At 72.7% G+C, this 56,152-nt stretch carries 53 protein-coding genes (1 of these 53 only partly in view); 27 read left to right on the top strand and 26 right to left on the bottom strand.

The genetic code is table 11. The annotated features are described in order from the left end of the window. Positions 1-7: 7 nt before the first annotated feature. The 5 genes from ACPA54_RS25410 to ACPA54_RS25390 all read right to left on the bottom strand — a co-directional run bounded on the left by ACPA54_RS25410 (position 8) and on the right by ACPA54_RS25390 (position 4,431). Positions 8-1,012 (bottom strand): trypsin-like serine peptidase, encoded by a 1,005-nt coding sequence (locus tag ACPA54_RS25410; RefSeq protein WP_423533422.1) that lies wholly within the window; start codon positions 1,010-1,012, stop codon positions 8-10. Between the two features lie 112 nt (positions 1,013-1,124). Then, positions 1,125-1,322, bottom strand: a complete 198-nt coding sequence (locus ACPA54_RS25405; protein WP_423533420.1) for a PspC domain-containing protein — start codon at positions 1,320-1,322, stop codon at positions 1,125-1,127. A gap of 120 nt (positions 1,323-1,442) precedes the next feature. After that, positions 1,443-2,102: a hypothetical protein gene (locus ACPA54_RS25400; RefSeq protein WP_423533418.1), complete on the bottom strand. Its 660-nt coding sequence runs from the start codon at positions 2,100-2,102 to the stop codon at positions 1,443-1,445. A 38-nt stretch (positions 2,103-2,140) separates the two neighbouring features. Then, the gene (locus ACPA54_RS25395) at positions 2,141-3,760 is read right to left on the bottom strand and encodes an ATP-binding protein (RefSeq protein ID WP_423533416.1); all 1,620 of its coding nucleotides are present in this window, start codon (positions 3,758-3,760) and stop codon (positions 2,141-2,143) included. Then, positions 3,757-4,431, bottom strand: a complete 675-nt coding sequence (locus ACPA54_RS25390; RefSeq protein ID WP_281475360.1) for a response regulator transcription factor — start codon at positions 4,429-4,431, stop codon at positions 3,757-3,759. The genes ACPA54_RS25395 and ACPA54_RS25390 overlap by 4 nt, the downstream gene beginning before the upstream one ends. A 178-nt stretch (positions 4,432-4,609) precedes the next feature. On the opposite strand from ACPA54_RS25390, the gene ACPA54_RS25385 reads away from it, so the two are divergent. Next, positions 4,610-5,236: a SigE family RNA polymerase sigma factor gene (locus tag ACPA54_RS25385; protein WP_345673773.1), complete on the top strand. Its 627-nt coding sequence runs from the start codon at positions 4,610-4,612 to the stop codon at positions 5,234-5,236. A 472-nt stretch (positions 5,237-5,708) separates the two neighbouring features. After that, on the top strand, positions 5,709-6,047 hold the full coding sequence (locus tag ACPA54_RS25380; protein ID WP_423533413.1) for a hypothetical protein: 339 nt from the start codon (positions 5,709-5,711) through the stop codon (positions 6,045-6,047). A 78-nt stretch (positions 6,048-6,125) separates the two neighbouring features. Here the strand turns inward: ACPA54_RS25380 and ACPA54_RS25375 are convergent, their stop codons facing one another. Genes ACPA54_RS25375 through deoC form a run of 3 tightly spaced genes read right to left on the bottom strand, consistent with a single transcriptional unit; the run spans position 6,126 to position 9,399 of the window. After that, entirely contained in the window at positions 6,126-7,007 is an 882-nt protein-coding gene (locus ACPA54_RS25375; protein ID WP_345673775.1) for an aldehyde dehydrogenase family protein, read from the bottom strand. After that, complete coding sequence (locus tag ACPA54_RS25370) at positions 7,000-8,445, bottom strand: aldehyde dehydrogenase family protein (protein WP_423533411.1); 1,446 nt, start codon at positions 8,443-8,445, stop codon at positions 7,000-7,002. Before ACPA54_RS25370 ends, ACPA54_RS25375 begins: the two co-directional genes overlap by 8 nt. A gap of 3 nt (positions 8,446-8,448) precedes the next feature. Continuing rightward, on the bottom strand, positions 8,449-9,399 hold the full coding sequence (gene deoC, locus ACPA54_RS25365; protein ID WP_423533478.1) for a deoxyribose-phosphate aldolase: 951 nt from the start codon (positions 9,397-9,399) through the stop codon (positions 8,449-8,451). A 206-nt stretch (positions 9,400-9,605) separates the two neighbouring features. Between deoC and ACPA54_RS25360 the strand changes: the two genes are divergently transcribed. Then, entirely contained in the window at positions 9,606-10,199 is a 594-nt protein-coding gene (locus ACPA54_RS25360) for a PH domain-containing protein (protein ID WP_423533409.1), read from the top strand. Between the two features lie 42 nt (positions 10,200-10,241). Here the strand turns inward: ACPA54_RS25360 and ACPA54_RS25355 are convergent, their stop codons facing one another. The 3 genes from ACPA54_RS25355 to ACPA54_RS25345 all read right to left on the bottom strand — a co-directional run bounded on the left by ACPA54_RS25355 (position 10,242) and on the right by ACPA54_RS25345 (position 13,420). Beyond that, entirely contained in the window at positions 10,242-11,888 is a 1,647-nt protein-coding gene (locus tag ACPA54_RS25355) for a phospho-sugar mutase (protein WP_423533407.1), read from the bottom strand. 94 nt (positions 11,889-11,982) lie between these two features. Then, the gene (locus ACPA54_RS25350; protein WP_423533405.1) at positions 11,983-12,801 is read right to left on the bottom strand and encodes a purine-nucleoside phosphorylase; all 819 of its coding nucleotides are present in this window, start codon (positions 12,799-12,801) and stop codon (positions 11,983-11,985) included. A gap of 166 nt (positions 12,802-12,967) precedes the next feature. Then, the gene (locus tag ACPA54_RS25345; protein ID WP_345673780.1) at positions 12,968-13,420 is read right to left on the bottom strand and encodes a gamma-glutamylcyclotransferase family protein; all 453 of its coding nucleotides are present in this window, start codon (positions 13,418-13,420) and stop codon (positions 12,968-12,970) included. Between the two features lie 56 nt (positions 13,421-13,476). Here ACPA54_RS25345 and ACPA54_RS25340 point away from each other — a divergent pair, with 56 nt between their 5' ends. Both ACPA54_RS25340 and ACPA54_RS25335 read left to right on the top strand, forming a co-directional pair. After that, the gene (locus tag ACPA54_RS25340) at positions 13,477-14,895 is read left to right on the top strand and encodes an NAD(P)H-quinone dehydrogenase (RefSeq protein ID WP_423533403.1); all 1,419 of its coding nucleotides are present in this window, start codon (positions 13,477-13,479) and stop codon (positions 14,893-14,895) included. A 472-nt stretch (positions 14,896-15,367) separates the two neighbouring features. Beyond that, positions 15,368-16,201 (top strand): DeoR/GlpR family DNA-binding transcription regulator, encoded by an 834-nt coding sequence (locus ACPA54_RS25335; protein ID WP_345673918.1) that lies wholly within the window; start codon positions 15,368-15,370, stop codon positions 16,199-16,201. A gap of 122 nt (positions 16,202-16,323) precedes the next feature. Here the strand turns inward: ACPA54_RS25335 and ACPA54_RS25330 are convergent, their stop codons facing one another. Then, entirely contained in the window at positions 16,324-17,034 is a 711-nt protein-coding gene (locus ACPA54_RS25330) for a hypothetical protein (protein ID WP_423533401.1), read from the bottom strand. 244 nt (positions 17,035-17,278) lie between these two features. Further along, a complete protein-coding gene (locus tag ACPA54_RS25325) occupies positions 17,279-19,048 on the bottom strand; it encodes an acetyl/propionyl/methylcrotonyl-CoA carboxylase subunit alpha (RefSeq protein WP_423533399.1) in 1,770 nt (589 codons plus the stop codon). Positions 19,049-19,510: 462 nt separating this feature from the next. Here ACPA54_RS25325 and ACPA54_RS25320 point away from each other — a divergent pair, with 462 nt between their 5' ends. Then, positions 19,511-19,753 (top strand): hypothetical protein, encoded by a 243-nt coding sequence (locus ACPA54_RS25320; protein WP_345673784.1) that lies wholly within the window; start codon positions 19,511-19,513, stop codon positions 19,751-19,753. A gap of 94 nt (positions 19,754-19,847) precedes the next feature. On the opposite strand, the gene ACPA54_RS25315 is transcribed toward ACPA54_RS25320, so the two are convergent. After that, positions 19,848-21,008: a YncE family protein gene (locus ACPA54_RS25315; protein WP_423533476.1), complete on the bottom strand. Its 1,161-nt coding sequence runs from the start codon at positions 21,006-21,008 to the stop codon at positions 19,848-19,850. A gap of 195 nt (positions 21,009-21,203) precedes the next feature. Here ACPA54_RS25315 and ACPA54_RS25310 point away from each other — a divergent pair, with 195 nt between their 5' ends. After that, the gene (locus ACPA54_RS25310; RefSeq protein ID WP_423533397.1) at positions 21,204-22,583 is read left to right on the top strand and encodes an FAD-binding oxidoreductase; all 1,380 of its coding nucleotides are present in this window, start codon (positions 21,204-21,206) and stop codon (positions 22,581-22,583) included. A gap of 62 nt (positions 22,584-22,645) precedes the next feature. On the opposite strand, the gene ACPA54_RS25305 is transcribed toward ACPA54_RS25310, so the two are convergent. The 4 genes from ACPA54_RS25305 to ACPA54_RS25290 form a co-directional block, all read right to left on the bottom strand. Further along, complete coding sequence (locus ACPA54_RS25305) at positions 22,646-23,269, bottom strand: Maf family protein (protein ID WP_423533395.1); 624 nt, start codon at positions 23,267-23,269, stop codon at positions 22,646-22,648. 85 nt (positions 23,270-23,354) lie between these two features. After that, positions 23,355-23,474 (bottom strand): morphogenic membrane protein MmpB, encoded by a 120-nt coding sequence (gene mmpB, locus ACPA54_RS25300; protein WP_423533393.1) that lies wholly within the window; start codon positions 23,472-23,474, stop codon positions 23,355-23,357. Positions 23,475-23,594: 120 nt separating this feature from the next. Then, a complete protein-coding gene (locus ACPA54_RS25295; RefSeq protein ID WP_423533391.1) occupies positions 23,595-23,792 on the bottom strand; it encodes an acyl-CoA carboxylase subunit epsilon in 198 nt (65 codons plus the stop codon). Positions 23,793-23,855: 63 nt separating this feature from the next. Beyond that, on the bottom strand, positions 23,856-25,442 hold the full coding sequence (locus ACPA54_RS25290; RefSeq protein ID WP_423533389.1) for an acyl-CoA carboxylase subunit beta: 1,587 nt from the start codon (positions 25,440-25,442) through the stop codon (positions 23,856-23,858). A gap of 223 nt (positions 25,443-25,665) precedes the next feature. On the opposite strand from ACPA54_RS25290, the gene ACPA54_RS25285 reads away from it, so the two are divergent. The 4 genes from ACPA54_RS25285 (at position 25,666) to ACPA54_RS25270 (ending at position 32,088) form a co-directional block, all read left to right on the top strand. Continuing rightward, the gene (locus ACPA54_RS25285; RefSeq protein WP_423533387.1) at positions 25,666-26,523 is read left to right on the top strand and encodes a biotin--[acetyl-CoA-carboxylase] ligase; all 858 of its coding nucleotides are present in this window, start codon (positions 25,666-25,668) and stop codon (positions 26,521-26,523) included. Between the two features lie 620 nt (positions 26,524-27,143). Then, complete coding sequence (locus tag ACPA54_RS25280) at positions 27,144-27,716, top strand: PH domain-containing protein (RefSeq protein ID WP_423533385.1); 573 nt, start codon at positions 27,144-27,146, stop codon at positions 27,714-27,716. 121 nt (positions 27,717-27,837) lie between these two features. After that, on the top strand, positions 27,838-28,971 hold the full coding sequence (locus ACPA54_RS25275) for an adenylate/guanylate cyclase domain-containing protein (RefSeq protein WP_423533383.1): 1,134 nt from the start codon (positions 27,838-27,840) through the stop codon (positions 28,969-28,971). Positions 28,972-30,288: 1,317 nt separating this feature from the next. Beyond that, positions 30,289-32,088, top strand: a complete 1,800-nt coding sequence (locus ACPA54_RS25270) for a sensor domain-containing diguanylate cyclase (RefSeq protein ID WP_423533381.1) — start codon at positions 30,289-30,291, stop codon at positions 32,086-32,088. Between the two features lie 117 nt (positions 32,089-32,205). On the opposite strand, the gene fdhD is transcribed toward ACPA54_RS25270, so the two are convergent. Continuing rightward, complete coding sequence (gene fdhD, locus ACPA54_RS25265; RefSeq protein WP_423533379.1) at positions 32,206-33,030, bottom strand: formate dehydrogenase accessory sulfurtransferase FdhD; 825 nt, start codon at positions 33,028-33,030, stop codon at positions 32,206-32,208. A 162-nt stretch (positions 33,031-33,192) separates the two neighbouring features. On the opposite strand from fdhD, the gene hutH reads away from it, so the two are divergent. Together hutH and ACPA54_RS25255 are read left to right on the top strand one after the other, a co-directional pair. Continuing rightward, positions 33,193-34,746: a histidine ammonia-lyase gene (gene hutH, locus ACPA54_RS25260; protein WP_423533474.1), complete on the top strand. Its 1,554-nt coding sequence runs from the start codon at positions 33,193-33,195 to the stop codon at positions 34,744-34,746. Positions 34,747-34,799: 53 nt separating this feature from the next. Continuing rightward, complete coding sequence (locus ACPA54_RS25255) at positions 34,800-35,693, top strand: MurR/RpiR family transcriptional regulator (RefSeq protein ID WP_423533472.1); 894 nt, start codon at positions 34,800-34,802, stop codon at positions 35,691-35,693. On the opposite strand, the gene ACPA54_RS25250 is transcribed toward ACPA54_RS25255, so the two are convergent. Beyond that, complete coding sequence (locus tag ACPA54_RS25250; RefSeq protein WP_345673795.1) at positions 35,660-35,977, bottom strand: hypothetical protein; 318 nt, start codon at positions 35,975-35,977, stop codon at positions 35,660-35,662. The two genes, ACPA54_RS25255 and ACPA54_RS25250, sit on opposite strands and share 34 nt — an antisense overlap. Positions 35,978-36,169: 192 nt before the next feature. Here ACPA54_RS25250 and hutU point away from each other — a divergent pair, with 192 nt between their 5' ends. The 7 genes from hutU (at position 36,170) to ACPA54_RS25215 (ending at position 44,711) form a co-directional block, all read left to right on the top strand. Next, positions 36,170-37,894 (top strand): urocanate hydratase, encoded by a 1,725-nt coding sequence (hutU, locus tag ACPA54_RS25245; protein ID WP_423533377.1) that lies wholly within the window; start codon positions 36,170-36,172, stop codon positions 37,892-37,894. Between the two features lie 11 nt (positions 37,895-37,905). Next, positions 37,906-39,174 (top strand): allantoate amidohydrolase, encoded by a 1,269-nt coding sequence (locus ACPA54_RS25240; protein ID WP_423533470.1) that lies wholly within the window; start codon positions 37,906-37,908, stop codon positions 39,172-39,174. A gap of 53 nt (positions 39,175-39,227) precedes the next feature. Next, positions 39,228-40,550 carry a formimidoylglutamate deiminase gene (locus ACPA54_RS25235; RefSeq protein WP_423533468.1) on the top strand — a complete coding sequence of 441 codons (1,323 nt, stop codon included), beginning with the start codon at positions 39,228-39,230 and terminating at the stop codon, positions 40,548-40,550. Further along, positions 40,547-41,743 carry an imidazolonepropionase gene (gene hutI, locus ACPA54_RS25230; protein ID WP_423533375.1) on the top strand — a complete coding sequence of 399 codons (1,197 nt, stop codon included), beginning with the start codon at positions 40,547-40,549 and terminating at the stop codon, positions 41,741-41,743. Before ACPA54_RS25235 ends, hutI begins: the two co-directional genes overlap by 4 nt. Before the next feature lie 156 nt (positions 41,744-41,899). Continuing rightward, on the top strand, positions 41,900-43,096 hold the full coding sequence (locus tag ACPA54_RS25225) for an acyl-CoA dehydrogenase family protein (protein ID WP_423533373.1): 1,197 nt from the start codon (positions 41,900-41,902) through the stop codon (positions 43,094-43,096). 93 nt (positions 43,097-43,189) lie between these two features. Next, entirely contained in the window at positions 43,190-44,080 is an 891-nt protein-coding gene (locus ACPA54_RS25220; protein ID WP_423533371.1) for an alpha/beta fold hydrolase, read from the top strand. Between the two features lie 139 nt (positions 44,081-44,219). Further along, the gene (locus tag ACPA54_RS25215; protein WP_423533369.1) at positions 44,220-44,711 is read left to right on the top strand and encodes a YflT domain-containing protein; all 492 of its coding nucleotides are present in this window, start codon (positions 44,220-44,222) and stop codon (positions 44,709-44,711) included. A 29-nt stretch (positions 44,712-44,740) separates the two neighbouring features. Here ACPA54_RS25215 and corA read toward each other — a convergent pair whose 3' ends face one another. Further along, entirely contained in the window at positions 44,741-45,832 is a 1,092-nt protein-coding gene (gene corA, locus ACPA54_RS25210) for a magnesium/cobalt transporter CorA (RefSeq protein WP_423533367.1), read from the bottom strand. 536 nt (positions 45,833-46,368) lie between these two features. Here corA and ACPA54_RS25205 point away from each other — a divergent pair. Then, positions 46,369-46,983, top strand: a complete 615-nt coding sequence (locus ACPA54_RS25205; protein ID WP_423533365.1) for a suppressor of fused domain protein — start codon at positions 46,369-46,371, stop codon at positions 46,981-46,983. Between the two features lie 114 nt (positions 46,984-47,097). Here ACPA54_RS25205 and ACPA54_RS25200 read toward each other — a convergent pair whose 3' ends face one another. Next, the gene (locus ACPA54_RS25200) at positions 47,098-47,526 is read right to left on the bottom strand and encodes a universal stress protein (protein ID WP_423533363.1); all 429 of its coding nucleotides are present in this window, start codon (positions 47,524-47,526) and stop codon (positions 47,098-47,100) included. 37 nt (positions 47,527-47,563) lie between these two features. Beyond that, complete coding sequence (locus ACPA54_RS25195; protein WP_423533361.1) at positions 47,564-48,796, bottom strand: MFS transporter; 1,233 nt, start codon at positions 48,794-48,796, stop codon at positions 47,564-47,566. A gap of 219 nt (positions 48,797-49,015) precedes the next feature. Here ACPA54_RS25195 and ACPA54_RS25190 point away from each other — a divergent pair, with 219 nt between their 5' ends. Beyond that, positions 49,016-49,522, top strand: a complete 507-nt coding sequence (locus ACPA54_RS25190) for a MaoC family dehydratase (RefSeq protein WP_345673805.1) — start codon at positions 49,016-49,018, stop codon at positions 49,520-49,522. A gap of 69 nt (positions 49,523-49,591) precedes the next feature. Here ACPA54_RS25190 and ACPA54_RS25185 read toward each other — a convergent pair whose 3' ends face one another. Together ACPA54_RS25185 and ACPA54_RS25180 are read right to left on the bottom strand one after the other, a co-directional pair. Then, complete coding sequence (locus ACPA54_RS25185) at positions 49,592-50,539, bottom strand: ribokinase (protein WP_423533359.1); 948 nt, start codon at positions 50,537-50,539, stop codon at positions 49,592-49,594. Positions 50,540-50,581: 42 nt separating this feature from the next. Beyond that, entirely contained in the window at positions 50,582-50,983 is a 402-nt protein-coding gene (locus tag ACPA54_RS25180) for an NUDIX hydrolase (RefSeq protein ID WP_423533357.1), read from the bottom strand. Positions 50,984-51,360: 377 nt separating this feature from the next. On the opposite strand from ACPA54_RS25180, the gene ACPA54_RS25175 reads away from it, so the two are divergent. From ACPA54_RS25175 to ACPA54_RS25160, 4 genes are all read left to right on the top strand, one after another. Further along, a complete protein-coding gene (locus tag ACPA54_RS25175) occupies positions 51,361-52,053 on the top strand; it encodes a DUF6758 family protein (protein WP_423533466.1) in 693 nt (230 codons plus the stop codon). Between the two features lie 114 nt (positions 52,054-52,167). Further along, on the top strand, positions 52,168-53,016 hold the full coding sequence (locus tag ACPA54_RS25170) for a PHP domain-containing protein (protein WP_423533355.1): 849 nt from the start codon (positions 52,168-52,170) through the stop codon (positions 53,014-53,016). Positions 53,017-53,201: 185 nt separating this feature from the next. Further along, positions 53,202-54,281 carry an S-(hydroxymethyl)mycothiol dehydrogenase gene (locus ACPA54_RS25165; RefSeq protein ID WP_423533353.1) on the top strand — a complete coding sequence of 360 codons (1,080 nt, stop codon included), beginning with the start codon at positions 53,202-53,204 and terminating at the stop codon, positions 54,279-54,281. Next, positions 54,278-54,901 (top strand): MBL fold metallo-hydrolase, encoded by a 624-nt coding sequence (locus tag ACPA54_RS25160; protein WP_423533351.1) that lies wholly within the window; start codon positions 54,278-54,280, stop codon positions 54,899-54,901. The genes ACPA54_RS25165 and ACPA54_RS25160 overlap by 4 nt, the downstream gene beginning before the upstream one ends. Before the next feature lie 85 nt (positions 54,902-54,986). On the opposite strand, the gene ACPA54_RS25155 is transcribed toward ACPA54_RS25160, so the two are convergent. Then, on the bottom strand, positions 54,987-55,166 hold the full coding sequence (locus ACPA54_RS25155) for a hypothetical protein (protein ID WP_345673811.1): 180 nt from the start codon (positions 55,164-55,166) through the stop codon (positions 54,987-54,989). A gap of 366 nt (positions 55,167-55,532) precedes the next feature. Here ACPA54_RS25155 and ACPA54_RS25150 point away from each other — a divergent pair, with 366 nt between their 5' ends. Next, positions 55,533-56,152, top strand: partial view of an NYN domain-containing protein gene (locus ACPA54_RS25150; RefSeq protein ID WP_423533349.1) — the 5' portion only. The gene runs 397 nt beyond the window's last position; the window shows 620 of its 1,017 coding nt (coding positions 1-620); the start codon lies at positions 55,533-55,535; its stop codon lies beyond the right edge, outside the window.

Genomic DNA, 56,152 nt, shown 5'->3' with positions numbered 1-56,152 from the left:
CGGGACGTCAGAATCTGCCGTACAGCTGCTGCGCGACGTTGCCCAGATAGGGGCCGGTCATGGTTTTCGCGGCGGTCAGCGTGATGCCCAGCGACACGTTGCTCACCAGGTAGCGTTTGCCGTTCACTTCGGCGAACCAGCCGCCGCCGCTGGAGCCGCCGGTCATCGTGCAGCCCATCCACAGCATGTCGGGACGCGGCCAGCCGGTGTTGCGGAAGTCCGTGGTCGGCGACGAGCAGCTGTACATCTCGCGGCCGTCGAACGGCGGTTCGCCCGGGTACCCGTAGGACTCGACGTCCAGTCCGCGCGGCGCGTTGAAGAGTATTTCCGCGCTGGTGCCGAGGGTGTCCTCCAGGGACTTCTTCCCGGACGGCGGCTGCACGAGGAACGCGCCGAAGTCGAACGGCGAGGCGATGCTGTCGCGTTCCGGGTCGGCGTCCTTCACCCACTGGTCGCTGACCTCGACCTGCCGGGCCGGCCAGCGGCCGTACGGCTCCCGCTCGGCGCGCGTCGCGCCCGCTCCGTTGTAGCCCGGTATGAACGTCACGCGCGTGTAGAAGTCGGCTCCCTTGCCGCCGTGCAGGCAGTGCGCCGCCGTCCACACCATGTTGCCGCTCGGGTGGTGCACCACGGTGCCGCTGCACTCGGCGACCCCGCCGGGCACCTCGAAGAAGATCTTGCCGCGTATCGCCTTGTCGGGATCCGAATACGGGCCGTCCACCAGTGCGGCCTGGACCGTCGACGGCGGCCGGTAGTTCTGCCCGGACGGCGCCTCCGCGCCGGGCGTGATCTGCGGCCCGACCGGCTTGGCGCTGCCCTGCTTGCCCTCGTCGTCCCAGAACCGGTTGTTGTCCTGGATCTCCTTCTCGGAGTACTCCTTCGACGACATCGCGGACGTCTTGCCGGCCTCGATCGCGAGCGACCCGCTGAGGAACAGCCCCAGCAGCGTCACGATCACGCCGCCGATCACGGACAGCGTGATGATCCGGTTCTTGTGGTGCGTCGGCCCCACCGGGCCTCCCCCCTCGCCTCCGCCGTCCGTCCGGGCCCTCCCCGGGCCGGGCACGGCCGCACGCGGCGGCCGGACCCCTCACGGATGATAGGCGCAGGCGAAGTCTGCGGGGTCACCCCTCCTGCGGGATGACCACCCACATCACCAGGTAGAGCAGGAACTGCGGGCCGGGCAGCAGGCAGGACAGCACGAATCCGATGCGCACCGCCTTCGGCGACCAGCCGAAGCGCTGCGCGAGTCCCGCGCACACTCCGGCGATCATGCGCCCGTTGCGCGGGCGGACCAGCTTGGCGGGCTGCGTGGCGTACATGGCGCTCGGCCTCCTCGGCGCGGCACGTCCGTCGTGCCGTCTCGCTTTCGAAGGTAGGCGACCAAAACGGACGTTTCGTCATCCTGCGGGTGTGCCGGACCCTGACCCGGAGGTAGGGGATTACCCCGTCCCCTTGGCTGTCGACGGCGCCGCGGCCGGCGCCTTCTGGTAGGCCGCGCACTGCTCGGCCCGCGCCGGTCCGGTCCGTCCGGCCAGCGGCAGACCCTCGGTCTTCGCGGCGCGCTGCAGCGTGCACACGATCTGTCCGAGGGCCAGCGGGTTGAGCGCCGCCACGTTGTCGACGTCCAGCCGCACCAGGTCCGCCGGGTCGCCGGGCTGCGGTTCGGCGAGGCCGACGCCGCCCGCGGGCACCGCGGTCGTCCAGCCCTGCGCGGCTTCCGCGGTACTCGGTCCCTTGGCCAGTTCGCGCAGCAGCCGGTCGATCAGGGACATCCTCAGGGGATCCCCGGGGGCCGTGATCCGGGTCGCCCCGGGGACCGGGACCTGGATGTCCACCGCGTCGCCGCGCGGCACCGGCTGCGGACGCCCTTCGCGGATCAGGTAGATCTGGTGCTGCGCGACCGGGGCGGTGGTCGCCGTGCCCGGCGCGGGGCGCTTGGCCGGCTCGCCGGCGTTGATCGGCCCGTCCGTGGACCGGATGCCGCAGCCCGCCAGCGCGGCGGCGAGCACGGCCGCCGCCAGCGCCGCGGGCACGCCGCCGGCCAGTCCGGCGCGCGGCCGGGAGCGGAGCGGCGTCCGGCGGCCGGAGGACCGCCGCACCGGGGCTCCGCGCGGGCGTCGCAGGGTTCCGCGTACCGTCACCGCCGTCCTCCCAACTGCGCTCCGTCGTCCAGGTCGTGCCCGGTGTCGTCGGCGAAGTCGCCGCCGTCGGGGCCGTAGTCCGCCGGATCGTCGTCCGGCGGCACCAGCGGCAGCCGCAGGCTGAACATCGCGCCGCCGCCCGGGACGTTCGACGCGGACGCCGTGCCGCCGTGGATCCGGGCGTTCTCCATCACGATCGACAGGCCCAGGCCGCTGCCCTCGGAACGCGCCCGCGAGCTGTCCGCCTTGTAGAACCGGTCGAACACGTGCGGCAGCACGTCCTCCGGAATGCCCGGCCCGGTGTCCGAGACGTCGATGACCAGGTCCTCGGCGCCCGGCTCGGCGAGCAGGCCCGGGTCGGCCGCCCGAGGTTCGCGGCGGATGACCACGGTCACCGGCGAACCGCCGTGCCGCAGCGCGTTGCCGACCAGGTTCGACACCATCACGTCCAACCGCCGGGCGTCCACTCGCGCCACGATGTCGCGCGGCGACCGCAGGTCGACCGCGTCCATCCAGGCCCGCGCGTCCAGGCAGGCGGTGACCAGGTCGGCGATGTTCACCTCGTCGAGGACCAGGGCGGCGGTGCCCGCGTCGAACCGTGACACCTCCATCAGGTCCTCGACCAGCGTCGCGAGCCGCTCGATCTCCGCGACCACCAGCCGCGCGGCCGGGGCGCCCTGCTCGCCGAGGCTGTCCGCCTCCTCTTCGAGCAGTTCGCTCACCGCGGTCATCGCGGCCAGCGGAGTGCGCAGCTCGTGCGACACGTCCGCGACGAACCGCCGGGACGACGACTCCAGTGCACGCAACTCCGTGACGCTGCGTTCGAGTTTCTCCGCGGCGTCGTTGAAGGTACGGGCGAGATCCGCGAGTTCGTCCGAGCCGCGGACGTCCAGCCGGGTGTCGAGCTGCCCCGCACCCAGCTGCCGCGCCGCGTTGCCGAGCCGCCGCACCGGACGCAGCACATGCCGCGCCCCCACGAGAGCCAGCACCGCAGCGGCGCCCAAGGCCAGCACCGCACCCGTGGTCAGGTAGCGGGCCAGCGACGTCAGATCGGTCTGCTCGGCGCGCAGGGACTGGAACATGTACCCGGTCGGCCCGTCGGGCGCGCCGGGCGTGTCCGTGACCACCTTGGTGCCGCCGACGAGATACGGCTGCCCCTTGATGCTGATCCGCTGGAAGTACATGTGGTAGTTGCCCTGCGCATCGCGGGTGTTGACCGCTTTCTGCAGGTCCGCGGGTACTTCCTTCAGCGTGAACTCGCCCGACGTCGCCGCCGTGTTCGTGCCGTCGCCGACCAGCACCACCGCGTAGCCGAAGCTGGTGTTGCGGAGCTGCTGCACGGCCGCGTCGAGTTCGGCGTCCGTCGGGTTGGCCGACAGGTTCGTCGACACCCGGCCGAGGCCGTCGCGGAACTCCTTGATGACCGAGTCCTGGGCACGCTGGAGCACGGCGTTGCGGGTGAGCCAGTAGGCGATCCCGGAGGCCAGGACCGCGGAGATCAGCGCGACGATCGCGAACGCCGCGAGGATCCGCACGCGCAGCGAGCTGAGCCGCATGGCATGCCCGATCCGCGCCAGCACCGGCCGCCGGTTGCGCGGCGTCTTGCGGCCCGTCACGGCGGGTCGAGGCGGTAACCGACGCCGCGGACCGTGCGGATCAACGTCGGCGCCGACGGCACCAACTCGACCTTGGCGCGCAGCCGCTGGACGCAGGCGTCCACCAGCCGCGAGTCGCCGAGGTAGTCGTGTTCCCACACCAGCCGCAGCAACTGCTGGCGCGACAGCGCCTGGCCGGGCCGGCGGCTCAGCTCGACGAGCAGCCGCAGTTCGGTCGGTGTGAGGGACAGCTCTTCGCCGCCCTTGGTCACGATCATCGCGTTGCGGTCGACCACCAGGTCGCCGAACACCGACGCATCGGACACTTCGCGTTCGCCGCGGCGCAGGACCGCCCGGATCCGGGCGTCCAGCACGCGAGGCTGCACGGGCTTGACGACATAGTCGTCCGCCCCCGACTCCAGGCCCACGACGACGTCGATGTCGTCGTTGCGCGCGGTCAGCAGGATGATCGGCAGCGAGTCGGTCCGGCGGATCCGCCGGCACACCTCGAATCCGTCGATCCCGGGCAGCATCACGTCCAGCACGATCAGGTCGGGGCGCTGTTCGCGCCACCGCTCCAAACCAAGCTCGCCGGTGGCCGCCGTCACCACCCGGTGACCCTGGCGGCCCAACGCGAGTTCGAGGCCGGTACGCACGGCCTCGTCATCCTCGATCAGCAACAGGTAGGGCACGCGAGCCATTGTGTCTGACGTCACGAGTGGGAAGAACACGGGTCCGCAATCCCCGGTTCTGCCCGCCCATCCCCTGTTGCATACCTGTGACACGAGGCAGACGGTCCGATGAAGCCCGACCAGCAGAGTTGTGGTCGTGAACGAACCTCGCGTCGGAGCAGGTTTTGGGGGAGGAACCATGCAGACTCAGATCGACCGCCACGACAACCGCCGTAACGTCGTCGCACTCGCCGCGGTCCCCAGCGCCGGGACGGCCGCCTCGCGTGCCGCGGTGCCGGACACCGGATGTGTGGACGACGACTTCACGGCGTACGTCCGCGAGCGCCGCTCGGCGCTGTTCGCCACCGCGTACCACCTCACGGGGGACCGCAACGAGGCCGAGGACCTGCTGCAGAGCGCCCTGATGAGCACCTACCAGGCGTGGGGCCGCATCCAGGACAAGGCGGCGCTCGGCGGCTACCTCCGCCGCACGATGACCAACCTGCACATATCGGCGTGGCGCCGCCGCCGGATCGGCGAGTACCCCACCGAGGAGATGCCCGAGCGCGCCGACTGCTCGGACTCGATGGGCGACACCGAACTGCGTGCCGTGCTGTGGCAGGCGCTCGCCAAGCTGCCCGAGCCGCAGCGCACGATGCTCGTGCTGCGCTACTACGAGGGCCGCACCGACCCCGAGGTCGCCGAGGTGCTCGGCGTCAGCGTCGGCACGGTCAAGAGCAGCATCTGGCGCGCCCTGCGCCGGCTCCGCGAGGACGAGGCGCTGAGCTTCGGCGCGGACGAGGCTTTCGCGGAGCTGGTCGCCTGACCCACGAGCCCGCGTCGGCGGGTTGTGTGCAATGCCGCGAGTGTTCACAGAGTCCGGGGGGGCTTGGTGGGGACTCAGAAGTCCCGGGAACGGTCCGCAAGGGCCGGCCCCGGGACTTCGTCGTTTCCGGGGCCGTGCGGCTGCTGGGGGAGGCAACGAGTGGGGGAGGCGAGGGGTGGTGCGGGGGAGGTCGTGGCGGCGCGCCCGGGGGTCGGAGTCCCCGGCGGCTGCGCGGTCGCGCTGCGGAGGGTTACGCGGGCAAAGACGGCCTTTCCCGCCGGTTGGTTCCGGCCTCGTCACAGAGTGGTGCCGGACACGTGCCGGGCCGCGTCGGCGGATCCGCCGACGCGCGGCGGACACACCGTCAATTGCTGCCGCGTTGCCCCGGGCGGACGGATTTCGCTACCTTCCGTGGTGATTCGGGCGCTCAGCGTGTCGATGCCGCGCTCGCAAGGAAACGGAAGGAAATCGCATGGCTTCGCCTCTGCGTACCGTGATGGCAGCGTCGCTCGGCGCCGCGGTCGCCCTCGGCGCGTCCGCCGCGAGCGCCGCCCCGCCGGTGCAGCCCGGCCAGACGCGCCTGGACCCGGCGCTCGACGCGGCGCTGCCCGCCGTCCTCAACCCGGCCCAGACCGCCGCGCTGAACCCGCTGGCCGGCACCGGCTTCAACCCGCTCGACAACGCGGTCGGCACCGAGGTCGGCGACCTCCCGGTGGGCACCGACATGGCCACCGGCAAGCTCGCGCACGGCACCAACCTGCAGAACCTGCTCGGCAGCGGCCCGCTGCAGGGCGTCGGCCCGCTGGTCTGACCCGGCGCGGGCACCCCGCACGGAAAAAGCCGGGCGGCCGCCCCGTGAGGCGGCCGCCCGGCCCGTTCCGTCCGCCGGTCAGCTCCCGGTCGGGTGCCAGACCGTGCGCGTCTCGGTGAACGCGAGCATCCGCGCCACGCCCGGGTCGGCCGTCCAGTCCGGCTCCTTGGCGTCCGGCCGCAGCACGCGCTTGAGGTTGTCCGCGGCGGCGACCTCCAGGTCGCGCACCGACGCCACCCCGGCGTTGTGCGACGCGCCCGCCAGGTCGATGGCGTTGACGTCCTGGTGCGCGGCCAGCCACGGCGCCACCTCGGCGAGCGGACCGCTGAGGATGTTCACCACACCGCCCGGCACGTCGGACACGCCCAGCACCTCGCCGAACGCCAGCGCGGGCAGCGGCGCCTGCTCGGACGCCAGCACCACCGCGGTGTTCCCGGTTGCGATCACCGGCGCCACCACGCTGGTCAGCCCGAGCAGCGACGACTTCCGCGGGGCGAGCACGGCGACCACGCCGGTCGGCTCCGGCGTCGACCAGTTCGCGTACGGCCCCGCCACCGGGTTCGCGCCGCCGGCGACCTGCGCGAGCTTGTCCGTCCAGCCCGCGTACCAGACCCAGCGGTCCACGGACGCGTCGACGAGCGCCAGCGCCTTGTTGCGGCCCACGCCCTCCGCGGCCGACACCTCGGACGCGTACTCCTCGCGGCGCGCCTCCAGCATCTCGGCGATCCGGTACAGCACCTGCCCGCGGTTGAACGCCGTCGCGCCCGACCAGCCCGGGTACGCCTTGCGCGCGGCGACCACCGCGTCGCGGGCGTCCTTGCGGGTGCCGCGCGGCGCGTTCGCCACCGGCCGGTCCTTCGTGTCGGTCACGGCGTACACCCGTCCGCTCTCGGAGCGGGGGAACTTGCCCCCGATGTACAGCTTGTAGGTCTTGTTGACCGCCAGACGAGACTCAGACATCGAGGTAGGCCTCCAGCCCGTGGCGGCCACCCTCACGGCCGAATCCGGATTCCTTGAAGCCGCCGAACGGCGACGCCGGGTCGAAGCGGTTGAAGGTGTTCGTCCACACGACGCCCGCGCGCAGCCGCTGCGCCGTCCACAGGGCCTTGGCGCCCTTCTCCGTCCACACGCCCGCGGACAGACCGTAGGGCGTGTTGTTGGCCTTCTCCACGGCCTCGGCCGGGGTGCGGAACGTCAGCACGGACAGCACCGGGCCGAAGATCTCCTCGCGCGCGATGCGGTGCGCCTGCGTCACGCCGGTGAACACGGTCGGCGGGAACCAGAAGCCCTTCGCGGGGATCTCGCACGGCGCCGTCCAGCGCTCGGCGCCTTCCTCGTCGCCGGCGTTGACCAGGCGCGTGATGCGGTCGAGCTGCTCGGCCGAGTTGATCGCGCCCACGTCGGTGTTCTTGTCCATCGGGTCGCCGAGGCGCAGGGTGCCCAGGCGGCGGGTCAGCATGTGCAGGACCTCGTCGGCGACGGACTCCTGCACGAGCAGCCGCGATCCGGCGCAGCAGACCTGGCCCTGGTTGAAGAAGATGCCGTTGACGATGCCTTCGACGGCCGAGTCGAGCGCGGCGTCGTCGTAGACGATGTTCGCGGCCTTGCCGCCGAGTTCGAGGGTCAGCTTCTTGCCGGTGCCCGCGACGGTGCGCAGGATCTGCTTGCCGACCTCGGTGGAGCCGGTGAACGCGATCTTGTCGACGTCCGGGTGCGCGACGACCGCGCGGCCGGTGTCGCCCGCGCCGGTCACGATGTTGACGACGCCCGCGGGCAGCCCGGCCTCGACGCAGATCTCCGCGAAGCGCAGCGCGGTGAGCGGCGTGGTCTCGGCGGGCTTGAGGACCACGGTGTTGCCCGCGGCCAGCGCCGGGGCGATCTTCCACGCGAGCATCAGCAGCGGGAAGTTCCACGGGATGACCTGCCCGGCCACCCCGAGCGGCTTGGGGTCCGGACCGAAGCCGGCGTGCGCGAGCTTGTCGGCCCAGCCCGCGTAGTGGAAGAAGTGCGCGGCGACGAGCGGGATGTCGACGTCGCGCGATTCGCGGATCGGCTTGCCGTTGTCCAGCGTTTCCAGCACCGCGAGTTCGCGGGCGTGCTCCTGCACGAGGCGCGCGATGCGGAACAGGTACTTGGCGCGCTCGCTGCCGGGCAGCGCGGACCAGGCGCGGAACGCCTTGCGGGCCGCCTTGACCGCGCGGTCGACGTCCGCTTCGCCGCCGACGGCGACCTCGGAGAGGACCTCTTCGGTGGCCGGGTTGACGGTCTTGAGCGTGCCGCCGTCCGCGGCTTCGGTGAACTTGCCGTCGATGAACAGGCCGTACGACGACGCGATGTCGGCCGCGGCGCGGGACTCCGGGGCCGGGGCGTAGGCGAAGGGGTTGGGGGAGGCAGTCACGGGTCAGTCCACCGTCACGTAGTCGGGGCCGGAGTAGCGGCCGGTGGCCTGCTTGTGGCGCTGCATGAGCAGGTCGTTGAGCAGGCTGGAGGCGCCCAGGCGGAACCAGTCGGGGGTCAGCCAGTCCGGGCCGGCGGTCTCGTTCACCAGGACGAGGTACTTGATGGCGTCCTTGGTGGTGCGGATGCCGCCCGCGGGCTTGACGCCGATCTGGCGGCCGGTCGCCGCGCGGAAGTCGCGCACCGCTTCGAGCATCACCAGGGTGACCGGCAGCGTCGCGTTGGTGGCGACCTTGCCGGTGGACGTCTTGATGAAGTCGGCCCCGGCGAGCATGCCCAGCCACGAGGCCCGGCGCACGTTGTCGTACGTCGCCAGCTCGCCGGTCTCCAGGATGACCTTCAGGTGCGCGCTGCCGCAGGCCGCCTTGACCGCGACGATCTCGTCGAAGACCGCCTGGTACCGGCCGGACAGGAAGGCGCCGCGGTCGATGACCATGTCGATCTCGTCCGCACCCGCGGCCACCGCGGTGGCGACATCGGCGAGCTTCACGTCGAGTGCGGCGCGCCCGGACGGGAAGGCGGTGGCGACCGACGCGACCTTGACGGGCGCGCTGCCGAGGGCCTGCTTGGCCTCGGCGACCAGGTCGGGGTAGACGCAGATGGCGGCCGGGCGCGGGGTGCCGGGCGTGCCCGGATCCGGGTGCAGCGCCTTGGCGCACAGCGACCGGACCTTGCCGGGGGTGTCGGCGCCCTCCAGCGTGGTCAGGTCGATCATCGAGATGGCGAGGTCGATCGCGAACGCCTTGGCGTCCTTCTTGATCGAGCGCGTTCCGAGCATCGCGGCGCGGGACTCGGCCCCCACCTTGTCGATGCCGGGAAGCCCGTGGAGGAACCGGGTCAAGGCCGCCTCGGAGGACGTCACCTCGACCGGGTCGGCAGGGAAGGCAGACAGCATGGTCACCACATGAGCATATCTACACGCGTAGCGCCTGTCATGGGCCGCAGCGCGCGTTCCGGTGCCGCGACGTGCTCCCCGGTGCTTTCCCGGCGCCTCGACGGCGTCATCCCGACGGGACGTTTCTGCAATCGGGTGATCACCCAAAGAACACATATACGGCGGTACGTTTCGACGGTACGCCTTCGTGCGGCACAATCCGGCCCATGAGCAACGACGAGGGCGTCACCTCCTACCGGTCCAAGCCGGCCGCGTTCACCGGGGTCGTGCTGCTGGCGGTAGGCCTGTGGCTGATCATCGACACCCTCGTGCGCGGCAGCGGACGGACCGCCCTCATGGTGATCGGCGTGGTCCTGGCGCTCGGCACGGTGGTCTTCGCGCTGACCCTCCGCGCGGCGGTCTTCGCCGGCCCGGAGCGCCTGGTCATCCGCAACCCGTTCCGCAGCATCGAGATCCCGTGGGGCGCGATCGACGAGATCCGCGCCGAGTACTCGCTGGAAGTCCGCGCACAGGGCAAGTCGTTCCACATCTGGGCGATCCCGGTGTCGCTCCGCGAACGCAAGCGCGCCCTGCGCGCCAACGCCCGCGCGACCGCCGAGGACCCGATGGACCGCGGCCACAGCTCCGTGCACTACATCCCGCAGGCCGCGGTCGCCGACCACGCCCTCGCCGACCTGCGCGGCATGGCCGAGCAGTTCGCCAAGGAGTCGACCGGCGACGTCAAGGCCGTCTGGTACCTGCCGGTCCTGGCGCCGATCGTCGTCGGCATCGTGCTGGCGGCGGTGGCCGCCGCGCTCTGAGCCGGCCGGGACGGCCGAGTCGGAGCGCAGCGGCCCGCGGCGTCACATGCCCAGCGCCGCCGCCAGATCCCGGGTGAGTTCGGCCAGCGTCACCGACGCGACGCGCCGGGCCTCGGCGACCTGGCTGTGCACCGGCACCACGACCTGGAGGTAGCCCTTCAGCTTCGGCTCGGTGCCGCTGGGGCGGACCACGATCCGGGCCGAGGCGACGTCGTCCGCGCCGGCCAGGGTGTAGCGCAGGCCATCGGTCGGGGGCAGGTCGGCGGAGCCCGCCGCGAGGTCGTCGACGCGGGCCACGCGCAGGCCGCCCAGCTCGGTCGGAGGGGTCGCGCGCAGCCGGGCCATGCCGTCGGCGATCAGCTCGAGCTTGTCGACGCGCACCGCGTACTGGTCGGTCGCGTGCAGGCCGAACTCGATGGCGATCTGGTCCAGCAGGTCGAGGAGCGTCCGGCCCTCGCCCTTCGCGGCGGCGGCCAGCTCGGCGATCATGAGCGCCGCCGACACGCCGTCCTTGTCGCGGACGCCGTCCGGGTCGACGCAGTAGCCGAGGGCCTCTTCGTAGGCGAACGTCAGGTTCGGAACACGTGCCAGCCACTTGAAGCCGGTCAGTGTCTCCACGTAGTCCAGCCCGAAGCGTTCCGCGACCGGGCCCAGCAGCGACGACGACACGATCGTGGTGGCCAGGACTCCCGTCCCGCCGGCCCGCCGGGCGATCTCCACGCCGAGCAGCGCACCGACCTCGTCGCCGCGCAGCATCCGCCAGCCGCCCTGCGCCGCCGGGTCGGGCACCGCGACCGCGCAGCGGTCGGCGTCCGGGTCGTTGGCGATCACCAGGTCGGCGTCCGCGGCCGCGGCGGTCTCGAACGCGAGGTCCATCGCGCCCGGCTCCTCCGGGTTCGGGAAGGCGACCGTCGGGAAATCCGGGTCCGGCTCGGCCTGCGCCGCCACCACGGTCGGCACCGGGAAGCCCGCGCGCTCGAACGCGCTGAGCATCACCGCGCCGCCGACTCCGTGCATCGCGGTGTGCACGATCCGCACGTCGCGCGGCCCGTCCGGACGCACCACGCCCGCCGCGCGGTCCAGGTAGGCGTCCAGCAGCGCCTCGCTGAGGATCTCCCAGCCGCCGTCCGCCATCGGCACGTCGGCCAGGGAGCCGACCGCGGCGATCCGCGCGGCGATCTCCTCGTCGGCGGGCGGCACGATCTGCGAGCCGTCGCCCAGGTACACCTTGTAGCCGTTGTCGCGCGGCGGGTTGTGGCTCGCCGTCACCATGACGCCCGCGACGCAGCCCAGGTGGCGGATCGCGTACGCCAGCACCGGTGTCGGCAGCGGCCGCGGCAGCACCAGTGCGTGCAGCCCGGCGGCCTCCATGACCGCGGCGGTGTCGCGCGCGAACACGTCCGACTTGTGCCGGGCGTCGAACCCGACGACCACCGTGCCCGGATTGGTGGCGTTCAGGTAGGCGGCGAGTCCCGCCGCCGCCCGGATCACCACCGCCCGGTTCATCCGGTTGGGCCCGGCGCCGAGTTCGCCGCGCAGTCCCGCGGTGCCGAACTGCAGCATCCCGGCGAACCGGTCGGCCAGCGCGGCGCGGTCGTCCGCGTCGAGCAGCCGCCGCAGCTCCGCGCGGGTGTCCGGGTCGGGGTCCTCGGCCAGCCACGCGCGGGCGGCCTCGGCGACGTCACTCAAGGGCGGTCTCCTGTCGGGAAGGGGAAAGGCCGGGAACGGGAAGTGGGGCCGCGCCGCGCCGCGCAGCCGCAGACGGAAGCGACCCGGACACGCCCTAGATCCGGGGGAGTACCTCGGCCAGCAGGCGGCCCATCCGCACCGCGGACGTGCGGCCGGCTTCCAGGACCTCTTCGTGGTTGAGGGGCTCGCCGGTCATGCCCGCGGCCAGGTTGGTCACCAGCGAGATGCCGAGCACCTCGGCGCCGGCCTCACGGGCCGCGATGGCCTCGAGCGTCGTGGACATGCCGACCAGGTGCCCACCGATGGCGCGGACCATCCCGATTTCCGCGGGCGTCTCGTAGTGCGGCCCGGGGAACTGCACGTAGACGCCTTCTTCGAGGCTCGGCTCGACCTCGCGGCACAGCTCGCGCAGGCGCGGCGCGTACAGGTCGGTCAGGTCCACGAAGTTCGCGCCGACGATCGGCGACGTCGCGGTGAGGTTGATGTGGTCGGAGATCAGCACCGGCTGGCCCGGGGTGAACGTCGGGCGCAGCCCGCCGCAGCCGTTGGTCAGCACGACCGTCCGGCAGCCCGCGGCGACGGCGGTGCGGACGCCGTGCACGACCGAGGCGACGCCGCGACCCTCGTACAGGTGGGTGCGTCCGAGGAACACCAGGGCGCGCCGGTCCCCGACGGCGATCGACCGGATGGTGCCCGCGTGGCCCGCGACCGCGGGCGGCGGGAAGCCCGGCAGGTCGGTGACCGGGAACTCGTGGTCGGCGGTGCCGAGCATGTCCGCTGCGGGGACCCAGCCGGACCCCATCACCAGCGCGATGTCGTGGCGGGGAGCGCCGGTGATCTCCGCGAGACGCCGGGCGGCGGCGTCCGCGGCGGCGGCCGGGTCGGTGCTGAGAATGGCGTCGGAAGCGTTCACACGGTGAGCGTAAATGGTGGGGTGCCGATCCAGGTGCTTGGGGTCTATGCGCGTAGAGATCGTGTCGCAATTGATGCCGAAAACACCCGGGTGCCGCGCCGCGCGCCCGCAGCACGTCCGGCCCGGCCACCGGAGGGTGGCGGGGCGGTCGATGTGCGTGGCGTGGCTACATCCCCACGGAGCCGCACGGGCGGGTGCGGAGTTCCTTGACGTAGTCGTCGGGCGCGCCCGCGGATTCCGCCGCTTCGGCGACCATGCCGAGGTAGCGTGCGGACGGGAGGCCGCCCTCGTAGTCGTTGAGGACGTACAGCCAGGCGAGTTCCTCGCCGAACAGGGTCTCGACGCGGACCTTGGCCTTCCGGTACAGGCCGAGCGATTCGCCTTCCCAGCGATCGAGGGCGTCCTCGTCCGCGTCGGTCAGGTCGTACAGCGCGACGAACACCTGCGAAATCTCGTCCTCGACCACGGTGGCAAGGGAGCCCTCCCAGCCCAACTGCTCGCCGCCGAACGTGAGGCGCCAGCCCGGCAGCCAGCCGGTGACGCGGAGCGGGGAGTGGGGAGCGCGCCGTGCCATCTGCCGCGCGTCGAGGTTGCTTGCGTACGCGGCGTAGAGGGGCATGGTTCCGCATCCTACGCGGCGCCCTGCGATGGGAGAGACTCGCCACATAAGAGAGGATGGGACGCGTGACTCGCATAGTGATCGTTGGTGGCGGCCCCGGGGGCTATGAGTCGGCGCTGGTCGCCGCGCAGCTCGGGGCCGAAGTGACCGTGGTCGAGCGCGACGGCGTGGGCGGTGCCGCGGTCCTGACGGACTGCGTGCCGTCCAAGACCTTGATCGCGACCGCGGAAGTCATGACCAACTTCGCCGATTCCCACCAGGAACTCGGCATCTACGTGGACGACGGCACGCCCGGCACGCTCGACCGGCCGAAGGTCGGCGTCGATCTGGACGTGGTCAACAAGCGGGTGCTGGAGCTGGCCCAGGCCCAGTCCGTCGACATCGCCAACGGCCTGCGCCGCGCCGGGGTCAACCTGCTGCGCGGCTCCGGCCGACTGGACGGGCCGCGCCGTGTGGTCGCCGAGCTGGAGGACGGCACCACCGAGACGCTGGAGGCGGACGCGATCCTGATCTCCACCGGGGCCACCCCGCGGGTGCTGCCCGGCGCGGTGCCGGACGGCGAGCGGATCCTGGACTGGAAGCAGGTCTACGGCCTCACCGAGCTGCCGCGCGAACTCATCGTGGTCGGCTCGGGTGTCACCGGCGCCGAGTTCGCCGGCGCCTACCAGGCCCTCGGGTCGAAGGTGACGCTCGTCTCCAGCCGCGACCGCGTGCTGCCCGGCGAGGACCCGGACGCGGCCGAGGTGCTGGAGAGCGTGTTCAAGCGCCGCGGCATGCGGGTCATGGGCCGGTCGCGCGCCGAGCGCGTCGAGCGGCTCGGGGACAGCGTGATCGTCCACCTGGCCGACGGCCAGACCCTGGAGGGCAGCCACTGCCTCATGGCGGTCGGCGCGGTGCCGAACACGCAGGGCATCGGCCTGGAGGAGTCCGGGGTCTTCCTCAAGGACTCCGGGCACGTGCGGGTCGACCGGGTGTCGCGCACGACCGCGAACGGCGTCTACGCGGCGGGCGACTGCACCGGCGTGTTCGCCCTCGCCTCGGTCGCCGCGATGCAGGGCCGCATCGCGATGTACCACATGCTCGGCGACGCGGTATCGCCGCTGGACCTCAAAGCCGTGGCGTCCAACGTGTTCACCGACCCGGAGATCGCCACCTGCGGCTACTCGCAGGCCTCGATCGACTCGGGCGAGATCGACGCGCACACGGTGAAGATGCCGCTGTCGCGCAACCCGCGCGCGAAGATGCAGGGCATCCACGACGGCTTCGTGAAGCTGTTCTGCCGTCCGGGCACCGGCATCGTGGTCGGCGGCGTGGTCGTCGCGCCGCGCGCGAGCGAGCTGATCCACGCGGTGTCGCTCGCCGTCGACCTGCACCTGACGGTCGATCAGGTGGCCAACGCCTTCACGGTGTACCCGTCGCTATCGGGTTCGCTCGCCGAGGCGGCGCGCCGCCTGCACCGCCGCGACCGGGTCTGATCGACCGGGTCTGATCGGTCCGATTGATCGGGCCCGTACCGCCGCACCACGACAAGGCCGCGATTCCCGAGCCGGGAATCGCGGCCTCGCTATTTCCTTGCGGCGTCCGGGTGTTCTCCACTCGATCGGGTGGCTTTCCGGGAACGCGCGCGACCGCGCTCGCCAAGCGCGCATACTCGTTTCGGAGTGGTCACGTGTGTGCACGGATGGGCACGACACGACCGCAAGCGACTTCGCGGGCGCTGTGGGCATGGTGGGGACAGCCCCGTTCGGCGAATACGCGCCTCCCGGATGCGGTGTTTCCGCGGCTTCGAGCCCGTTCACCGCCGACTTTCGCTGCCCTGAATGCCCCGGATCCTCATCATCTTGGTGAACAAGTTTGGGTAAGACCTGCAACCGGCTGAAAAGAGGTGGTCGGTCGCGTTACCTTCGTCACGTGTTCGCTGCTGAGCGTCGTCAGTTGATTCTGGAAATGGTGCGGGCCAACGGAGCGGTGTCCCTGAGGGAACTCGCCCGGGTGGTCCAGACGTCCGAGGTGACAGTCCGCCGGGACGTGCGTGCGTTGGAAGCCGAGGGGCTTCTCGACCGCAGGCACGGCGGTGCGGTGCTGCCCGGTGGACTCGCGCGGGAGCCCAGCTACTCGCAGAAGACCCATCTCGCCGCCGCGGAGAAGGCCGCGATCGCCGATCTCGCCGTGTCGCTGGTCGACGAGGGAGACGCGGTCGTCGTGGGCGCGGGAACAACCACGCAGGAGCTGGCCCGGAGACTGGCCCGCATCCCCGGCCTCACCGTCGTCACCAACTCCCTTCTCGTTGCCCAAGTCCTCGCGCACGCCAACCGCGTCGAGGTGGTCATGACCGGCGGGACGCTGCGCGGATCGTCGTACGCCCTGGTCGGCAGCGGTGCCGAACAGGCGCTGTCCGGGCTGCGGGTGCGCCGGGCGTTCGTGTCCGGCAACGGGCTGACCGCGGAACGCGGCCTGTCCACGCCGAACATGCTCTCCGCGAGCGTGGATCGGGCGCTCGTGCAGGCCGCCCACGAGGTCGTGGTGATGGTCGACCACACCAAGATCGGGGTCGACACGATGTTCCAGACCGTGGCGTCGGAACGCATCACGCACTTGGTGACCGACGAGGATGCCCCATCCGCGGAACTGTCCGCACTCGCCGAGATCGGCGTGCAGATCCACACGGCGCATCTGCCGCAGCGTGCGGTGCCGGGGGCGCGTACCGAGATCAACGGGGACCGGCTGCTCGGCGTGGACCACGCCGGGGCGGGGCCGGACGGGCGCGACCGGAGGCTGTGAGCGGGCGCGGTGGCCGAGGGCCGCGGGCGGGGCGGACGCCTCGTCCGTCCCGGCCGGAGCCGGCGACGAGGTGCCCGCCGCCACGGGCCTCCGTCGCCACCCGCACCGGTCCTGATGCTCCGTCAGGGCCGGTGCCCGCGGCGGCGCTTGCGGTGCTCGCCGCGCTGGATGCGGGCGGCCAGGTCGTCGTGGAAGGTGCCGTAGCCGGTCGCCGACCACACCGATACGGCAGGGTCCACCGCGTAGTACGGCACGATCCGCCCGTCGGGCGCCCGGTCCGCGAGGTGGGCGGGTGCGTCGCCGCGGCGGATCGCCTTGCGGCACGGGGTGCAGGCGGGGACTTTGAGCGTGGTCTTGTAGCCGGTCCGCCATTCCGCGGTGCGGTCCGAACGCCCGTGCAGCGGGTTGAAGAAGCACGGCCGCGGCAGGGCGGGGAGCGGTTCGTGCCGGTAGCGGGCGGCGGCCACCGCCAGCGACACGCGCGCGTCGCCCGCGAGGACGGCGACGCCCGCGAGTTCGACGAGGTCGGCCACGTCGTCCATGAGCCGCCCGGCGGCGTCGTACGCATCGAGCGCCCGGGACAGCGCCTTGTGCACGTCCGGTGCGGGCTCCGGCGGGAACTCGACGACGGCGAGCAGCTCGCCGACCGCGGTCACTTCGGCGCGCACCGCGTCGGCCATCCGGCCGAGCGCGGCCTGCATCGCGGCCAGCGTGGCGACTTCCTCGGGTGTGGGCTCGTGTTTGGCCGGTCCGGGGGAGAGCCACCGGTGCACGGGCAGGGGGACATGCGGACGAGGTATCCACTGACGCCATCCCGGGCGCGGTGTCGGCATCCTCCGAAGGTACTCCGCCGCACTGCCGCCCCACCGCGCGCCGCCCACCGCGAACTCCCGTCCGCCGGCCGACCGCCACGCACGGAGGTGGGAGTCCGCGCGAAGTCGGTTACGGGGTAGGACGGTTGGGGGCGCGGTTGCGAACGAGGCAGGTGCGGGCGGTCGGCCCCGGTCGGCCCCGAACGCGGCGCGGCCCCCGTCCGGTTCGGACGGGGGCCGCGGTGTTCCGGGTGCTGCGGGCGGGTCAGTCCTTGATCTCGCAGAGGACCGCGCCGCTGGTGACCGTGGCGCCGACCTCGGCGGCCAGGCCCTTGACCGTGCCCGCGCGGTGCGCGTTCAGCGGCTGCTCCATCTTCATCGCCTCCAGGACCACGATCAGGTCGCCCTCGGCGACCTCCTGGCCCTCCTCGACGGCGACCTTGACGATGGTGCCCTGCATCGGGCTGGCGAGCGCGTCGCCCGAGGCGGCCGCACCGGCCTTCTTCGCGCCCGCGCGCTTCGGGGCCTTCTTCGCCGGGCCGGCCGCGGCCGCGCCGGACGCGCCCAGACCCGCCGGGAGGGTGACCTCGACGCGCTTGCCGTTGACCTCGACGACGACGGTCTCGCGCTCGGCCGGCTCGTCGCCGTCGCCCGCACCGCCCGCGAACGGGGCGATGTCGTTGTCGAACTCGGTCTCGATCCACCGCGTGTGCACGGTGAACGGCTCGGCGGACCCGTGCACCTCGGGGGCGAACGCCGGGTCGCCGACGACCCGCCGGTGGAACGTCAGCGCGGTCGCCATGCCGTCGATCCCGAACTCGGCGAGCGCCCGCGCGGAACGCTGCAGCGCCTGCTCGCGGGTCGCGCCGGTGACGATCAGCTTCGCGAGCAGCGAGTCGAACGCCTGGCCGATGACCGAGCCCTGCTCGACCCCGGAGTCCAGCCGCACGCCCGGGCCCGTCGGCGGCTGCCACACGGTGACCGCGCCGGGCGCCGGAAGGAAGCCGCGGCCCGGGTCCTCGCCGTTGATGCGGAACTCGAACGAGTGGCCCCGCAGCTCCGGGTCGCCGTAGCCCAGCTCTTCGCCGTCCGCGATGCGGAACATCTCGCGGACCAGGTCGATGCCGGCGACCTCTTCGGTGACCGGGTGCTCGACCTGGAGGCGGGTGTTGACCTCGAGGAAGGAGATCGTGCCGTCCTGGCCGACGAGGAACTCGCAGGTGCCCGCACCCACGTAGCCGGCCTCCTTGAGGATGGCCTTCGACGCGCGGTACAGCTCGGCGATCTGCGCCTCGCTGAGGAACGGTGCCGGGGCTTCCTCGACCAGCTTCTGGTGGCGGCGCTGCAGCGAGCAGTCGCGGGTCGACACGACCACCACGTTGCCGTGCTGGTCGGCGAGGCACTGGGTCTCGACGTGCCGCGGCTTGTCGAGGTAGCGCTCGACGAAGCACTCGCCGCGGCCGAACGCGGTGACCGCCTCGCGGACCGCGGAGTCGTACAGCTCGGGGATCTCCTCGAGCGTGCGCGCGACCTTGAGGCCGCGGCCGCCGCCGCCGAAGGCCGCCTTGATGGCGATCGGAAGGCCGTTCTCCCGGGCGAACGCGACGACCTCGTCGGAGCCGGAGACCGGGTCCGGGGTGCCGGCGACCAGCGGCGCGCCCGCGCGCTGGGCGATGTGCCGGGCGGCGACCTTGTCGCCCAGGTCGCGGATGGCCTGCGGCGGCGGGCCGATCCAGATGAGGCCGGCGTCGAGCACGGCCTGCGCGAATTCCGCGTTCTCCGACAGGAAGCCGTAGCCCGGGTGGACGGCGTCCGCCCCGGAGTCGGCCGCGGCCTTGAGTACCTTGGCCATGTCCAGGTAGCTCTCTGCCGGGGTGTTGCCGCCGAGCGCGTGGGCCTCGTCGGCCACCCGCACGTGCACGGCGTCGCGGTCCGGGTCCGCGTAAATGGCGACGCTGGCGATTCCGGCGTCTTTGCAGGCCCGCGCAACGCGGACGGCGATCTCTCCGCGGTTGGCGATCAGCACCTTGCGCACGATCTGGCTCCCTCCTAGAACTGGGCAGAGTCTAGGGAGTGGCACGCGGACATGCGGTGCCGCCCCACCCCGTCACAGGTCGGCGTCCCGGTCGACTCGATGCGTGACGGGACTTCGGCGGCGCTGCCGATGGACCCAAAGTACTCCGGGCATTCCGCACGGTGTTATCGGGGGCGTCACACTCCGGCGCACTTCCTTATAGGGACTTCCGCTTATAAGGACTTCGGCGCGCCGGCCGCACCGAACAACCGGATCGGCGGTGCCGACGGGGGAGCGGGAAGCCGGCGGTGGGCGCCTCGGGAGGGAGACCCGGCGGCGGTTTCCGGACCCGGCCGCATACCCTTTTCCCTACACCTCGTTCTTGCCTCGTGCGCGCTCCCGGGCCACGCCCTCCCCGGGAACGCGGCGGCGGCAACCGCGCGTTAGCGTGGAGAACGAAATCACCCAATTGGGGAGTTCACCATGGTTGCCGCTCTGGTCGCCCCGAAGATGGTCGACCTCATCCGCCGCTCGCTGCCCGAGCCGCTGCGCCGAGATTTCGACGCGGATCTGCGCCGGACCGAGACGCGCAGACTCCAGCCTCTGCTGCGCATGTGGCGCGCCCGCGGCGCGGCCCGGAACGATCCGGACCGGCTGCGCGAACTCGAGGCCGCGGTCCGCCGTGACCCCGACGGCACCGTGACCTGGACGGCCGAAGGCCACTGACCGGATTCCGACCGGTCCGCGGGTCTGCCGCCCGCCCTGGACCGGCCCGGTCCACGGCGGGCGGCACGCCGCCGTCGGGCGGCCGAACCACGACTTACCGGAAGATGCCCGTGTGGCCGAGCGAGTAGCGGCCCGGCTGCGGGTAGACCGCAAGACCGTGCGGGCCCTTCCCGACCTTGATGCGGGCGATGAGGTGCCCGTCGGCGGTGTCGATCGCGTAGACCTCGGAGTCGTAGCGGCCCGAGAGCCACAGCACCTTGCCGTCCGCGGAGACGCCGCCCATGTCGGGGCTGCCGCCGTCGGGCAGGTGCCACTTGGTGTTGATCTTGCCGCCGTTCTCCGCGCCCGGAGTGAACTCCCACAGCGTGATCGTGCCCTCGCCGCGGTTCGACACGTACATGTACTTGGAATCGCGGCTGATGTAGAGGCCGTGCGTGCCCTTGCCGGTCGGGATCAGCTTCGGTGTGCCGAAGGTGTCGCCGTTGAGCACCCAGATGCCGTGGCTCATCATGTCGGCGATGTACCAGGTCTTGCCGTCCGGTGAGATCTTCACGTCCTGCGGCATGGTGTGGTGCTTGGGCAGCTTCTGCCGCGCGATGATCTCCATCTTCTCGGTGTCGACCTTGAGCAGTTGCCCGTCGAACTCGCACGAGACGATGAAGTAGCGGCCGTCGGGGGAGAAGTCGGCGTGGTTGACGCCGTCGCAGCCGACCGGCAGCTCCTTGACGGTGGCCATGGTGTGCGCGTCGCGGAACACCAGCTCGTGGTCGGCGGACGCCATCACCACCGCGTACTTGCCGTCCGGCGTGAAGTACAGGTTGTACGGGTCGTGCACGTCCACGGTCGGCCCGGTCTTGCCGGTCGCCGGGTCGATCTCGGTGAGCGTGTTGCCCAGGTCGTTGTTGACCCACAGCGTTTTGAGGTCCCAGGACGGCACGACGTGCTGCGGCTGGCGCCCGACCTTGATGGTCTCGATCACCTGGTACGTCGCCGGGTCGATGACCGTCACCGTGTCCGACTCGGTGTTGGGCACGTACACCCGGGACGGGAAGTTTTTGACCGCGTCGGAGAGTTGGTTGGGCCGGTCGGCGGCGTACAGGTCGTTCGGGTCGAGGACCGGGGGCATCCCCGGCAGTCCCGGCTGCGTCTTGACGTCGCCGTGCGGCGGCAGCGCGGGCTGCACGCCGGTCGACGGCGAAGCGGAGTGCGCGTGTGCGGGCGGCTTGCTGTCGCTCGAGCACGCGGTGAAGGTCATGAGCCCGCCCAGGGTGAAGACGAGCGTCCCGGCGGTGGTCAGAGCGACGGCGAAGCGCGACGTATGGGTGCGAGACACCGCCTCAGATTAGAACCTCCGGCGCCGCATTTACGCCATATGTCTACATCGGACCTATACATCCGCCACGTACGGCGTAGCGTGGATCGAGGGGCCGCCCACGACCGGAGGCCGGCCATGTCTCTACCCACACTCAACGGACTGCAGGAACGCGTGCACGGCGCGGTGGTCACCCCGAAAGACCCCGGCTACGAGGAAGCGCGCACCGTCTACAACGCGATGATCGACCGCAGCCCGGCGGTCGTGGTGCGCGCCGCCAACGCGAGCGACGCCGTGGCGGCCGTGGACTTCGCCCGGGAAGCCGCCTTGGACCTCGCGGTGCGCGGCGGCGCGCACAGCGTGCCCGGCTTCGGCACCGTCGACGGCGGCGTCGTCCTGGACTTCTCCGCGATGCGCGGCGTGCGGATCGACCCGGTGGCCCGCACCGCGCGGGTCGAGGCGGGCGCGACGTGGGCCGACCTCAATGCGGCGGCCTATGCGTTCGGGCTCGGCGTGACCGGCGGCATCATCTCCACCACCGGCGTGGCGGGGCTGACGCTCGGCGGCGGGTTCGGGCACGTGGCCCGACGGTTCGGGCTGACCTGCGACAACCTGATTTCCGCCGACGTGGTGACCGCCGAAGGGCGGCTGCTGGTGGTGAACGAGGAGGAGCACGGCGACCTGTTCTGGGCGCTGCGCGGCGGCAGCGGCAACTTCGCCGCGGTCACGTCGTTCGAATTCCGGCTCCATCCGCTGCGCGACATCTACGGCGGGCCGATGTTCTTCGAACTCGAGCACGCCGGCGACATCCTGCGCTTCTACCGCGAGTTCATCCAGGACGCGCCGGAAGAGCTGGGCCTGTTCCCGGGCTTCCACATCGCGCCGCCGCTGCCGTTCATCCCGGAGGACCGGGTCGGCGATACGTTCATCGCGCTGGTGCCGTGCTGGTCGGGCGCGATGGAGGACGCCGAACGGGTGCTGCGTCCGGTGCGCGAGGTGGCGCCGACGGTCGCCGAGTTCGTCGGCCCGATGCCGTACCCCGCGCTCAACGCCGCCTTCGACCCGCTGCTGCCGCCGGGGCTGCGGCACTACTGGAAGGGCCTGTTCGTCACCGAGCTGACCGACGAGGCCATTGCCGTGCATCTGGAGTACGGGCCGCGGGTCCCGACCGTGAACTCGACCATGCACTTGTACTCGATCAACGGGGCGTGCCACCGCGTCGCGCCGGACGCGACCGCGTGGGGCCACCGGGACGCGACGTTCGCCACGGTCATCCCCGGCGTCTGGGACGACCCGGCGCGCGACGAGGAGATGACCGCGTGGGTGCGCGACTACCACGACGCCCTGGCGCCGCACTCCGCGGCGGGCGGCTACGTCAACTTCCTGAGCGGCGACGACGCCGAACGCCAGGACAAGGTGCGGGCTGCCTACGGCACGCACTACGACCGGCTCGTCGAGGTCAAGCGGCGCTACGACCCGGGCAACCTGTTCCACGTCAACCAGAACATCGCGCCGTGAGGCACGGCGCCGTGCGGTGGCTTGCGTGCTGTGGTGTCAGGTGACTGCCGCGGGTGGGACGGTCATGCCCACAGGTCGGTGATGCCTACGCCGAGTTCCGCGAGCAGCTTGCGCAGCAGCGGCAGGGACAGGCCGATGACGTTGCCGGGGTCCCCGTCGATGCCGTCGACGAACGGCGCCGACCGGCCGTCGAGGGTGAACGCACCCGCGACGTGCAGCGGTTCGCCGGACGCCACGTAGGCCTCGATCTCGGCGTCGGTCGGGGTGCCGAACCGCACCACCGTCCCGCAGATCGCGGACGCCTCGGTGCCCGCCGCGGTGTCGATCACGCAGTGCCCGGTCACCAGGACGCCTTCGCGCCCGCGCATCGCGTGCCAGCGCGCGACCGCGGCCTCCGGGGACGCGGGCTTGCCCAGCGCCTCGCCGTCGAGTTCCAGGACCGAGTCGCAGCCCACGACGAGTTCGCCGCCGGTGCACTCGGCGGCGACCACGCGGGCCTTCGCCTGGGCGAGCACGAGCGCGAGGTCGGACGGGGTCGCGGCGGTCAGCGCGTCCTCGTCCACACCGCTGACCCGCACCTTCGGGTCCAGGCCCGCGGCGCGCAGCAGTCCGAGGCGCGCCGGCGACTGGGATGCGAGAACCAGCGGGCGGGCGGCGGACTGCGGCGCGGGCGCGGGGGAAGACATGCGGCCAACGTATCCGACCCGCGCGGGCCGGCGGGCCGGGGTCCGCAGCTGCGGATCCGGGCGCGGACGTGTACGGGGCGGCGGGTCACAGCGCCAGCAGCGCGAGCACCACCACGACGCAGACCGGCAGCAACAGCACGACGCGCCGCAGCTGGGCCACGGCGCGTCGCAATTCCTCCGGCGGCTCTTCACGGGTGCGGCGCATGCGGACCATCGTCGGTCCGCGCGGCGCCCGGGCGATTGAGTACCGGTACTCAAATCCCGGCTCACCCGGGTGCGGCACCGGGCCCGGGTACCCGTCGGCACCCGGGCTGCGGAGCAGCGGTCAGCGGGCCCAGCCGCTCGCCTGCCACGCGCCCGGACCCGGGCGGAGCGGCGTGCGGACGAGCCGCGCGGGGGCGTTCCACTGCGACGGGGGCGCGAATGCCTCCGCCGCCCCGCCGCCCGCCGACTTCGCGGCGATGACGGTGACGATCGCCGCGAGTTCCTCGGGCGTCGGCTCACCCCGAACGATCTTGATCACGGAAACTCCTTCGCCGGACGCCGCCGGACCCGCGGGGGCCCGGCGGCAGCCGATCACAGCCGGTTACAGCGGGATGTTGCCGTGCTTCTTCGGCGGCAGGGTCTCCCGCTTGCCGCGCAGCGCCCGCAGGGCCTTCACCACGTGGGCGCGGGTCGACGACGGCATGACGACCGCGTCGACGTAGCCGCGCTCGGCCGCGATGTACGGGTTGCAGAGCGTGTCCTCGTACTCCTGGATCAGCTCGGCACGGCGCGCGTCCGGGTCCTCCGACGCGGCCAGTTCCTTGCGGTACACGATGTTCGCCGCGCCCTGCGCGCCCATGACCGCGATCTGCGCGGTCGGCCACGCGAGGTTGACGTCCGCGCCCAGGTGCTTGGAGCCCATGACGTCGTAGGCGCCGCCGTAGGCCTTGCGGGTGATCACCGTGACCAGCGGGACGGTGGCTTCGGCGTACGCGTAGATCAGCTTCGCGCCGCGCCGGATGATGCCGGTCCACTCCTGGTCGGTGCCCGGCAGGAAGCCCGGCACGTCGACGAAGGTCAGCACCGGGATGTTGAACGCGTCGCAAGTGCGCACGAACCGTGCGGCCTTCTCCGACGCGTCGATGTCCAGGGTGCCCGCGAACTGCATCGGCTGGTTCGCCACGATGCCGACGCTGCGGCCCTCGACGCGGCCGAAGCCGACCAGGATGTTCGGCGCGAACAGCGGCTGGACTTCCTGGAACTCGGCGTCGTCGAGCACGTGCTCGATGACCTTGTGCATGTCGTACGGCTGGTTCGCGGAGTCCGGGATCAGCGTGTCGAGCTCGAGGTCGAACTCGCTGGTCTCCAGGTCGGCGACCTCGGGGTAGGCCGGGGCCTCTTCGAGGTTGTTGCTCGGCAAGTACGACAGCAGGCCCTTGACGTAGTCGAGGGCGTCCTTCTCGTCGCCGCCCATGTAGTGGGCGTTGCCGGACTTGGTGTTGTGCGTGCGGGCGCCGCCGAGGTCCTCCATCGAGACGTCCTCGCCGGTGACCGTCTTGATGACGTCGGGGCCGGTGATGAACATCTGCGAAGTCTGGTCGACCATCACGATGAAGTCGGTCAGTGCGGGGGAGTACACGTGGCCGCCGGCCGCGGCACCCATGATCAGCGAGATCTGCGGGATGACGCCGGACGCGATCACGTTGCGGCGGAAGATCTCGCCGTACAGGCCGAGCGAGACGACGCCTTCCTGGATGCGCGCGCCGCCGCCCTCGTTGATGCCGACGATCGGGCAGCCGGTCTTGATCGCCAGGTCGAGGACCTTGACGATCTTCTCGCCGTAGACCTCGCCGAGCGAGCCGCCGTAGATCGTGACGTCCTGCGAGAAGACGCACACCTGGCGGCCTTCGATCGTGCCGTAGCCGGTCACGACGCCGTCGCCGTAGGGGCGGTTCTTCTCCAGGCCGAAGTTGGTCGAGCGGTGCCGGGCGAACTCGTCCAGCTCGACGAACGAGCCCTCGTCGAGGAGGTACTCGATGCGCTCGCGGGCGGTCATCTTGCCCTTGGCGTGCTGCTTCTCGACGGCACGGGCCGAGCCTGCGTGCACGGCCTCGTCGATGCGGCGCCGGAGGTCGGCGAGCTTGCCGGCCGTGGTGTGGATGTCGGGATCGCCCTGTACCGGGTCCATTGAACGGGCTCCTGTCAAGTCGAACAGCGGCGATCCGTAGCGTAGCCGCGGCCCGAAACACGTTCTCACCGGCCCGGCGTAAAGGGAATCGGGGGAGGAAGTGATGCGCGCCCCAGTCGTGGTGGTGCGGGGGAGCGAGGGCGGTGGTGCCGGGGCCGGGACGCGGGCCGGGTCTGCCGCGCGGGGGCCGGGGTGTCCGGGTGGGGGCGCCTAGGGTGGGGGCATGACGAGTGGATCTGCCGACGTGCCCCAGCCTTCGCCGTGGACCGATCTCGAGCGGCCGCCGCTGCGGGAGCGCGAGTTGCGGCGGGCTCTGGTGCGCGGCGGCGGGCTGTGGCGCGACGTGGTGGTGCTGCCGGAGACCGGGTCGTCGAACGCGGACGTCGCGGCGCGGTCGGGTGAGGCCGAGGGGCTCGTCGTGGTCGCCGAGTCGCAGACCGCCGGACGCGGCCGGCTCGACCGCACGTGGACGGCGCCGCCGCGGTCCGGGCTGTTCCTGTCCCTGCTGCTCAAGCCGGTCGACGTGCCGGTCCAGCGCTGGGGCTGGCTGCCGCTGCTCACCGGTGTCGCCGCGGCGCGGGCCATGTCGCGGGCGGGCGGCATCGACGTCCGGCTCAAGTGGCCCAACGACCTGCTCGTCGGCGAACGCAAGCTCGCCGGGATCCTCGCGGAGCGCGCGGGCGAGGGCGTCGTCGTCGGCATCGGCCTCAACGTGACCCTGGCCGAGGGCGAACTCCCCGTGCCCACCGCGACCTCGCTCGCCCTCGCGGGCTCGACCACCACCGACCGCGACCCGCTGCTGCGCGCTCTGCTGCGCGAGTTCGAGGACTGGTACGTGCGCTGGCGCGCGGCCGGCGGCGACGCCCGCGCGAGCGGCCTCCTGGCCGCGTACACCGACACGTGCGCCACGATCGGCCGCCGCGTCCGCGTCCAGCTCCCGGCCGGCCGCACCCTCGTCGGCACCGCCACCGGCATCGACGACGACGGCCGTCTCGTCGTCGCCGGCCCCGCCGGCCCCGAACCGGTCGGCGCCGGCGACGTCGTGCACGTCCGCCCGGCGGACGAGGCCCCGCAGACCTGAGGGCGGGGCCGAGACGGCCTGCGCGCCGTCCCGCCGCCACGGCGCCGGGACGGCGGCCCTGCCCGGACGCGCACCGAGCACCGCGTCGGTGGCACCACCCACCGACCGCGTCGGAACGGGGGGCGACGACCGACGCCACAGGCTCGGCGACCGGGCCTCTCCCCGTCCCGCTCCGGTGTGACCGGAGCCCCGACAACCCCGCCGCCTCGCCGCGGTCCGCACTCGGAGCCGGAGCCGGCCGATGGCCGACCCCGGTCGAGACCGCGGGATCCCGTCGTTTCCTCACGTGGTCGGGCGCACCCGCACGGCCCGATCCGGGCGGCCACCGCGGTATCGACGCCGCACGCGCCCCCGGACCACCTGGCCCGGACCGGCGCACCTCGCCGCCTCGCCTGCCCCTCGTCGTCCACCCGTGGCCGCACGGCCCGATCCGGGCGGCCACCGCGGTACCGACGCCGCCCGCGCCCCGACCCGCCCGAGCGGGACCGCCGCACCTCACCGCCTCGCCCGCCCCTCGTCCTCCGCCCCCACCCGCGTGGCGTCGCCCTGTTCGACGTCGCGCGGCGGACAATTCACTCCCGTGAATCAGAGCGGTCGGCCGATGCCGGGGAGGTGAAACGGTGCTGCGTCCGCGTGGAGGGGTTCCCCAAGGGGCCGACGCGCCGCCGCCCGCCGTGGCGGCCGGGCCGCTGGTGCTGCGCGAGCACTGGCGGGTGCTCGTCCTGCCCGCCGTGGTGCTGTTCGTGGATGTCGGTGCCGCCGCCTTCCTCGCCGGGATCGCACCCGACCGGGCCGGACGGACGTGGTTCCGGCTCGCGGTGCTGTGCGTCGCCGCGGTGGCGATCGTGCGGTGGGCGGTGCTGCCGTGGCTGCGCTGGCTGACCACGCGCTACGAGGTCGCCGACGGCCGCCTGCTGCTCCGCACCGGCGTCTTCCGGCAGCAGGTCCGCGCCATCCCGCTCGCCCGGATCGCCGACCTCCTCACCCGCCAGGACGGCGTCGTCGAACGCACCCTCGGCATCGGCACCCTCACCGTCGTCCCCGAGGGCGACCGGGAGCCCGTCGACCTGCCCGGGCTGCCGCGCGTCGCGGACGTCCAGGCGCGGCTGTGGCGGCACGTCGACCTGGCGCGCGACGCGGAGTTCCACGCCGGGCGTTCGGCCTCGGAAGACCGGTGGTGGGAAGGCGGTTGAGCGTCCGTACGCTCCCGTACAGCACGGCCTGCCGTATCGCAACACGGACACCGGCTGACCCGTGTGACGCCGGACACGTAGGGTGGGCCTGACGAGTCACCCGGACCCCACGGTGGAGCGCATGCCCGAGGAACGGGCCCGAGAAGGGCACCGGATCGACGGCCGGAAGACCCCGGCCGACGATCGGAACGACCATCACATAGTGCTGCCGGACCTCGACGACGCCGAGGCCGTCCAGCATTCGATCGCCGACATGGAGGAACTGGTTCTCGGCGCACCCCGCCGCTACACGTCCGGCCAAGTCGCGCAGATGGTCGGCATCCCGCTGGAGGAAGCCCGGCGTCTGTGGCGCGGGCTCGGGTTCCCGGACTTCGGTCCCGCCCGCGCCTTCACCGACGCCGACGTCGAGGCGCTGAGCCACCTGCTGGACCTGATCGGCTCCGGGCTGCTGCCCGAACCGGTCGCCGCGCAGTTCGTCCGGTCGGTCGGCCAGACGATGGCCCGGTTCGCCGAATGGCAGACCGAGGCCTGGGTCGAGTACATCGGCGGCGAGCTGACCGGCGTGCGCAGCGAGCAGGTCGCGGGCGCGGCGGGCGACGTCATGCCGCAGCTCGAGCCGCTCGTGCTGTACGCGTGGCGCCGCCATTTGGCCGCGTCGACCACCCGCGCGATGGAATCGCTGACCGACCACAACACCGTCGGGCAGCGGCTCGCCGTCGGGTTCGCCGACCTGGTCGGCTTCACCCGGCTGTCGCGCAGTCTGTCGGAGGCGGAACTCGGGCGGCTCGTGGAGACGTTCGAGGCCGCGGCGGCGGACGTCGTGACGTCGCTCGGCGGGCGGCTGGTGAAGACGCTCGGCGACGAGGTGCTGTTCGTCGCGTTCAAGCCGGACAGCGCGGTCGAACTCGGCCTGCGCATGGTCGAGGTGATGCGCGAGCAGGGCATGATGCCCGAACTCCGCGTCGGCATCGCCTACGGGCAGGTCCTGTCGCGGATGGGCGACGTGTTCGGTACGACGGTCAACCTGGCCAGCCGCCTCACCGCGCTGGCCCCCAAGAACACCGTCGTCATCGACCGCGACCTGGCCGCCGCCCTCGGCGACGACCCGGCGTTCGACCTCCAGCCGATGTGGCGCCGCCCCGTGCGCGGCCTCGGCCTGGTCGAACCCTGGACCGTCCAGCGCCACCAGGAAGCCGCCGTCGACCCGGGCGACGACGAGTCGGCCCTACCGGACCAGGCAGGCCCGGTGAGCTGAGCACGGAGAGCCGCACCGCCCGCGTCGCGAGGGCCCCATCGCCCGACGGACGCGGGCGGTCGCATGCCGGGCAAGGGTGCCGACGCCGACGGAGGCTGTCGAGTCGGAACTGCGCGGGAGCAAGCCCTCACTGCGCCGAAGGCGGGGCGCAGTCGTCCGCCCGGCGGTGGGCGGCGCGGGCGAAAGCGCGTGGAGCAACCGCCGGCACCCCTGCCGGTTGTCGGCTGCCAGGTGTCGGGCCGGCGCCGGCGGGGCGGCGGAAGCGCGGGGGACGGGATCGCCCGTCGCGTCCGCGCGCAGGGGTCGCCGAGGCCCCCGATTGATCGCCGCACGAGCCGGCTTTTGCCGCGGACTGCGCGCCCGAGTGGCTGCGGCCCGCGCCCGGCTCAGCTGCGCTTGAACCGGCCGGGCGCGTTTGTCTCGTGCGGCCGGGCGGCGCCTGCACCGGTCGGCTACCGACCCGCTCGCGCCACGCTGACGGCGCGGGCGGAGCCGGCCCCCCGGCCCGCCCGATGCCCGCCGCCTGCCGTGTCGCTCGCCCGTCGGCACCCGCGTCGGCATGAGGCGCTCATCCGCAGCGTCCGCCCTCCGTCCTGGCCCGCTCCACCGGCCCCGCCCCACCGGGCCCGCCATGCCTGATGGCGGCCCCGCGTCCGGCCCCGGCGGGTCCCTGGGCCTGCTTGATCCCGCCGCCTGCACCGCGCGGCTTGGAGCGCCCCGCCCCGCAGCGTCGGCCCTCCGCCCCGGCCCACCGGGCACGCCCTGCCCGGTGTCGTCCCCGTGTCCGGCCGCCGACCTCGCTCCCTGCGCCCGCGACCCCCATGTCAGTCCCCTCCGCCACCCTGATCCCGCGTCGTGTGCCGTCCCCGGGCTCGGTCGAGCGGGCGGGGCCGGGTCGAACCGGGGCGGGCCGTCCAGACATTCACCGCATCCCTCGAAATGTCGGGGCGGTCTGCGACGGTGCAAACACGTGGCGTGGCCAAGACTGCGCCGTCGGACCGTACGGAGGGGTAAGGTGCCAGCAGCGCGGAGGGAGGGTCCCCGGGGACGCGGGATGCCGCGGAAAGCGGTTTCCGCCGGCTCCCCGGCATGGTCGCGAGGCGTCGGAGGGGGATTCCGGATACGCCCGCGGAACGTGATCGTGTTGTGACGCAGCGCTGACATTTTGCGCTCTCTTTCTGCTGCGAAACCGGCAAATAGCGACATACCCTGAGTGATGTCAGGCGGGGCTGTACAGCGGCCCGCTGTCCGTCCGGAACCGCCCCACCGGGCGCCCGGCCTGCGGCGACGGCCGCCCGTACCGATTCGGAGGGCGAGGTGAGGAAAGTCGTAGCGCGCGCGGATCCGCACAAGGACGACCGGCCGGATTCCGGCGACTCGGCGACCGCCGCAGACGCCGCCCCCGCGCCCGCCGAGGCTCCCCAAGCCCCCCAGGATCCCCCCGTCCCCGAAGCCGCCCGTCGGCTGCACGCCGTCATGGAGCTGGCCAAAGCCCTCGCCACCGCGCACACCCTCATGGACGTGGTCCGCATTAGCGCCCGCCAAGCGCGCGTCGCGATGGATGCCACGCTGGCGTCCGTCTCCGTCTGGGAGCGCGACTCCGGCCGCCTGCGGGTGCTGGTCAACGACGGCGACCTCGCCGAGGGCGAGGAGGCGCTGCCGGACGCCGAGACCTACGCCGTCACCGACTTCCCCGAGATCATCGACCCGGCCGTCTGGCCGACCACCTGGTCGAACACCGTCGACGACAAAGACTCCGACCACGAACGCGTCGTCGCTCTGCGCCGCCGCGGGCGGCACGGCTGCATGGTCGCGCCGATCATGGTCGAAGGGCGCGTGTGGGGCGAGCTGTACCTGGCCCGCCGCGCGGACCAGCCGCGGTTCGACGGCGTGGACGCCGAGTTCGCCGCGGTGCTCGCCGCGCAGATCTCCGCGGGCCTCGCGCAGGCCGAGCACTACCAGCGCATCGAAAAGCTCGCGTTTACCGACCCGCTCACCGGTCTGGCGAACCGCCGTGCCATCGACGCCCGTTTGGACGCGGCGATGGCCCGGCACTACCGCGACGGCACCGTCGTCAGCCTGATCGTGTGCGACGTGAACGGCCTCAAGCGGCTCAACGACGAGCGCGGGCACGACGTCGGCGACCGGCTTCTGGAACGGTTCGCCGACCAGCTTTCCGCCTGCAGCGCGATGCTGCCCGGGTCCATGGCCGCGCGTCTCGGCGGTGACGAATTCTGCGTGCTGGCCGAGGGGTTCGGCCCGGACGAGGTGGTCGCGGTGGCCGAGGAACTCTGCCGCCGCGCGCTGCGCATGCACGACGGCGAAGGGGTGGCCTGCGGCGTCGCCTCGACGGGCGACCCGGTCGGTCCGGTGACCAGCGCCGACCGGCTGTTCCGGCTCGCCGACGCCGCGCAGTACCGGGCCAAAGGCAGCCGGGCGATCCATCCGGTGGTGGCCGGCCGCGGCCAACCGCCCGACCTGACGGTGTCGCTCGCCGGGGACGACAGCGCCGGGCCGCTGCCCGAGCAGCCCGCCGGGGCACCGCACCGGGACCGCCGCCGGTTCCGCGGTGCCCTGCACAACGCCGACCCGGGGCGCCTGCTCGCCGCCGTCCTCGGCGCGCTCGACGAACGCGAACCGGGGCGCGTGCACCGCGCCGACACGCTCGGCCGCCTGGAGATCGTCGCGGACACGTTCGCGCGCATGCTCGACGGGGTGGCCTGGTGGATCTCCTACGTGCCGCCGCACGGCCGCAGCCTGCGCACCGTCCGCTACTCGATCCACCGCATGACCGGCTCGCCGAATGCGGCCCGCGCCCGCTACGAGGCGGCGACCGCCGAACACGACCTGGCCGCTTACCCGGCGTCGGCCGAGGCCGTGCAGGGCGGCGGCTTCGTGCAGCAGGCGGGGGATCCGGGCAACGACCCGTCCGAAGAAGACCTGCTGTTGGTGGGCGGCTACAAGGCGATGGTCGTCGCGGGCGGGACGAACGCCGCGGGCGGCTGGCTCGTCGAAGTGTTCACCGACGACATGAGCCTGCCGGTGCAGGGGCTGGCCCCGGTGCTGCGCGCGCTCGTCGCGGTGGCCCTCACCGGCGGCGCATCGCTGCCGGAATAGCAACCCGCGGAACAGCGGCCCGACGGACTGCCACCCGAAGAGCCCAAGATCCCAAGACTCCAAGACCCGAAGACCCGAAGACCCGAAGACCCGAAGACCCGAAGAGCCGAAGAGCCTTCAGACCGCCACGCGTTCCGTGTGCGTGTACACGTTCGCGCTCGTTCCGCGCAGGAACCCGACCAGCGTCACCCCCGCGTCCTCGGCCAGTTCGACCGCGAGCGACGACGGGGCCGAGACCGCGGCGAGCAGCGGGATACCGGCCATCGCGGCCTTCTGGGTCAGCTCGAACGACGCGCGCCCGCTCACCATCAGCACATGCCCGGACAGCGGCAGGCGGCCTTCGCGCAGGGCCCAGCCGACGACCTTGTCGACGGCGTTGTGGCGCCCGACGTCCTCGCGTACGCACACCAACTCGCCCGCGGCGTCGAACAGGCCCGCCGCGTGCAGCCCGCCCGTCGAGTCGAACACCCGCTGCGCGTCGCGCAGTCGGCCGGGCAGGGCGTAGAGCGTCTCCGGCGCGATGCGCAGGCCGTCGGCGGCGACGTCGTACGGGGCGATCTTGCGCAGCCCCTCCACCCCCGTCGTGCCGCAGATGCCGCACGCGCTCGACGTCCAGACGCCTCGCTGCAGCCCCGGGTCGAGCGGCGGCACATGCGGTCCGAGCGCGGCGTCGACCACGTTGTAGGTGTTGCGGCCCTCGTCATCGGTGCCCGCGCAGTAGCGCAGCGCCGCCACGTCCCGCGTCGCGGCCACCACGCCTTCCGCGACCAGGAAGCCCGCGACCAGGTCGAAGTCGTCGCCGGGGGTGCGCATGGTGACGGTGAGCGTGCGGCCGCCGACGCGGATGTCCAGCGGCTCCTCGGCGGCGAGCGTGTCGGTGCGCCGGACGGCGCCGCCGGCATCGAGCCGGAGGATCTTGCGGCGGCTGGTCACGCGACCCACGGTGTGGCCCCTTCGACGGCACAGATTCGACAACAGGCAGCGGGCAAGGAACGGAAACGGCACGTGCCCGGCCTCCAGCATGCCGCGTCGCCGCGCGATGCCCCGGACCGCGTCCCTTCCGCTGTCGTCATCCATGCACATAATGTCCGAGTGAATAAGGACATGCACCGCGTTTCCGTCACCGTCGCCGACGCCGGCCTCACGCCTGCCGACGTCCTCGCCGTCGCCCGCGGCGGCGCCCGCGTCGAGCTGGCGCCCCGCGCCCTCGACGCGATGGCGACCAGCCGCGCCGTCGTCGACGACCTGGCCGCCTCCCCGCGCCCGGTCTACGGCGTGTCCACCGGCTTCGGCGCCCTCGCCACCCGGCACATCGGCCCCGACCTGCGGGCCCGCCTCCAGCAGTCGCTGGTGCGCTCGCACGCGGCCGGCATGGGCCCGCGCGTGGAGACCGAGGTCGTGCGCGCGCTCATGCTGCTGCGCCTCAAGACCCTGGCGTCCGGCCGCACCGGCGTCCGCCCCGAGGTCGCCCGGGCCATGGCGGACCTGCTGAACGCCGGGATCACCCCGGTCGTGCACGAATACGGCTCGCTCGGCTGCTCCGGCGACCTCGCCCCGCTGTCGCACTGCGCGCTCGTGCTGACCGGCGAAGGCGAAGCCGAAGGCCCGGACGGCACGGTCCGCCCCGCCGCCGCACTCCTCGCCGAACACGGCCTCACCCCTGTGCGGCTGCGCGAGAAGGAGGGCCTCGCCCTCATCAACGGCACCGACGGCATGCTCGGCATGCTGCTCATGGCCCTCGCCGACCTCGCCGCGCTGTTCACCGCCGCCGACATCACCGCGGCCATGACCCTCGAAGCGCTGCTCGGCACCGACAAGGTCCTCGACCCGGCGCTGCACGCCATCCGCCCGCACCCCGGCCAGGCCGCCAGCGCCGCCAACATGCTCGCGGTGCTGGCCGGTTCCGGCATGACCGGGCACCACCAGGACCAGCGCCCGCGGGTCCAGGACGCCTACTCGGTGCGGTGCGCCCCGCAGGTCGCCGGCGCCGGCCGCGACACCCTCGCGCACGCCGCCCTCGTCGCCGACCGCGAACTGGCCGCCGCCGTCGACAACCCGGTGATCCTGGAGGACGGCCGTATCGAGTCGAACGGCAACTTCCACGGCGCGCCCGTCGCCTACGTCCTCGATTTCCTCGCCATCGCCGTCGCCGACCTCGGCTCCATCGCCGAACGCCGCACCGACCGGCTGCTCGACCCGTCGCGCTCGCACGGCCTGCCCGCGTTCCTCGCCGACGACCCCGGCGTCGACTCCGGCCTGATGATCGCCCAGTACACGCAGGCCGCGCTGGTCTCCGAGAGCAAGCGCCTCGCGGTGCCGGCGTCGGTCGACTCGATCCCGTCGTCGGCCATGCAGGAAGACCACGTCTCGATGGGCTGGAGCGCGGCCCGCAAGCTGCGCACCGCGGTCGCGAACCTCACCCGGATCCTCGCCGTCGAACTGGTCGCCGCCGCCCGCGCCACCGACATGCGCACCCAGTCCGGCGACCTGGCGCCCGCGCCCGCCACCGCAGCGGTGATCGCGGCACTGCGCGCGGCGGGTGTGCCCGGTCCCGACGCCGACCGGTTCCTGTCCCCGGAGCTGGCCGTCGCGGAAGAGTTTGTACGCTCGGGCGCGCTGGTCCGCGCCGCGGAATCGGCGACCGGCCCGCTCGCCTGACCCGGCGTCAGAACCGAGCGGCGGAGCGGGACGAGGGGGACAGGGTGGACACCGTGCACGACAACACCGAACCAGGCGACGCCGCGGACACCGGTGCGGCGCCCGCCGAGAGCGCGTCGTCCCGGCTCCTCGCGCTGTTCGAGGAGCACCGGCTGACCCCGACCCAGCGCCGCATCGCGCACTGCCTGGTGCGGCACGCGGGCGAAGCGCCGTACCTGTCGAGCGTCGAGGTCGCGCAGCTCGCCGGGGTCAGCCAGCCGTCGGTCACCCGGTTCGCCGTCGCGCTCGGCTTCGACGGCTATCCGGCGCTGCGTGCCCGGCTGCGCACCCTCGGGCTGCCGGTGCGGACCGAGACCGAGGCGGAGGTGCACCGCAACGAGTACGTGTCCGCGGTGCACGCCGAGATCGCCAACCTGACCCGGCTCGCCGAGCAGCTCGCCGATCCCGGCCCGGTGGCGAAGGCCGCCGCGCTGCTGGCGGACTCGCGCCCCCTCGTGGTGCTCGGCCTGCGCACCGGCATGGCCCCGGCGCGCGGGTTCGGGTACTTCGCCGCGAAGGTGCTGCCGGACGTGCGGGTGCTCGACGAAGGCGGCTCGCTGCTGGCCGACCGGCTCGACCAGGCGCGCGCCGCGGGCGCGACGGGGCTGCTGTGCTTCGCGATGCCGCGCTATCCGCGCGAGTTGACCGAGGCGCTGCGTACCGCGCGGGAGGTGGGCCTGCGGATCGTGACGATCGCCGACGGGCCGTTCGCGCCGGCCGCGGCGCTGTCCGACGCGGTGCTGGTGGCCGGGGTCACCGGGCAGCTGGTGTTCGACACCTGCGGGGCGCCGATGCTGCTCGGGCAAGTGCTCCTCCAGGCGATGTGCGACATCGCGCCGGGGCGGGCGCAGGCCCGGCTGGAGGAATTCGACCGTCAGGCCCTGGAACGGGGCCTCTTCGAGGCCTGACCGCGTGGCGGGGGCGCGGGGCGCGACTTGCCGCCCCGGGCCCAGGCGATCCCGACCAGGACGCCGATCAGCGCGCTGCCCGCCGCGATGGCGCCGGTGGCCGCGTAGCGCGGAATGCTCAGCAGGAAGCCGCCGGCCGTGAACAGCAGGCCGGTGAGCAGCATCACCACCGCGATGCCGGGCTCCCGGACCCGGTCGCGGCCGAATGCCAGCAAGGCCGCGGCTGCGCCGGTGGCCAGCGCGCCGAGCGCGGTGAGGCCCCAAATGAGCTGCTCGAGTTGCATCGTGCGTCGGCCTGGCCTTTCGCCGGCCGCGTGCGGGACGAGTTTCGCATGCGGCAAAACGGACTAAATCCCGAAAAAGCGTAGCCCCGTGACCCGGCCTCCCTCTGTTCGACGGCCCGAAGAGGAGATACATTCACTCTCGGATGTTCTGAAGATTTCTATACAGGCCACATCGTCCGGAGGGGACTCGTCATGACCCAGCCCAACGCCGCATCGACCGCCGGGGCCCGCCCCGTGCGCGCACCCCGCGGATCCGAGCTGCACACGCTCGGCTGGGGCCAGGAGGGCGCGCTCCGGATGCTCATGAACAACCTCGACCCCGAGGTCGCCGAGCACCCGGACAAGCTGGTCGTCTACGGCGGCACCGGCAAGGCCGCGCGCGACTGGCGCTCCTACGACGCCATCGTCCGCACCCTCCAGACCCTCAAGGGCGACGAGACCCTCCTCGTCCAGTCCGGCCGCCCGGTCGGCGTCATGCAGACCCACGAGTGGGCGCCGCGCGTCCTGCTCGCCAACTCCAACCTGGTCGGCGACTGGGCCAACTGGGAGGAGTTCCGCCGCCTGGAGTCCGCCGGACTCACCATGTACGGCCAGATGACCGCCGGTTCGTGGATCTACATCGGCACCCAGGGCATCCTGCAGGGCACCTACGAGACCTTCTCCGCGGTCGCCGCAAAGCGCTTCAACGGCACCCTCGAAGGCACCATCACCCTCACCGCCGGCCTCGGCGGCATGGGCGGCGCCCAGCCCCTCGCGGTGACCATGAACGGCGGCGTCGCGATCTGCATCGAGTGCGACCCGTCGCGCATCGAGCGCCGCATCGAGCACCGCTACTGCGACGTGCGCGCCGACAGCATCGAGGAGGCGCTGCGCCTGGCCACCGAGGCCCGCGACGCCCGCCGCCCGCTGTCGATCGGCCTGCTCGGCAACGCCGCCGAGATCGTCCCGCAGATGCTCGCGATGAACGCGCCGATCGACATCGTCACCGACCAGACCAGCGCGCACGACCCGCTCGCCTACCTGCCGATCGGCGTCGCGTTCGAGGACATGGCCGAGTACGCGCGCACCAAGCCCGCCGAGTTCACCACCGCCGCCCGCGATGCGATGGCCAAGCACGTCGAGGCCATGGTCGGGTTCCAGGACCGCGGCGCCGAGGTGTTCGACTACGGCAACTCGATCCGCGGCGAGGCCAAGCTGGCCGGCTACGAGCGCGCGTTCGACTTCCCCGGCTTCGTCCCGGCGTACATCCGCCCGCTGTTCTGCGAAGGCAAGGGCCCGTTCCGCTGGGCCGCGCTGTCCGGCGACGCCAAGGACATCCACGCCACCGACCGCGCCGTGCTCGACCTGTTCCCGGAGAACGAGTCGCTGCACCGCTGGATCAAGATGGCGCAGGAGAAGGTGCACTTCCAGGGCCTGCCCGCGCGCATCTGCTGGCTCGGCTACGGCGAGCGCGACAAGGCCGGCGAGCGGTTCAACGACATGGTGGCGAGCGGCGAACTCTCCGCGCCCGTGGTCATCGGCCGCGACCACCTCGACTGCGGCTCGGTCGCCTCGCCCTACCGCGAGACCGAGGCCATGCTCGACGGCTCGGACGCGATCGCCGACTGGCCGCTGATCAACGCCATGGTCAACGTGGCGTCCGGCGCGTCGTGGGTGTCGATCCACCACGGCGGCGGCGTCGGTATCGGCCGCTCGATCCACGCCGGCCAGGTCACCGTCGCCGACGGCACCAAGCTCGCCGGGGAGAAGATCCGCCGGGTGCTCACCAACGACCCGGGCATGGGCGTCATCCGGCACGTCGACGCGGGTTACGACCTGGCCGCCGACGTCGCCGACGAGCGCGGCGTCCGCATCCCGATGCGCGAAGGCACCGCGGCCTCCGCGACCTCCGCGACCGCCGAGGGCGCGCAGTCGTGACCTTCGACGCCATGTGGCGGGACCTGCTGCCGGTCGGGCGCGACGCCCGCACCGGCGGCTACCGCCGGTTCGCCTGGAACGCCGCTGACCTCGAATGCCGCGCGTGGTTCCGCGCCGAGGCCGAGCGCCGCGGCCTGCGCTACGAAATCGACCGCAACGGCAACCAGTGGGCGTGGTACGGCGGTTCCGCCGCCGCAGCGGACCCGGCGTGGACGCCGGAGGACGCCGTCGACGCGGTCGTCACCGGCTCGCACCTCGACTCGGTCCCGGACGGCGGCGCCTACGACGGCCCGCTCGGCGTCATCTCCTCGCTGGCCGCCTTCGACCTGCTGATCGAGCGCGGCGCCGAGTTCCGCCGTCCGCTGGCCATCGTCAACTTCGGCGACGAGGAAGGCGCCCGGTTCGGCGTCGCCTGCGTCGGCTCCCGCCTCGCCGCGGGCGTCCTCGCCCCGGAGGCGGCCCGCGACCTGCGCGACGCCGACGGCGTCCGGCTGCCGGACGCCATGGAACGCGCAGGCCACGACCCCGAGCGCATCGGGGCCGACAAGGAACTCCTCGGCCGTATCGGCGCGTTCGTGGAACTCCACGTCGAACAGGGCCGCCATCTGGTGGACGTCGACGCGCCGGTCGGTGTCGCGTCCGCCATCTGGCCGCACGGCCGGTGGCGTTTCGACTTCCGCGGCGAAGCGAACCACGCGGGCACCACGCGTCTGGAGGACCGGCGCGACCCGATGCTGACCTACGCGACCACCGTGCTCGCCGCCCGGAAGAAGGCCAGGCTGGCCGGCGCGGTCGCCACGTTCGGCAAGGTCGCCGTCGAACCCAACGGCACCAACGCGATCCCCTCGCTGGTGCGCGGCTGGCTCGACTCGCGCGCCCCCGAGGAAGAGGTCCTCGAATCCGTCGTCGCCGAGATCGGCCGCGCCGCGCGGGAGCGCGCGGAGCGCGACGGGACCGACGTCGAGGTGGTCCGCGAGTCCTACAGCCCGATCGTGGAATTCGCGGGCGGGCTGCGCGACCGCATCGCCGGGCACCTGGGCGGCGTCCCCGTGCTGCCCACGGGCGCCGGCCACGACGCGGGCATCCTGTCCGCGACGCTCCCGACCGCCATGGTGTTCGTCCGCAACCCGACCGGGGTATCGCACTCCCCGGCGGAGTTCGCGGAGGCCGCCGACTGCCTGGCCGGCGTCGACGCACTCGCCGACGTACTCGCCGACCTGCTGTCCGGCACCCCCGACCGCGCCGACGGCACCCGATCCGCCGAGGGACCCGCAGCGTGAACCAAGCCGACACCCGCGAGACCACCCCGGGCACCGACGTGCTCTGGTGCGAGATCGTGCACACCCGCACCGGGATCGAACGCGACGTCGTCGTCGAGATCGCCGACGGGCGCATCACCGCCGTCCGCCCCGACGTCCCGGCCCCGCCGCCGGGCGCGTCGGTGCGGCGCGGCCTCACCGTCCCGGGCTTCGCCAACGCCCACTCGCACGCCTTCCACCGCGTGCTGCGCGGCCGCACCCAGGCCGGCTCCGGCACGTTCTGGACCTGGCGCGACCTGATGTACGCGGCCGCGGGCAAGCTCGACCCGGACACGTACCTCGCGCTCGCCCGCGCCGTGTACGCCGAAATGGCGCTCGCCGGGATCACCGCCGTCGGCGAGTTCCACTACCTGCACCACGCGCCCGGCGGCGCCCGCTACGACGACCCCAACGCGATGGGCCACGCCCTCGCCGAGGCAGCCCGCCAAGCCGGCATCCGCATCACCCTGCTCGACACCTGTTACATCGCCGGCGGCGTCGGCGCCGAGCCGACCGGCACCCAGCTGCGCTTCGGCGACGGCGACGCGGACGGCTGGGCCGCCCGCGTCGACGCCCTCAAGCCCGCCGACCACCTGCGGATCGGCGCCGCCGTGCACTCGGTCCGCGGCGTGCCCGCCGACCAGATCCCCACCGTCGCCGCCTGGACCGCCGAACGCGGTGCCCCGCTGCACGCGCACGTCTCCGAACAACCCGCGGAGAACCACGCCTGTCTGGAGGCCTACGGGCGCACCCCGGTCGAGGTCTTCGACGCCGCGGGCGCGCTCGGCCCCCGCTTCACCGCCGTGCACGCCACCCACCTCACCGACCGCGACATCGCGCTGCTCGGCGAATCCGGCTCCGGCGTGTGCCTGTGCCCGACCACCGAACGCGACCTCGCCGACGGCATCGGCCCCGCGGGCGAACTGTCCCGCGCCCAGGTCCCGCTGTCCCTCGGCACCGACAGCCAGGCCTTCATCGACATGTTCGAAGAAGCCCGCGCCGTCGAACTCGACGAGCGGCTCCGCACCGGCAGCCGCGGCCACTTCACCACCGCCCGGCTCCTCGCCCAGGCCACCCGGGTCGGCCACGAGTCGCTCGGCTGGGACGACGCCGGACGCATCGAGCCCGGCCGCCGCGCCGACCTGGTCACCGTCGGGCTCGACTCGGTCCGCCTGGCCGGCACGATCCCGCGCCTGGCGTCCGAATCCGTGGTCTTCGCGGCCGCGCCGCCGGACATCACGCACGTCGTCGTCGACGGCCGCACGGTCGTCGCGGACGGCGTCCACACCCTCGTCGAAGACGTCCCCGGCACCCTGGCCGCCGCGATCCGGACCGTGGTCGGCGGAGGAGAAGCATGAGCGCCACCGGCAGCACCGGCAGCACCGGCAGCATTCTGATCACCGGCATCGGCAGCCTTGTCACCAACGAGCCCGCCCTCGGCACCGGTCCCCTCGGGATCCTCCACGACGCCGCGGTCGTGGTGGCGGACGGCCGGATCGCCTGGGTCGGCCCCGCCGACACCGCGCCCGACGCGGACACCCGGCACGACGCCCAGGGCCGCGCCGTCATCCCCGGCTTCGTGGACTCGCACGCGCACCTGGTGTTCGCCGGCGACCGCACGGCCGAATTCGCCGCCCGCATGGCCGGGCAGGCGTACGCGGCGGGCGGCATCCGCACCACCGTCGCCGCCACCCGCGCCGCGTCCGACGCGGAACTGGCCGCCAACCTCGACCGGCTCGTCGGCGAAGCCGCCCGGCAGGGCACCACCGTCCTCGAATGCAAGTCCGGCTACGGCCTCACCGTCGAGGACGAAGCCCGCGCCCTGCGCCTCGCGAGCGCCGTCACCGACGAGGTCACCTACCTCGGCGCGCACGTCGTCGCCCCCGAGTACGCCGACGACCCGGGCGGCTACGTCGACCTCGTCACCGGCCCCATGCTCGACGCGTGCGCCCCGCACGCCCGCTGGGTCGACGTGTTCTGCGAACGCGGCGCCTTCGACGGCGACCAGGCCCGCGCGATCCTCACCGCGGGCAAGAAGCGCGGCCTGGTGCCGCGCGTGCACGCCAACCAGCTGCGGCACGGCCCCGGCGTGCAGCTCGCCGTGGAACTCGGTGCGGCGTCCGCGGACCACTGCACGCACCTCGACGCCGCCGACGTCGCCGCGCTGGCCTCGTCCGACACCGTCGCCACGCTGCTGCCCGGCGCCGAGTTCTCCACCCGCGCCGCCTACCCGGACGCGCGCCGGCTGATCGACGCGGGCGCCACCGTCGCGCTGTCCACGGACTGCAACCCGGGGTCGAGCTTCACCACGTCCATGCCGTTCTGCATCGCGATCGCGGTGCGCGAGATGGGCATGACCCCGGACGAGGCCGTGTGGTCGGCCACCGCGGGCGGCGCGGCGGCCCTGCGCCGCACCGACGTGGGCCGGATCGTCCCGGGCGTGCGGGCCGACCTGGTGGAGCTGGACGCGCCGTCGCACGTGCACCTCGCCTACCGGCCGGGTGTCCCGCTGGTGCGGACCGTGTGGCGCGGAGGTGCCGCAGTAGCCTGACAAAACGTCAGGGTTTGCCGGTATGCCGTGACAGGGGCCCCCTGGCCGGGGACCCGCCCCTTCGTGGATACTCCGCGGTAACCCTCACGACCAGACGCGTGGCCGGGACCGGTCGAACCGGCCCGGACATGCGCGTTACAGAGAAGGAGGCGCCGCGTGGGCCGCCTTGCGCAGACCGAAGGGCTGACCGACGTCCAGCGGGAGATCCTGTCGACCGTCCGCAGTTTCGTGGACAAGCAGATCATCCCGGTGGCGACCGAGTTGGAGCACCGGGACGAGTACCCGACGGAGATCGTCGAGGGCATGAAGCAGATGGGCCTGTTCGGGCTCATGATCCCCGAGGAGTACGGCGGTCTCGGCGAGTCCCTGCTGACCTACGCGCTGGTCGTCGAGGAGATCGCGCGCGGCTGGATGAGCGTGTCGGGCATCATCAACACGCACTTCATCGTCGCGTACATGATCAAGCAGCACGGCACCGAGGAGCAGAAGAACTACTTCCTGCCGAAGATGGCCGAGGGCGAGATCCGCGGCGCCTTCTCGATGTCCGAGCCGCACTGCGGGTCGGACGTGGCCGCGATCCGCACCAAGGCGGTCAAGGACGGCGAGTTCTACGTCATCAACGGCCAGAAGATGTGGCTGACGAACGGCGGCACGTCCAACCTCGTCGCGGTCCTCACCAAGACCGACGAGGGCGCCGACTCGGTCTACCGGAACATGACCACGTTCCTCATCGAGAAGGAGCCCGGCTTCGGCGAGACCCGCCCGGGTCTCACGGTGCCCGGCAAGATCGACAAGATGGGCTACAAGGGCGTCGACACGACCGAGCTGGTGCTCGACGGCGTGCGCGTCCCGGCCGACCGGATCCTGGGCGGCGTCCCGGGCAAGGGCTTCTACCAGATGATGGACGGCGTCGAGGTCGGCCGCGTCAACGTCGCCTCGCGCGGCTGCGGTGTCGCGCAGCGCGCCTTCGAACTGGGCGTGCAGTACGCGCAGCAGCGCGAGACGTTCGGCAAGCAGCTCGCCCAGCACCAGGCGATCCAGTTCAAGCTCGCCGAGATGGCCACCAAGGTCGAGGCGGCGCACCAGATGATGGTCATGGCGGCCCGCAAGAAGGACGCGGGGGAGCGCAACGACCTCGAGGCCGGCATGGCCAAGTACCTCGCCTCCGAGTACTGCAAGGAGGTCGTGGAGGACGCGTTCCGCATCCACGGCGGCTACGGCTTCTCGAAGGAGTTCGAGATCGAGCGCTTGTACCGCGAGGCCCCCATGCTGCTGATCGGCGAAGGCACGGCCGAGGTGCAGAAGATGATCATCGGGCGCCGCCTGCTGGAGGAGTACAAGCTCCGCGGCTGAGTCCGGCTCCGGACGATCGCCCGGGCCCGCGGAACACCGCGGCCCGGGCGATCGTCCGTTTTCCCCGCCGGTTCCGTGCGAGGCTGGGCGGTGATGCTCTCGAACCACGGCTCCGGCCGTCCGCGGCCCCCCGGTGCGTTCGTCCGCGTCGACGGCACCGTGCTGCATGTCGTCCAAGACGGCGCCGGGCCGACCGTGCTCGTCACCAGCGGTCTCGCCTGCGCGTGGTTCGACTGGGACACCACGGTTCCGCTGGTCGCCCCGCACGGCCGCGTCGTGCGTTTCGACCGGCCCGGCCTCGGCCTCAGCGCCCCCGACCCGCGGCCGCCGACGCTGTACGGCGAGGCCGAGCGACTGCGCGCGGTCGCCGAAGCGGTCGGCGCCCCCGGGCCGTACGTGATCGTGGCGCACTCCTACGCCGGCTTCCACGCCGAGGCGTTCGCCCGCCTCCACCCCGAACACACCGCCGGCGTCGTCCTCGTCGACGCGAGCGCCGAACCTCGGGCGCGCACCCGGCCGGCCCCGGCCGCCCGGCTCGCGCTGGCCCACGCGATCGGCGGTACGTTCCGGCGGACCGGGCTCAGCCGCCCGGTCGGCCCGGCGCTGCGGCGGCTCGCGGTGCGCGGCTTCAGCCGGCGCGGCCGCGATGCCGGGGATCCGGAGTGGACGCGCCGGTCCTACGCGTCCGGCCGCTTCCTCACCGCGGCGTTCACCGAGAACACCACCTACCTCGACCAGGCCGCCGAACTCCTGCGGCTGCGCGACCGCACCGCGTTCCCCGACGTCCCGCTCCGCGTCCTCGCCGCCGCGGGCGGCCGCGAGCCGGACGCGGTCAAGGCCCGGTGGCTCGACCGGCAGCGCGCGCTGGCCGCGATGGCACCGCGCGGCCGCTGCGACATCGTCGAGGACGCCGCACACCTGCTGATGATCGACCGCCCGGACGCGGTGGCGGCGGCAGTGCGGGACGTCCTCGCGGAGGCGTGACCGGCCGAGGGCTCCCGGATCCCGCACCACTGGTCTCGTTGGCGGGAATGCGTTGAATCGCCCGAATCGGGTAGACGGTCCGCATCGGGTGGACCGGTACGTGCGCACCGGTCCACCCGCCACGGACCGAGAGGACACCATGTTCGGCCAGGAACGCATTCCCCCGGCCGCCGGGGGCACCCCCCGGGGCGGCGGCGAAGTGATCGCGTCGTACACCGACTACGCCGGGGCGCAGCGCGCCGTCGACTACCTGTCCGACAACGGCTTCCCCGTCGAGCACACCTCGATCGTCGGCGGCGACCTGCGCATGGTCGAGCAGGTGCTCGGCCGGCTCGACGCGAAGAAGGCCACCATGGCCGGAGCCGCGAGCGGCCTGTGGTTCGGCCTGCTCATCGGCCTGTTCCTGGGCATCTTCGCCGAGCGGGCGATGAGCTGGGTGTGGATCGTCCTCATGGGCCTGCTGTGGGGCGCCGCCGCGGGCGCGCTGTTCGGCTGGCTCGGCTACCGCTCCACGGGCGGGAAGCGCGACTTCATCTCCAGCAGCCAGATCGTCGCGGCGCGCTACGACGTGCTCGCCGAATCGGCGTACGCCGAACGCGCCCGCAACATCGTCGGGCGGCTCAGCCTGTAGTCCGGGCCTGTGGTCGGCTGCGGCCGGCGCTACAGCCAGCCGTTGCGGCGGAACCCGCGGTGGATCAGCAGGCACACGGTCAGCGTCACGCCGAGCACGGCCGGGTAGCCGTACTCCCAATGGAGTTCCGGCATGTGGTCGAAGTTCATGCCGTAGATCCCGGCGACCATCGTCGGCACGGCGAAGATCGCCACCCAGGCGGAGATGCGCCGCATGTCCTCGTTCTGGGTGACCGTCACCTGGGCCAGGTTGGCCTGGAGGATCGACGTCAGCAGTTCGTCGAACGACGCGACCTGCTCGCTCACCCGCGCGAGGTGGTCCTCGACGTCCCGGAAGTACTCGCGGATGTCCGGGTGGATCTGCCGCATCGGCCGCTCGGCGAGCGTCTGCAGGGGGCGGGCCAGCGGGGTCACCGCGCGCTTGAGCTCCAGGACTTCGCGCTTGAGCTGGTAGATGCGGCCCGCGTCGCCGGAGCCGCGGCCGCCGAAGACCTCGTTCTCCACGTCGTCGATGTCGTCCTGGAGTGCCTGGGTGACCTCCAGGTACGTGTCCACGACCCGGTCCGCGACCGCGTGCAGCACCGACGACGGGCCCGCGCCCAGGAGTTCGGCATTCGCCTCCAGGCGGTGCCGCAGCTCGCCGAGGCCGCCGTGCAGGCCGTGCCGGACGGTGATGACGAAGTCGCCGCCGAGGAACACCATGATCTCGCCGGTCTCGACGACCTCGCTGGTCGCTGTCAGGTGCTCGTGCTCGACGTAGCGGACCGTCTTGAAGACCGCGAACAGCGTGTCGTCGTAGCGCTCCAGCTTCGGCCGCTGGTGCGCCTTCACCGCGTCCTCGACGGCGAGCGGGTGCAGGTCGAACCGTTCGGCGATGCCCGCGAGTTCGTCGCCCGTCGGCTCGTGCAGGCCGATCCACACAAAGCCGCTGCCCTGGTCGTGCACGTCGCGGATCGCCTCGCCGGGCGTCGCGCAGCCGACCACCCGGCTGCCGTCGCGGTACACCGCGCAGTCCACCACGCAATTGCCCGAGACGACCGGATCGGGCACGGCGTCCGACGCGGCCCGGCGGCGGGTCACGGCGGGACGGACGGCGGCGCGGAGGTCTCGGATCATCGACATGGCGGGCTCCTTCACAGGAGGGCGCGTCAAGGCATGCGGCTGCCCGCGCACGGCAGTGCGGGGTACGGCGAGCACGGCATGCCCCGGTGCGTCAGCGGCAGCGGGGACTCGGGGAACCGCACGCGGAAACGCGCGGATCCGGACCGCGGAGACGGCACGCGGCACGGCGAAACCGGCCCGCGCCGGAAGGCGGGGCGGAACGGGGTGCGGCGTCGGCGAAAGCGCGGATTCAGCAGGTGGTTCGCGGGAGGTCGGGTGAACCGCCGGTACTGCACGATGGGCCGGTATGCACCACTACCACCTCCCTCGGCCTGTCCCCGCTAGGGGAAGCCTCCCGCGGACCCGGTCCGACGGGAGCACGTCCACCGCGCGCCGCCGCTGCTCGGGGCGCCCGCACGGTATGGCTGAATAGCCCGGCTCGATCGCGGCGCCCTCCGAGGGCTGCCCGATGGGGCCAGCAAATCAGAGTAGCAGGCGGCAGGTTCCGAGACGGCCCGGTTCCGGTGAACGGCGCGCGGCCGACGTACGATGCGCGCATGTTCGACATGACGCCGCACCACGACGTGCCCGACCCGACGCCCGCGGTGGAGGCCCATCTGACCGCGGCGTTCGGCGAACCGAGCGGGCGCGCCGGCGTCACGTTCGTCGGCACCGACCGCATCGAGGTGCTGCGCTTCGGACCCGACGACACCGGGGTCGTGCGGTACGCCACGCTCGGCATGTCGCGTGCGCCGATGACCGACCCGGCGGCCGCCTTGGCCGACCCGGTGCGCGGGCCGCGCGCCGAACTCGTGCTGTCCGTCCGCGGATCGCAGGACTCCGCGCTCCGGCCGCTCGCCGTGTTCGCCGCGTCGCCGCAGGTCGAGGGTGTGATCGTGGCCCCGGGTGCGTCGCTCGACGTCGGCGGGCCGCTGTGGGAGGGCGCCGCCTTCACCGCCGTCCTGGTCGGCGAACCCGGCGGACTGGTCGCCGACTTGCCGCTGCCCGAGCCCGCCGAACCGGTCCGGTTCCTGCCGCTGCTGCCGATGACCGCGGGGGAGACCGCGTGGAAGCGGGTGCACGGCGGTGAGGCGTTGCAGGAGCGCTGGCTCCGGCACGGCACCGACCTGCGCGACCCGCGCCGCGCGGCCGTCCCCCTCGGCGCGGACTAGCGGCCGACCAGCGGCCGACCAGCGGTGGACCAAGGCGGACCAAGGTGGACCAAGGTGGACCAAGGTGGACCAAGGTGGACCAAGGGCCGACCGAGCCCTTGGTCCGGGTGCCCCTTACGGCACCAGCAGCACCGGGCACGGCGCGCGGTGCACGATGGCGTCGCTCACGCTGCCCAGGAACAGCCGCGCCAGGCCGTGGTAGCGGCGCGAGCCGAGCACGAGCAGGTCCGCGCCGTAGTCCTTGGCCTGGTCGAGGACGGCGTTCGGGATGTCGCTACGCAGCGTCTCGCCCGCCCAGCCTTCGACCTCCGCGACGCCCGCGGCGCGCAGCTTGTCGACGGCGTCGGTGACGACCTTCTTGGCCTCGCTGTCGCTCTCTTCCTCGACGATGCCGCCCGCTCCGCCGCCGTCGACCACGTCGACGGTCTGCACGTGCAGCACGCGGACCTGGGCGCCGAGCGGCTTGGCCAGGTCGGCTACGGCCGCGAGCACGTCCGCGGTCTCGGGGGTGGCGTCGACGGCGACGAGGATGCGCTGGTACATGGCTGCTTCTTCCTGATCTGCGTGCTCGGTGGACGGGCTACGGGCGGGCCGCGGCGGGCGTCGGGATCGACGTTACGCCGACGTGTTCGTCGTTCTCCGCCGGGGTGAGGACGCGCCGGGTGCCGACCAGGACGCCCGCGGCGACGACGCACGCGGCGGTCGCGACGAGGAACGGCACGTGCACGTCGAAGTGCTCCTCGAGCTTCGGGGCGAGGTACGGCGCGGCCGCCGCGGCGAACCAGCGCACGAAGTTGTACCCGGCCGAGGCGACGGGACGCGGCGCATCCGACACCTCCAGAGCCATTTCGGTGAACACCGTGTTGTTGATCCCGATGAAGGCTCCCGAAACGATGACGCACGTCACGATCACCGGCTTCGACCCGTACGCGATGACCCCGAGGTCCGCCGCGAACAGCACCAGACTGGCCGCCGCGACGTTCACCGAGCCGAACCGGGCCTGCAGCCGCGGCGCGACGAGCACCGAGCACAGCGCCAGCAGCACGCCCCAGCAGAAGAACACCGCGCCGGACTTGTACGGGCTCATGTCCAGCACGAACGGGGTGAACGCGAGGACCGTGAAGAAGCCGTAGTTGTAGAAGAACGCCGAGCCGGCGGTGGCCGCGAGGCCCTTGTGGCCGAGGGCCTTGACCGGGTCGAGCAGGCCGACCTTGGCCGCGGGCTTGGGCTGCTCCTTGAGCAGCACGGTGATGGCGACGAAGCCGACGGCCATCAGCGCGGCGGTCCCGTAGAACGGGTAGCGCCAGCTCGCGTCGCCGAGGACGGCGCCGAGCAGCGGGCCGCAGGACATGCCGAGGCCGAGGGCGGATTCGTAGAGCAGGATCGCCGCGGCGCTGCCGCCGCTGGCCGCGCCGACGATGACCGCCAGCGACGTGGACACGAACAGCGCGTTGCCGAGCCCCCACCCGGCGCGGAAGCCGACGAGTTCCCCGACCGAGTCGGACGTGCCGGACAGTGCCGCGAACACCACGACCAGCGCGAGCCCGAGCAGCAGCGTGCGCCGCCCGCCGATGCGGCTGGACACGAAGCCGGTGACCAGCATCGCGACCGCGGTGATCAGGAAGTAGCTGGTGAACAGCAGGGAGACCTGGCTGGGCGAGGCGTCCAGGCCTTTGGCGATCGAGGGGAGGATCGGGTCGACGAGGCCGATCCCCATGAAGGCGACGACGGCGGCGAACGCGGTGGCCCACACGGCCATCGGCTGCCGCAGGATGCTTTCCCCGGATGCGGCATCGCGGTGCGCGGCGGACATGCCGACCTCCTTTGCTCTGCGTCCGAGCATTCCTTAGCTCTGCTAATTAATGTATCGTACACCTAAATGTCGGGGCGGCGAGGCCGGTCTTCGGCCGGATGCGGGAGCGGGCGGTATCGGCGGGTGGCGGGGAGGGGTGCCCTACCTACCGGTAACCGCCTTCCGGGATGATGTGCCGCAGAACCCCACGGGGCTCCCCGAGAGAGGACCGCATATCCCATGCAGTTTGGCCGCTACTACGAGGAGTTCGAGGTCGGTGCGATCTACAAGCACTGGCCCGGCAAGACGGTCACCGAGTACGACGACCACCTGTTCTGCCTGCTCACGATGAACCACCACCCCCTCCACATGGACGTCAACTACGCCGAGAAGACGACCGACTTCGGCAAGAACGTCGTGGTGGGCAACTACATCTACTCGCTGCTGCTCGGCATGTCCGTGCCGGACGTCTCGGGCAAGGCGATCGCGAACCTGGAGATCGAGTCGCTCCGGCACGTCGCGCCGACGTTCCACGGCGACACGATCTACGGCGAGACCACCGTCCTGGACAAGTGGGAGTCCAAGTCGAAGGACGACCGCGGCGTCGTCCACGTCGAGACCAAGGGCTACAAGCAGGACGGCACCCTCGTGTGCATCTTCCGCCGCAAGGTGATGGTGCCGAAGGTGTCCTACGGCGAGGCCCGCGGCGGCGAGCAGCCCGGCCGCCCGGAGCTGCGCGAATCCTGACGCCGGAACGCGGCGGGACACCCCGGGCTCCCGGGGGTGCGGGGTGCCCCGCCGCGCCGAATCCGCAGGTCAGACGATGCTCTCCGGCACCCGCTCGGCGAGTTCGGCCAGGGTCGGGTACGAGCTTTGTGCTCCGGCCCGCGTGGTCGCCGCGGCACCGACCCGGACGGCGAGACGCACCGCGTCCGCCAATCCGTCGCCGCGGGCGAGCCGCCACGCGAGCGCGCCGGTGAACGCGTCCCCGGCGCCCGTGGTGTCCACCGGCGCCACCTTCGCGGCGGGCACGTGCACCGGCTCCCCGTCGCCGTCGAACAGCACCGCGCCGTCGCCGCCCAGCGTCACCACGACGGACTTCGGGCGCAGCGGGCGGTCGCGCCACGTGCGGAGCGCCGCCAGCGCCTCGTCGGGCGTGCCGCCGAACGACGGCATGCCGAGGATCTCCGCCGCCTCGATCCGGTTCACCACCAGCGGATCGCAGGCGGCCACGTTGTCGTCGGAGGTCCGCCACGGGCCCGGGGACGGGTTCACCACCACCCGGGTGCCGTGCGCACGGCCGAGAAGCAGGAGCCAGTCCACGGCCTCGTCCGGGATCTCGAGCTGGGTGACCACCACCGGGACCGCCGCGAGGACCGCCTCGACCTGCGCCATCGCCGCGGGGAGCACGGTGGCGTTGGCGCCGGGGGAGACCGCGATCGCGTTCTCGCCGGCGTCGTCGACGGTGATCATCGCGACGCCGCTGGCGCCGTCGGACACGCCGACCAGCGCGGTGTCCACGCCCGCGCTCCGCAGGCTGTCCAGCAGCATCGGGCCGTAGGCGTCCGAGCCGACGCGCCCCGCGAACGCCACCCGGGCGCCGAGCCGGGCCGCGGCGACTGCCTGGTTCGCGCCCTTGCCGCCCGGGTGCACCACCAGGTCGGCGCCCAGGACGGTCTCGCCGGGACGAGGGTGGTGCGGGACGCGGACGACGAGGTCGGCGTTGACGGAGCCGATGACGAGGACTTCCGGGGGCGTGGTCATCGCGACAATCTGCCACAGGCCTGCGGGGCCGCGGCCCGGCGGTCAGGCCACGCCCGGGACGTTCCATTCGCGGAGCGCGTCGAGGAGCCCGTCGGTGAGTTCCAGGCGCGGGAGTTCGTGTGGCGGCACCCAGCGCGCGTCCTCGGCGTCGTCGCCCGCGCGCAGTTCGCCGCCGTGCACGATGCAGGCGTAGTCGCGGATGTCGTAGACGCCGCCGTCGGGCGCGGCCCGGCGGACGGTGCCGACCAGCGGGCCGACCGCTATGTCGAGCCCGGTTTCCTCGGCGAGTTCGCGGCGCAGCGCGTCCGCGTCGGACTCGTCGGCTTCGACGCGCCCGCCCGGCAACGACCACAGGCCCTTGCCCGGCGGGGTACCGCGGCGGATCAGCAAGAGCCGCCCCTCGGCGTCGAGGACGATCGCGCCGACACAGGGAGTAGGCCGCATAACGGGGAGCGTATCCACCAAAGGGGTGTCGTGAACGGGCAATCGGGACGTGTCTGCCGAAGTCCGTGCGTGCTGCGGCGGGGTTGGCCCGCGGATCGTCCCCAGGCCGGGCGGGCGCTCGGGGGCGCCGACGTGCACGTTTGCGGCAGTGTGGTGAGCCAGGGCGAGCCAGGGGTGAGCAAGGGGACCCCCTTTGGGTATGACCATCGGGTAATCCGAAGTTGCGTTCGCCCGGCCCGGCACGTCGGCCGACCCGTCGGCCCGACACGCCGGTCCCGACCGCGCCGGAGCGCCCGACCTGCCCCGGTGTGGGCCGCGCGACGCCGAAGGGGTGATCGTCCTTGACTCACGCGCGTCGGCAGGGGACCGTCATGCCTATGAAGGGCGAGCCGAGCTGCCCGCGCTGTGGGAGTCGGGTCCGTGCTCCGGGCCTGTTCTCCGAGACCTGGCAATGTCCGCTGCACGGAGCCGTGGCGCCCATGCAGCCGGTGGTTCCGCCGAGCATCGATGCGTTGGACGCGGTCGTCCGCCGCTCCCGGGTTCCGGTGTGGCTGCCGTGGCCGCTTCCGGTCGGCTGGCTGTTCACGGGTGTCGCGCACGCGGGCGACGACAAGTCCGGGCCGCGCGCCGTGGCGGTGGCCTGCACCGGGCCCGGTCCGCTGGGCGGCCTCGGCGAGCTGGTGCTGGTCGCCGAGGAGCTGGGCATCGGCATGGGCGCGCGGTATGCGGGCCTGCCCGGCCCGGATCCGGGCACCGATCTGCTCGGCAGCGGGCCCGCGCCCGCGAAGGTCCTGGCCGCCGGGCACCCCACGCCGCTGTGGTGCGTCCCCGACGCGCCGCCCGACCGGGCGGTCTATGCGGGCGAGGCGCTCGGCCTGTGGATCTGGGCGGTGCTGTGGCCCGGCAAGACCGGGCACTTGGTGTACGACGACGTCGTCCTCACCGACCTGCGCGACGCGGGCGGCGAGATCCAGATGCTGCCGTGCGGCGCGCTGTCGCCGCAGCTGCTGACCCAGCCGCCGCAGAACCCGCCGTCGCACCCGCTGCCGCCGGCCCGGCCGCCGAACTGACCAGGCCGGCCGCCGAACCGAGCGCGAGCGGACCCGCCGCCCCGCCCCGCCCGCCTGCGCACCCGCGCTGACTACTGTTGATCGCCTCACCCGATCGACCCCAGCGAGGTCCGCGTGCGCATCGACCTGCACACCCACAGCACCGCCTCCGACGGTACGGACAGCCCCGCCGCGCTCGTCCGCATCGCGCGCGACGCGGGGTTGGACGTCGTCGCGCTGACCGACCACGACACCACCGGCGGCTGGGCCGAGGCCGCCGACGCTCTCCCCGCGGACCTCACGCTGGTGCGCGGCGCGGAGATCAGCTGCATCGACGGCGACGGGATCAGCCTGCACATGCTCGGCTACCTGTTCGACGACGCCGAGCCGGAGTTCGCCCGGGAGCGCGAACTGGTGCGCACCGACCGGGTGCGGCGGGCCCGCGCGATGGTCGAGCGGTGTATCGAACTCGGCGCGCCGATCACCTGGGAGCGCGTCCGGGAGATCGCCGGGGACGGCGCGGTCGGGCGGCCGCACGTGGCGACGGCGCTCGCCGAAGCGGGCGTGGTGGCCGACGTGTCGGACGCGTTCACGCCCGAGTGGCTCAAGGACGGCGGCCGCGCGTTCGTCGGCAAGTACGAGATCACCGCGGTGCGCGCGGTCCGGCTGATCCGCGCGGCGGGCGGCGTGCCGGTGTTCGCGCACCCGGCGGCGAGCAAGCGCGGGCGCACGGTGTCCGACGCGACGATCGAGGAACTCGCCGAGGCGGGCCTGGCAGGTCTGGAGGTCGACCACCTCGACCACGACGACGAGACGCGTGCCCGGCTGCGTGATCTGGCGCGCGGCCTCGGGCTCGTCGCGACCGGGTCGAGCGATTACCACGGCTCGCGCAAGATCATCGGCATCGGGCAGTTCACGACGGATCCCGAGGTGTTCGCGGCGATCGCGGACCAGGGCCGCGGGGTTCCGTTGCTCCGGGCGTGAGCGTGTTCGGCGCCCGCGTCCACGGGCCCACGTGACACCGTTACAGTGCGAAACGAAAGCCGTCCGAGCACTCGGCTTTCGACACGTGTGGAACCGGGCGGCAGTCCCGGCCGCACGAACCAAGCGCAACGTGCACAACCCGCACAACATGCGGAACAGGCGTAACAGGCGGAGGGGAGCAGCGGATGCTGGTTCGTGGTGTGGTGGCTCGGGGCAAGGGCGCGCCGGTCACCGTGGAGAACATCGTCGTCCCGGACCCGGGGCCGGGTGAGGCCCGGGTGAAGGTGCAGGCGTGCGGTGTGTGCCACACCGACCTGCACTACCGCGAGGGCGGCATCAACGACGACTTCCCGTTCCTGCTCGGGCACGAGGCGGCCGGGGTCGTCGAGTCGGTGGGCGAGGGCGTCACCGGCCTGGCGCCGGGCGACTACGTGGTCCTGGCGTGGCGGGCGCCGTGCGGGGAGTGCCGGTCGTGTCTGCGCGGGCGTCCCTGGTACTGCTTCGCGTCCCTGAACGCCACGCAGCAGATGACGCTGGAGGACGGCACGCCGCTGGCCCCGGCGCTCGGCATCGGCGCGTTCGCGGAGATGACGCTGGTGGCCGCGGGGCAGTGCGTGAAGGTCGACCCGGCCGCGCGTCCGGAGGCCGCGGGCCTGATCGGCTGCGGGGTGATGGCGGGCTTCGGTGCGGCCGCGAACACCGGCAACGTGCAGCGCGGCGACTCGGTCGCGGTGATCGGCTGCGGCGGCGTGGGCAACGCGGCGATCGCCGCGGCGCATCTGGCGGGCGCGCGCAAGGTCATCGCGGTCGACGTGGACCCGCGCAAGCTGGAGTGGGCGAAGGGCTTCGGCGCGACCGACACGGTCAACGCGCGCGACACGGACCCGGTCGAGGCGATCAAGGCGCTCACCGAAGGCAACGGCGCGGACCTGGTCGTCGAGGCGGTCGGCCGCCCGGAGACCTACGAGCAGGCGTTCTACGCCCGCGACCTGGCCGGCACCGTCGTCCTGGTGGGTGTGCCGACGCCGGAGCTGAAGATCGAACTCCCGATGATCGAGGTTTTCGGCCGCGGCGGCGCGCTCAAGTCGTCCTGGTACGGCGACTGCCTGCCGACGCGCGACTTCCCGATCCTCATCGACCTGTACCTGCGCGGCCGCCTGCCGCTCGACGGGTTCGTGTCGGAGACGATCAAGCTGGACGAGGTCGAGCAGGCGTTCACCAAGATGCACCACGGCGACGTGCTGCGGTCGGTGGTGGTCCTGTGAGCATCGAGCACCTGGTCACCTCCGGGGTCTTCTCGCTCGACGGGCAGGACTTCGACGTCGACAACAACGTGTGGATCGTCGGCGACGCGAGCGAGGCCCTCGTCGTCGACGCCGCGCACGACGCGGACGCGATCGCGGCCGCCGTCGGCGACCGGCGCCTGGTCGGGATCGTGTGCACGCACGGCCACAACGACCACATCAACGCGGCGGCCGCGCTCGCCGAGCGCTTCGGCGCGCCGGTCCACCTGCACCCGCAGGACCGGATGCTGTGGGACGTCGTGTACCCGGAGCGGGCGCCGGACCGGGAGCTGGCCGACGGCGAGGTGTTCAAGGTGGCCGGCACCGAGCTGCGGGTCGTGCACACCCCGGGGCACGCGCCGGGCGCGGTGTGCCTGTACGCGCCCGACCTCGACGTGCTGTTCTCCGGCGACACGCTGTTCCGCGGCGGCCCGGGCGCGACCGGGCGGTCGTTCTCCTCGTTCCCGGTCATCCTCGACTCGATCCGGGACCGGCTCCTCACCCTGCCGGACGGCACGCGGGTGCTGACCGGGCACGGCGACGAGACGACCATCGGCGCCGAGGCGCAGGACTACGACGCCTGGGTGGCCCGCGGTCACTGACCCGCGCGCCGCGCCGCGGCTCCGGCACGCCGGGGCAGCGAAAGGGCGCCTCACCCGAACGGGTGAGGCGCCCTTCATGCGCAAGTCAGACGGTCTGCGTGGCCGCGGCCGTTTCCGGCTTCGGCGAGACAGGCCTGATGTAGAGGCTTTCACCGCGGGCCGCGGCCCGGGCCACCGCCTCCTGGACGGCCTCGCCGTCCACGAGCGGCTTGCCGGCAGGGTCGGTCGAGTCGTTGCGGGTGAGGTTGGTGATTCGGTAGCGCATACGCGCCTCCCTTCTCCTCGATTCCCGTCGTACTGGGAAAACGTGTTCGGCGGCTGCATCGGGGTGCGGCTGCCGAACACGACATAGCGTACAAATCGACCACCGAAAGCGCACGGCGCACAAGACGTCCGAGAAGTCTTTTCGACGACTCGGACGCGGCTCGGCGCGGAACGGTGGTGACCTGGACAACACACTTCACGCCCGGCGCATTCCCGGTACCGAAAAGTCACCGGGAAATCCCGGCGGCGGAGGCCCCGCGGAGGGCGGGCAGGGGACAATACGAACCGGATCGGCGGACCACCGGGTACCCGGCGGCGAGCGCGGTCGGGCGGGGGCCGACGACCAGCAGCGACGAAAGGCCGGACCTTGCACGGCGACGAGCGACGCACAGCGGACCACGCGGGCGGCCCCGACGAGGCCGGCCGCGGCGCGCCGGGCGGCTCCGACACCCCCGGGCCGCAGCCCGCCGCGGTTCCGGTGCGCCTGGTGTCCGCACCGCCGCACGCGGGGACACACGCGCTATTCGTCGATGTCGGCTACGTCTACGCCGCCATCGGCCTGCTCGTCGCGGGCACCGCCGAACGCCGCGCGTTCCGCATCGACGCGGAGTTCCTCATCAGCTCGCTCATCGACGAGGCCCGCAAGGTCTTCCCGGAAGGCCGCCTGCTGCGCGTCTACTGGTACGACGGCGCCCGCAACCGGGTCCCCACGTTCGAACAGAAGCAGGTCGCCGAGCTGCCCGACGTCAAGGTGCGGCTCGGCAACCTCAACGCGCACAACCAGCAGAAGGGCGTCGACTCGCTCATCCGCAGCGACCTGGAGTCCCTCGCCCGCAACCGCGCCATCGAGGACGCGGTCGTGGTCAGCGGCGACGAGGACCTGGTGCTGGCCGTGGAGTCCGCGCAGTCGTACGGGGTGCGCGTGCACCTGTGGGGGATCGAACCCGCGTACGGCATGAACCAGGCCGAGCCGCTCGTCTGGGAAGC

The organism is Uniformispora flossi, assembly GCF_049534875.1.
In the GTDB taxonomy this organism is placed as follows: Bacteria; Actinomycetota; Actinomycetes; order Streptomycetales; family Streptomycetaceae; genus Yinghuangia; species Yinghuangia aomiensis.
The sequence above is the reverse complement of the archived record's forward strand: the minus strand, read 5'-3'. Positions and strand labels throughout refer to the sequence as shown.

What these genes read in the sequence shown, in the direction of transcription:
- deoC (WP_423533478.1), bottom strand. Translation starts at nt 9,399, where the DNA reads ATGCTGTCTGCCTTCCCTGCCGACCCGGTCGAGGTGACGTCCTCCGAG.
- ACPA54_RS25285 (WP_423533387.1), top strand. Translation starts at nt 25,666, where the DNA reads ATGACGAGTGGATCTGCCGACGTGCCCCAGCCTTCGCCGTGGACCGAT.
- ACPA54_RS25375 (WP_345673775.1), bottom strand. Translation starts at nt 7,007, where the DNA reads ATGTCTGAGTCTCGTCTGGCGGTCAACAAGACCTACAAGCTGTACATC.
- ACPA54_RS25310 (WP_423533397.1), top strand. Translation starts at nt 21,204, where the DNA reads ATGTCTCTACCCACACTCAACGGACTGCAGGAACGCGTGCACGGCGCG.
- ACPA54_RS25340 (WP_423533403.1), top strand. Translation starts at nt 13,477, where the DNA reads ATGGGACGCGTGACTCGCATAGTGATCGTTGGTGGCGGCCCCGGGGGC.
- ACPA54_RS25335 (WP_345673918.1), top strand. Translation starts at nt 15,368, where the DNA reads ATGGTGCGGGCCAACGGAGCGGTGTCCCTGAGGGAACTCGCCCGGGTG.
- ACPA54_RS25185 (WP_423533359.1), bottom strand. Translation starts at nt 50,539, where the DNA reads ATGACCACGCCCCCGGAAGTCCTCGTCATCGGCTCCGTCAACGCCGAC.
- ACPA54_RS25205 (WP_423533365.1), top strand. Translation starts at nt 46,369, where the DNA reads ATGTTCGACATGACGCCGCACCACGACGTGCCCGACCCGACGCCCGCG.
- ACPA54_RS25240 (WP_423533470.1), top strand. Translation starts at nt 37,906, where the DNA reads ATGTGGCGGGACCTGCTGCCGGTCGGGCGCGACGCCCGCACCGGCGGC.
- ACPA54_RS25385 (WP_345673773.1), top strand. Translation starts at nt 4,610, where the DNA reads ATGCAGACTCAGATCGACCGCCACGACAACCGCCGTAACGTCGTCGCA.
- ACPA54_RS25165 (WP_423533353.1), top strand. Translation starts at nt 53,202, where the DNA reads ATGCTGGTTCGTGGTGTGGTGGCTCGGGGCAAGGGCGCGCCGGTCACC.
- corA (WP_423533367.1), bottom strand. Translation starts at nt 45,832, where the DNA reads ATGTCGATGATCCGAGACCTCCGCGCCGCCGTCCGTCCCGCCGTGACC.
- ACPA54_RS25315 (WP_423533476.1), bottom strand. Translation starts at nt 21,008, where the DNA reads ATGACCTTCACCGCGTGCTCGAGCGACAGCAAGCCGCCCGCACACGCG.
- ACPA54_RS25155 (WP_345673811.1), bottom strand. Translation starts at nt 55,166, where the DNA reads ATGCGCTACCGAATCACCAACCTCACCCGCAACGACTCGACCGACCCT.
- ACPA54_RS25215 (WP_423533369.1), top strand. Translation starts at nt 44,220, where the DNA reads ATGTTCGGCCAGGAACGCATTCCCCCGGCCGCCGGGGGCACCCCCCGG.
- hutH (WP_423533474.1), top strand. Translation starts at nt 33,193, where the DNA reads ATGCACCGCGTTTCCGTCACCGTCGCCGACGCCGGCCTCACGCCTGCC.
- hutI (WP_423533375.1), top strand. Translation starts at nt 40,547, where the DNA reads ATGAGCGCCACCGGCAGCACCGGCAGCACCGGCAGCATTCTGATCACC.
- ACPA54_RS25220 (WP_423533371.1), top strand. Translation starts at nt 43,190, where the DNA reads ATGCTCTCGAACCACGGCTCCGGCCGTCCGCGGCCCCCCGGTGCGTTC.
- ACPA54_RS25200 (WP_423533363.1), bottom strand. Translation starts at nt 47,526, where the DNA reads ATGTACCAGCGCATCCTCGTCGCCGTCGACGCCACCCCCGAGACCGCG.
- ACPA54_RS25250 (WP_345673795.1), bottom strand. Translation starts at nt 35,977, where the DNA reads ATGCAACTCGAGCAGCTCATTTGGGGCCTCACCGCGCTCGGCGCGCTG.
- ACPA54_RS25305 (WP_423533395.1), bottom strand. Translation starts at nt 23,269, where the DNA reads ATGTCTTCCCCCGCGCCCGCGCCGCAGTCCGCCGCCCGCCCGCTGGTT.
- ACPA54_RS25345 (WP_345673780.1), bottom strand. Translation starts at nt 13,420, where the DNA reads ATGCCCCTCTACGCCGCGTACGCAAGCAACCTCGACGCGCGGCAGATG.
- ACPA54_RS25195 (WP_423533361.1), bottom strand. Translation starts at nt 48,796, where the DNA reads ATGTCCGCCGCGCACCGCGATGCCGCATCCGGGGAAAGCATCCTGCGG.
- ACPA54_RS25320 (WP_345673784.1), top strand. Translation starts at nt 19,511, where the DNA reads ATGGTTGCCGCTCTGGTCGCCCCGAAGATGGTCGACCTCATCCGCCGC.
- ACPA54_RS25330 (WP_423533401.1), bottom strand. Translation starts at nt 17,034, where the DNA reads ATGCCGACACCGCGCCCGGGATGGCGTCAGTGGATACCTCGTCCGCAT.
- ACPA54_RS25405 (WP_423533420.1), bottom strand. Translation starts at nt 1,322, where the DNA reads ATGTACGCCACGCAGCCCGCCAAGCTGGTCCGCCCGCGCAACGGGCGC.
- hutU (WP_423533377.1), top strand. Translation starts at nt 36,170, where the DNA reads ATGACCCAGCCCAACGCCGCATCGACCGCCGGGGCCCGCCCCGTGCGC.
- ACPA54_RS25290 (WP_423533389.1), bottom strand. Translation starts at nt 25,442, where the DNA reads ATGGACCCGGTACAGGGCGATCCCGACATCCACACCACGGCCGGCAAG.
- ACPA54_RS25175 (WP_423533466.1), top strand. Translation starts at nt 51,361, where the DNA reads ATGAAGGGCGAGCCGAGCTGCCCGCGCTGTGGGAGTCGGGTCCGTGCT.
- ACPA54_RS25180 (WP_423533357.1), bottom strand. Translation starts at nt 50,983, where the DNA reads ATGCGGCCTACTCCCTGTGTCGGCGCGATCGTCCTCGACGCCGAGGGG.
- ACPA54_RS25360 (WP_423533409.1), top strand. Translation starts at nt 9,606, where the DNA reads ATGAGCAACGACGAGGGCGTCACCTCCTACCGGTCCAAGCCGGCCGCG.
- ACPA54_RS25380 (WP_423533413.1), top strand. Translation starts at nt 5,709, where the DNA reads ATGGCTTCGCCTCTGCGTACCGTGATGGCAGCGTCGCTCGGCGCCGCG.
- ACPA54_RS25190 (WP_345673805.1), top strand. Translation starts at nt 49,016, where the DNA reads ATGCAGTTTGGCCGCTACTACGAGGAGTTCGAGGTCGGTGCGATCTAC.
- ACPA54_RS25275 (WP_423533383.1), top strand. Translation starts at nt 27,838, where the DNA reads ATGCCCGAGGAACGGGCCCGAGAAGGGCACCGGATCGACGGCCGGAAG.
- mmpB (WP_423533393.1), bottom strand. Translation starts at nt 23,474, where the DNA reads ATGCGCCGCACCCGTGAAGAGCCGCCGGAGGAATTGCGACGCGCCGTG.